46 protein-coding genes and 1 pseudogene are annotated in these 52,621 nt (G+C 67.0%); 27 read left to right on the top strand and 20 right to left on the bottom strand.

All coding sequences use genetic code 11. The features are described 5' to 3' along the window. Positions 1–468 precede the first annotated feature (468 nt). From QO207_RS26865 to QO207_RS26840, 6 genes are all read right to left on the bottom strand, one after another. Positions 469–927 (bottom strand): GNAT family N-acetyltransferase, encoded by a 459-nt coding sequence (locus QO207_RS26865; RefSeq protein WP_301535299.1) that lies wholly within the window; start codon positions 925–927, stop codon positions 469–471. Positions 928–1,046: 119 nt separating this feature from the next. Next, entirely contained in the window at positions 1,047–2,264 is a 1,218-nt protein-coding gene (fabB, locus tag QO207_RS26860; RefSeq protein ID WP_184590660.1) for a beta-ketoacyl-ACP synthase I, read from the bottom strand. 10 nt (positions 2,265–2,274) lie between these two features. Further along, positions 2,275–2,790 carry a 3-hydroxyacyl-[acyl-carrier-protein] dehydratase FabA gene (gene fabA / locus QO207_RS26855; RefSeq protein WP_138216449.1) on the bottom strand — a complete coding sequence of 172 codons (516 nt, stop codon included), beginning with the start codon at positions 2,788–2,790 and terminating at the stop codon, positions 2,275–2,277. 231 nt (positions 2,791–3,021) lie between these two features. Beyond that, positions 3,022–4,938, bottom strand: a complete 1,917-nt coding sequence (locus QO207_RS26850) for an ATP-binding protein (RefSeq protein ID WP_301535298.1) — start codon at positions 4,936–4,938, stop codon at positions 3,022–3,024. Beyond that, entirely contained in the window at positions 4,935–5,855 is a 921-nt protein-coding gene (locus QO207_RS26845) for an ABC transporter substrate-binding protein (RefSeq protein WP_301535297.1), read from the bottom strand. The genes QO207_RS26850 and QO207_RS26845 overlap by 4 nt, the downstream gene beginning before the upstream one ends. 1 nt (position 5,856) lies before the next feature. Then, positions 5,857–7,965, bottom strand: a complete 2,109-nt coding sequence (locus QO207_RS26840) for a TonB-dependent siderophore receptor (protein WP_301535296.1) — start codon at positions 7,963–7,965, stop codon at positions 5,857–5,859. Positions 7,966–8,145: 180 nt separating this feature from the next. Here QO207_RS26840 and QO207_RS26835 point away from each other — a divergent pair, with 180 nt between their 5' ends. From QO207_RS26835 to QO207_RS26785, 11 genes are all read left to right on the top strand, one after another. Continuing rightward, the gene (locus QO207_RS26835) at positions 8,146–9,168 is read left to right on the top strand and encodes an NAD(P)H-dependent glycerol-3-phosphate dehydrogenase (protein WP_301535295.1); all 1,023 of its coding nucleotides are present in this window, start codon (positions 8,146–8,148) and stop codon (positions 9,166–9,168) included. 12 nt (positions 9,169–9,180) lie between these two features. After that, positions 9,181–9,537, top strand: a complete 357-nt coding sequence (locus QO207_RS26830; protein ID WP_301535294.1) for a DUF4389 domain-containing protein — start codon at positions 9,181–9,183, stop codon at positions 9,535–9,537. Then, the gene (gene sixA / locus QO207_RS26825; protein WP_301535293.1) at positions 9,534–9,998 is read left to right on the top strand and encodes a phosphohistidine phosphatase SixA; all 465 of its coding nucleotides are present in this window, start codon (positions 9,534–9,536) and stop codon (positions 9,996–9,998) included. The genes QO207_RS26830 and sixA overlap by 4 nt, the downstream gene beginning before the upstream one ends. Positions 9,999–10,257: 259 nt before the next feature. Further along, complete coding sequence (locus QO207_RS26820; RefSeq protein WP_301535292.1) at positions 10,258–11,925, top strand: AMP-binding protein; 1,668 nt, start codon at positions 10,258–10,260, stop codon at positions 11,923–11,925. 16 nt (positions 11,926–11,941) lie between these two features. Then, positions 11,942–12,367 carry a hotdog fold thioesterase gene (locus QO207_RS26815; protein WP_301535291.1) on the top strand — a complete coding sequence of 142 codons (426 nt, stop codon included), beginning with the start codon at positions 11,942–11,944 and terminating at the stop codon, positions 12,365–12,367. A 357-nt stretch (positions 12,368–12,724) separates the two neighbouring features. Beyond that, positions 12,725–13,528, top strand: coding sequence for an AraC family transcriptional regulator (locus QO207_RS26810; RefSeq protein ID WP_301535290.1), 804 nt, complete (start codon positions 12,725–12,727; stop codon positions 13,526–13,528). A gap of 44 nt (positions 13,529–13,572) precedes the next feature. Then, positions 13,573–14,220, top strand: a complete 648-nt coding sequence (locus tag QO207_RS26805; protein WP_301535289.1) for a LysE family translocator — start codon at positions 13,573–13,575, stop codon at positions 14,218–14,220. Between the two features lie 227 nt (positions 14,221–14,447). After that, positions 14,448–15,248: an alpha/beta fold hydrolase gene (locus tag QO207_RS26800; RefSeq protein ID WP_301535288.1), complete on the top strand. Its 801-nt coding sequence runs from the start codon at positions 14,448–14,450 to the stop codon at positions 15,246–15,248. A 9-nt stretch (positions 15,249–15,257) separates the two neighbouring features. Then, positions 15,258–16,118 (top strand): alpha/beta fold hydrolase, encoded by an 861-nt coding sequence (locus QO207_RS26795; protein ID WP_301535287.1) that lies wholly within the window; start codon positions 15,258–15,260, stop codon positions 16,116–16,118. A 155-nt stretch (positions 16,119–16,273) separates the two neighbouring features. Beyond that, positions 16,274–17,092 (top strand): DUF4892 domain-containing protein, encoded by an 819-nt coding sequence (locus QO207_RS26790; protein WP_301535301.1) that lies wholly within the window; start codon positions 16,274–16,276, stop codon positions 17,090–17,092. An 89-nt stretch (positions 17,093–17,181) separates the two neighbouring features. Next, a complete protein-coding gene (locus QO207_RS26785) occupies positions 17,182–18,237 on the top strand; it encodes an AI-2E family transporter (RefSeq protein ID WP_301535286.1) in 1,056 nt (351 codons plus the stop codon). Between the two features lie 420 nt (positions 18,238–18,657). Here QO207_RS26785 and QO207_RS26780 read toward each other — a convergent pair whose 3' ends face one another. From QO207_RS26780 to QO207_RS26760, 5 genes are all read right to left on the bottom strand, one after another. Beyond that, on the bottom strand, positions 18,658–19,935 hold the full coding sequence (locus QO207_RS26780; protein ID WP_301535285.1) for an MFS transporter: 1,278 nt from the start codon (positions 19,933–19,935) through the stop codon (positions 18,658–18,660). Between the two features lie 43 nt (positions 19,936–19,978). Then, positions 19,979–20,626, bottom strand: coding sequence for a FadR/GntR family transcriptional regulator (locus QO207_RS26775; protein WP_301535284.1), 648 nt, complete (start codon positions 20,624–20,626; stop codon positions 19,979–19,981). Between the two features lie 136 nt (positions 20,627–20,762). Further along, a complete protein-coding gene (gene xopAW / locus QO207_RS26770; protein ID WP_301535283.1) occupies positions 20,763–21,548 on the bottom strand; it encodes a XopAW family type III secretion system calcium-binding effector in 786 nt (261 codons plus the stop codon). 108 nt (positions 21,549–21,656) lie between these two features. Then, on the bottom strand, positions 21,657–22,808 hold the full coding sequence (locus tag QO207_RS26765; protein ID WP_301535282.1) for a HAMP domain-containing sensor histidine kinase: 1,152 nt from the start codon (positions 22,806–22,808) through the stop codon (positions 21,657–21,659). After that, complete coding sequence (locus tag QO207_RS26760; RefSeq protein WP_301535281.1) at positions 22,789–23,547, bottom strand: response regulator; 759 nt, start codon at positions 23,545–23,547, stop codon at positions 22,789–22,791. Before QO207_RS26760 ends, QO207_RS26765 begins: the two co-directional genes overlap by 20 nt. A 321-nt stretch (positions 23,548–23,868) precedes the next feature. On the opposite strand from QO207_RS26760, the gene kdpF reads away from it, so the two are divergent. The 6 genes from kdpF (at position 23,869) to QO207_RS26730 (ending at position 32,041) form a co-directional block, all read left to right on the top strand. Beyond that, complete coding sequence (kdpF, locus tag QO207_RS26755) at positions 23,869–23,958, top strand: K(+)-transporting ATPase subunit F (RefSeq protein WP_009618573.1); 90 nt, start codon at positions 23,869–23,871, stop codon at positions 23,956–23,958. Positions 23,959–23,966: 8 nt separating this feature from the next. Continuing rightward, positions 23,967–25,661 (top strand): potassium-transporting ATPase subunit KdpA, encoded by a 1,695-nt coding sequence (gene kdpA, locus QO207_RS26750; protein ID WP_301535280.1) that lies wholly within the window; start codon positions 23,967–23,969, stop codon positions 25,659–25,661. 10 nt (positions 25,662–25,671) lie between these two features. Next, on the top strand, positions 25,672–27,732 hold the full coding sequence (gene kdpB / locus QO207_RS26745) for a potassium-transporting ATPase subunit KdpB (protein ID WP_301535279.1): 2,061 nt from the start codon (positions 25,672–25,674) through the stop codon (positions 27,730–27,732). A gap of 205 nt (positions 27,733–27,937) precedes the next feature. Beyond that, positions 27,938–28,486 carry a potassium-transporting ATPase subunit KdpC gene (kdpC, locus tag QO207_RS26740; RefSeq protein ID WP_301535278.1) on the top strand — a complete coding sequence of 183 codons (549 nt, stop codon included), beginning with the start codon at positions 27,938–27,940 and terminating at the stop codon, positions 28,484–28,486. Between the two features lie 164 nt (positions 28,487–28,650). Further along, positions 28,651–31,308, top strand: coding sequence for a sensor histidine kinase KdpD (locus QO207_RS26735; RefSeq protein WP_301535277.1), 2,658 nt, complete (start codon positions 28,651–28,653; stop codon positions 31,306–31,308). 40 nt (positions 31,309–31,348) lie between these two features. Beyond that, positions 31,349–32,041, top strand: a complete 693-nt coding sequence (locus tag QO207_RS26730) for a response regulator (RefSeq protein ID WP_301535300.1) — start codon at positions 31,349–31,351, stop codon at positions 32,039–32,041. Positions 32,042–32,955: 914 nt separating this feature from the next. Here the strand turns inward: QO207_RS26730 and QO207_RS26725 are convergent. Next, entirely contained in the window at positions 32,956–33,993 is a 1,038-nt protein-coding gene (locus tag QO207_RS26725; protein WP_301535276.1) for a patatin-like phospholipase family protein, read from the bottom strand. A gap of 107 nt (positions 33,994–34,100) precedes the next feature. Between QO207_RS26725 and selD the strand changes: the two genes are divergently transcribed. Together selD and mnmH are read left to right on the top strand one after the other, a co-directional pair. Beyond that, entirely contained in the window at positions 34,101–35,135 is a 1,035-nt protein-coding gene (gene selD / locus QO207_RS26720; RefSeq protein ID WP_301535275.1) for a selenide, water dikinase SelD, read from the top strand. Continuing rightward, positions 35,135–36,235, top strand: a complete 1,101-nt coding sequence (gene mnmH / locus QO207_RS26715) for a tRNA 2-selenouridine(34) synthase MnmH (protein WP_301535274.1) — start codon at positions 35,135–35,137, stop codon at positions 36,233–36,235. Before selD ends, mnmH begins: the two co-directional genes overlap by 1 nt. A 422-nt stretch (positions 36,236–36,657) precedes the next feature. Here mnmH and QO207_RS26710 read toward each other — a convergent pair whose 3' ends face one another. Next, a complete protein-coding gene (locus tag QO207_RS26710) occupies positions 36,658–37,005 on the bottom strand; it encodes a GFA family protein (protein ID WP_301535273.1) in 348 nt (115 codons plus the stop codon). Positions 37,006–37,157: 152 nt separating this feature from the next. Between QO207_RS26710 and QO207_RS26705 the strand changes: the two genes are divergently transcribed. Both QO207_RS26705 and QO207_RS26700 read left to right on the top strand, forming a co-directional pair. Next, positions 37,158–37,436: a hypothetical protein gene (locus tag QO207_RS26705; RefSeq protein ID WP_301535272.1), complete on the top strand. Its 279-nt coding sequence runs from the start codon at positions 37,158–37,160 to the stop codon at positions 37,434–37,436. 65 nt (positions 37,437–37,501) lie between these two features. After that, positions 37,502–38,110 carry a flavin reductase family protein gene (locus QO207_RS26700; protein WP_301535271.1) on the top strand — a complete coding sequence of 203 codons (609 nt, stop codon included), beginning with the start codon at positions 37,502–37,504 and terminating at the stop codon, positions 38,108–38,110. A gap of 6 nt (positions 38,111–38,116) precedes the next feature. On the opposite strand, the gene QO207_RS26695 is transcribed toward QO207_RS26700, so the two are convergent. After that, positions 38,117–38,491: a hypothetical protein gene (locus QO207_RS26695; RefSeq protein WP_301535270.1), complete on the bottom strand. Its 375-nt coding sequence runs from the start codon at positions 38,489–38,491 to the stop codon at positions 38,117–38,119. Positions 38,492–38,763: 272 nt separating this feature from the next. Between QO207_RS26695 and QO207_RS26690 the strand changes: the two genes are divergently transcribed. Next, positions 38,764–40,752, top strand: coding sequence for a methyl-accepting chemotaxis protein (locus tag QO207_RS26690; protein ID WP_301535269.1), 1,989 nt, complete (start codon positions 38,764–38,766; stop codon positions 40,750–40,752). Here the strand turns inward: QO207_RS26690 and QO207_RS26685 are convergent. Both QO207_RS26685 and QO207_RS26680 read right to left on the bottom strand, forming a co-directional pair. Then, positions 40,720–42,459, bottom strand: a complete 1,740-nt coding sequence (locus QO207_RS26685; protein ID WP_301535268.1) for a SulP family inorganic anion transporter — start codon at positions 42,457–42,459, stop codon at positions 40,720–40,722. The two genes, QO207_RS26690 and QO207_RS26685, sit on opposite strands and share 33 nt — an antisense overlap. Before the next feature lie 320 nt (positions 42,460–42,779). Beyond that, positions 42,780–43,784 carry an NADP-dependent oxidoreductase gene (locus QO207_RS26680; protein WP_301535267.1) on the bottom strand — a complete coding sequence of 335 codons (1,005 nt, stop codon included), beginning with the start codon at positions 43,782–43,784 and terminating at the stop codon, positions 42,780–42,782. Positions 43,785–44,011: 227 nt separating this feature from the next. Between QO207_RS26680 and QO207_RS26675 the strand changes: the two genes are divergently transcribed. From QO207_RS26675 to QO207_RS26665, 3 genes are all read left to right on the top strand, one after another. Continuing rightward, entirely contained in the window at positions 44,012–44,773 is a 762-nt protein-coding gene (locus tag QO207_RS26675; RefSeq protein WP_301535266.1) for an SDR family oxidoreductase, read from the top strand. A 323-nt stretch (positions 44,774–45,096) separates the two neighbouring features. Next, positions 45,097–45,987 (top strand): bile acid:sodium symporter family protein, encoded by an 891-nt coding sequence (locus QO207_RS26670; RefSeq protein ID WP_301535265.1) that lies wholly within the window; start codon positions 45,097–45,099, stop codon positions 45,985–45,987. A gap of 629 nt (positions 45,988–46,616) precedes the next feature. Next, entirely contained in the window at positions 46,617–46,910 is a 294-nt protein-coding gene (locus QO207_RS26665; protein WP_301535264.1) for a LasR-specific antiactivator QslA, read from the top strand. Positions 46,911–47,385: 475 nt separating this feature from the next. On the opposite strand, the gene QO207_RS26660 is transcribed toward QO207_RS26665, so the two are convergent. Genes QO207_RS26660 through QO207_RS26650 form a run of 3 tightly spaced genes read right to left on the bottom strand, consistent with a single transcriptional unit; the run spans position 47,386 to position 50,419 of the window. Beyond that, positions 47,386–48,549 carry an AAA family ATPase gene (locus QO207_RS26660; protein ID WP_301535263.1) on the bottom strand — a complete coding sequence of 388 codons (1,164 nt, stop codon included), beginning with the start codon at positions 48,547–48,549 and terminating at the stop codon, positions 47,386–47,388. A 54-nt stretch (positions 48,550–48,603) separates the two neighbouring features. After that, positions 48,604–49,803, bottom strand: a complete 1,200-nt coding sequence (locus QO207_RS26655; RefSeq protein ID WP_301535262.1) for a benzoate/H(+) symporter BenE family transporter — start codon at positions 49,801–49,803, stop codon at positions 48,604–48,606. A 13-nt stretch (positions 49,804–49,816) separates the two neighbouring features. Then, positions 49,817–50,419, bottom strand: a complete 603-nt coding sequence (locus QO207_RS26650) for a LysE family translocator (RefSeq protein WP_253451914.1) — start codon at positions 50,417–50,419, stop codon at positions 49,817–49,819. 338 nt (positions 50,420–50,757) lie between these two features. On the opposite strand from QO207_RS26650, the gene QO207_RS26645 reads away from it, so the two are divergent. After that, entirely contained in the window at positions 50,758–51,405 is a 648-nt protein-coding gene (locus QO207_RS26645; protein WP_301535261.1) for a hypothetical protein, read from the top strand. On the opposite strand, the gene QO207_RS26640 is transcribed toward QO207_RS26645, so the two are convergent. Further along, positions 51,402–51,845 (bottom strand): MarR family winged helix-turn-helix transcriptional regulator, encoded by a 444-nt coding sequence (locus QO207_RS26640; protein ID WP_301535260.1) that lies wholly within the window; start codon positions 51,843–51,845, stop codon positions 51,402–51,404. The two genes, QO207_RS26645 and QO207_RS26640, sit on opposite strands and share 4 nt — an antisense overlap. A gap of 82 nt (positions 51,846–51,927) precedes the next feature. On the opposite strand from QO207_RS26640, the pseudogene QO207_RS26635 reads away from it, so the two are divergent. After that, a pseudogene (locus tag QO207_RS26635) lies at positions 51,928–52,425 on the top strand (aminotransferase class I/II-fold pyridoxal phosphate-dependent enzyme); the annotation flags it as partial. Positions 52,426–52,621 lie beyond the last annotated feature (196 nt).

Here is a 52,621-nt window from a genome sequence, read left to right as displayed (position 1 = left end):
GCATCGCCGATGGTAGTGTGGAGTTTCTCCATGTGAGAGTAGGTCATCGTCAAGCTTCTAATTCCAAAGCCCCTGATCAGCGAAAGCTGGTCGGGGGTTTTGTTTTATGGGGCGGAAAAAACAATGCGGGGCCTTAGGTAGGGCGAATAAGCCGGAGCGGGTTATCCGCCGTGATGACGGATAACGCCTGAGGCGTTATGCGCCCTACGACTGAGGCCGGTGAGGTTTCAGTTGGGCTTGGTCTTCGCGGACAAGGTCCGCTCCTACGGGATCGGGTAACCAGCCGGTGATGCCTGTGTGAGGCGGTTCGCGAGCAAGCTCGCTCCTACAAGGGGGGCTGCTTGGGAGCTCTATGTAGGGCGGTGAGGTTTCGGTTGGGCTTGGCCTTCGCGGACAAGGTCCGCTCCTACGGGGTCAGGTAACCAGCCGGCGATGCCAGTATGAGGCAGTTCGCGAGCAAGCTCGCTCCTACAGAGGGGAGAGGGGTTTGGTCATGATGAGGGTGCGTTCTTCGCCGTGGAGTTGTTCGCGCAGCAGGCGATAGCCCAGGCGGGCGTAGAAGCTTTCGGCGGTGAGGGATGAGGGGACCAGCAGGGCCTCTACGCCGCGCTCCAGGGCGGCTTTCTCGATTTGACCCATCAGGGCCTGGCCAATGCCCTTGCGCTGCTGCTGTGGCGCTACGAAGAGGCTGCGCACGGCATGGCCATCCAGGGCGCCTGTGCCGACGATTTCGTCATCCAGTAAAGCGACGAACACCAGGCGTTGCTCCAGCAGCTCGATCACCCGCTCGGGTGTGAAGTTCACTACCACTGATTCGATGACGCTCGCCGGGTAGTCCTGGCCGTTGCTTTCCCTGACGGCCGCTACGATGACCCGGCTGATGGCTTTGGCGTCGTCGCTGCGGGCCTGTCTGATCAGAACATCCATCTGCACGCTCCCTGCTATCCAATGTGCTCATCCTGACGGGATTGGCGGCGCGAGGGTAGGGTGGAATCGCAGGCAACAAAAAAGGCGCCCTGGGGCGCCTTTCTTGTTTGGATCACCGATCAGCCGTTGTGGCGTTTCAGGACCAGGGTGGCGTTGGTGCCGCCGAAGCCGAAGCTGTTGCTCATGACGGTGTCGATCTTCGCGTTTTCGCGGGTCTCGCGCAGGATCGGCAGGTCAGCGACTTCCGGGTCCAGTTCGTCGATGTTCGCGGAAGCTGCGATGAAGTTGCCTTCCATCATCAGCAGGCAGTAGATCGCCTCGTGAACGCCAGCGGCGCCCAGGGAGTGGCCGGACAGGCTCTTGGTGGAGCTGATGGCCGGGGCGTTGCTACCGAACACTTCACGTACGCCACGGATTTCGGCGACGTCGCCGACCGGGGTGGAGGTGCCGTGGGTGTTCAGGTAGTCGATCGGGGTGTCGACGGTCGACAGGGCCTGCTGCATGCAGCGGATGGCGCCTTCGCCGCTCGGGGCAACCATGTCGTAGCCATCGGAAGTCGCACCGTAGCCAACGATTTCGGCGTAGATCTTGGCGCCACGCTTGAGGGCGTGTTCCAGCTCTTCGACCACGACCATGCCGCCGCCGCCGGCGATGACGAAACCGTCACGCTTGGCGTCGTAGGCGCGGGAGGCCTTTTCCGGGGTATCGTTGTACTGGGTGGAGAGGGCGCCCATGGCGTCGAACAGGCAGCTCTGGCTCCAGTGTTCTTCCTCACCGCCGCCAGCGAAGACGACGTCCTGCTTGCCCAGCTGGATCTGTTCCATGGCCTGGCCGATGCAATGCGCGCTGGTGGCGCAGGCCGAGGAGATGGAGTAGTTCACGCCCTTGATCTGGAAGGGAGTGGCCAGGCACGCGGAAACGGTGCTGCCCATGGTGCGGGTGACGCGGTATGGGCCGATGCGCTTGACTCCCTTCTCGCGCAGGGTGTCGATGGCTTCCATCTGGTTCAGGGTGGAAGCGCCGCCGGAGCCGGCGATCAGTCCGGTGCGCGGGTTGGAGATCTGCTCGGGGCTGAGGCCGGAGTCCTTGATCGCCTGTTCCATTGCCAGGTAGGCATAAGCGGCGGCGTCGCCCATGAAGCGGAAGACCTTGCGGTCGATCAGCTCTTCCAGGTTCAGGTTGACCGAACCGGAAACGTGGCTGCGCAGGCCCATCTCGGCGTAGCTGGGGTTGTGGCGGATGCCAGCACGGCCTGCACGCAGGTTGGCGGAGACGGTGTCTTTGTCATTGCCCAGGCAGGAAACGATGCCCAGACCGGTGATCACGACGCGACGCATGCGGATACCCTTAGAAGCTGTCAGTGGAAGTGAACAGGCCGACGCGGAGGCCTTCGGCGCTGTAGATTTCGCGGCCATCGACGCTGACGGTGCCGTCGGCGATGGCCAGGATCAGCGAACGATTGATCGTACGCTTGATGTGAATGTTGTAGGTGACTTTCTTGGCGGTCGGCAGGACCTGGCCGAAGAACTTCACTTCGCCCGAACCCAGGGCGCGGCCGCGGCCGGGGTTGCCCTGCCAGCCGAGGTGGAAGCCTACCAGCTGCCACATGGCGTCGAGGCCCAGGCAGCCCGGCATGACGGGGTCGCCTTCGAAGTGGCAGGCGAAGAACCACAGGTCCGGGTTGATATCCAGCTCGGCGACCAGTTCGCCCTTGCCGTACTTGCCGCCGACTTCACTGATGTGAGTGATGCGGTCGATCATCAGCATGTTCGGGGCGGGCAGTTGCGCATTACCCGGGCCGAAGAGTTCGCCGCGGCTGCAGCGCAACAGGTCTTCTCGGGTGAAGGCGTTTTGTTTGGTCATGCGAGCTCCTCAAAAATCCTGGATAGCAGGCGTTGTTTGGCTTGTGCCTGCGGCGCCGCGAACCGTTGTGATTGTCACGGTGTCATGCGGCAGCCTAGTCATAGACTATTGCCTTTAAGTGAAAGTCACAGCAATCGGCGAACGCTTGTTCACTTTTCGCCGATGCCAGGTTTCCCTGTCGGGACGCAGGCCCCGGGCTGGTCCGCAGTTTGCGGGCAAGCGCTCCGTCGATCAACGACCTGGAGCAACCCAGCGCTGCAGAATCCGCTGCAGCTCCGCGCGTTTGAACGGCTTGGCCAGGTAGTCGTTCATCCCGGCCTCCAGGCACGCCTCGCGGTCGCCCTGCAGCGCGTTGGCGGTCAGGGCGATGATCGGTACCTGCTCTCCGCCCGGCCGTGCACGGATCTGCCGGGTGGCTTCGTAGCCGTTGAGCACCGGCAGGCGGCAGTCCATCAGGATCGCCGCGAACTCGCCGCGTTCCGAGCTGCGCACCGCCTGGGCACCATCACCCACCAGCGTGACGCGATAACCCAGGCTGCGCAACATAGCTTCTATGACCGTTTGATTCACCGGGTTGTCCTCCACCAGCAGGACGGACTGACCAGTGGCAAGCGCATCACCGCCGATCAGGCCGTCCTCTGCGGCACTCTGCCGCTGGTGGAAGGGCAGGGGAATCTCCAGGGTGAAGGTCGAGCCACAGCCTTCCTCGCTGACCGCGCCGAGTGTGCCGCCCATCCGTTCGGCCAGGGTGCGCGCGATGGACAGCCCCAGCCCGGTGCCGCCGTAGCGCCGCGAGGTGGACGAGTCGGCTTGCTGGAAGGCCTCGAACATGTGCTCCAGGCGCTCGTGGGAGATGCCGATGCCGCTGTCCTGCACCGAGCAGCTGAGCCACAGCACTTCTTCGTCCAGCGCCTGCCAGGTGGCTTCCAGGCGCACACCGCCTTCTTCCGTGAACTTCAGGGCGTTGCCCAGCAGGTTGACCAGGATCTGCCGGATGCGCGTCGGGTCGCCCTGCACCTCCAGGTTGTCGAGGCCGTCCTGCACGCTCATCTCCAGTTCCAGACCGCGCTGCTGGGCGCTGTGCTGGAACACCTGGATGGAACTCTGGATCAGATCCAGCAGGTTGAACGGGATGCGCTCCAGCTCCAGGGCGCCGCGCTCGACGCGGGAGAAGTCGAGGATGTCGTTGATCACCTTGAGCAGGTGCTCGGTGGATTCGGTGGCCAGGGCGCTGTACTCGGCCTGTTCCTGGTTCAGCTCGGTGGTTTCCAGCAGCTGCAGCATGCCCAGCACGCCGTTCATCGGTGTGCGCAGCTCGTGACTCATCATCGCCAGGAAGTCGGACTTGGCGCGGTTCGCCTCTTCGGCTTCCTCCCGCGCCGCCACCAGTTGGGCGATGCTGCGCTGCTGTTCCAGGCTGGCCTGCTGCAGGCCGCGGGCGAGGTTGTTGATGTGCCGGGCCAGATCGCCGACTTCGCCGTCGTCCGGCACCGGCAGGGTGGTGTGGTAGTCGCCGGTCTGGATCGCCTGCACGGCCCGGCCCATGGTGCGGATCGGTGCCGCGAGGCGGCGGGCGAGGCGGCGCGCCAGCAGGTAGGTGAGGATCAGTGCGAACAATGCAAGCAGGCTGGCCTTGAGGAGGATCTCCTGCTGCCGCTCGCTGAAGGCATCGCTGGCCATGCCCACCACCACGCGGCCGAGGTAGTCGCCCGAAGGCGGCGCGGCGGCCGGCAGCATGTCGTTGGAGGCGCCCAGGTCGGCATCGTTGAGGGTGATGTTTTCGCGCTGGATCGAGGCGTGGAAGATTTCCACCTTGGTGCTGGCCTGCGCCGGGTCGGCGGCGTGCTCGACGTAGACGAGGATGTTGTCGCCGCGGTCGCGGACCTCGATGAAGCGCACGTGGGCGGTGCCCAGGGTGGCGCGCAGCAGGCTCTGCAGCACCGGCAGGTTGCCGGAGATCACCCCGTACTCCGCCGCCGGGGCAAGCTGGTTGGCGATCAGCTGGCCGGTGTGGTTGGACTCCAGGCGCAGGTCCTGCAGCCGCGAGTAGGTGAAGTAGGCGGTGAGCAGCACGGTCAGCAGCAGCGCCGGGCCAAGACTGATGGCCAGCATGCGCGTCTGGATGTTCCAGCTCTTGCGGGAACTCATGGTTTTTCTCCTTCGGCCAGGCGCTGCGCGAGTTCCGCGTCGCCTTGCAGGTCGATGCCGAGCGAGCGCGCCACCTGGCGGTTGCTCTGCACCTTGAAGCGTTCGGGGTAGAGGCTGCGGGGCCAGTGCTCCGCAGGCTGGTCGAGCAGCGCATCGAGGGTCTGCAGCCAGTCATCCTGGTCGCTGTAGGTGCTGGCCAGGCTGCCGGCCTTGACGAAGGCGGCGGTGGGGCCGATCAGCGCCCGGTTCTCGGCGTAGGTACTGAGCAGGATGCCCTTGATGGTCTGCGCGTTATAAAGCTGTTTGTCGTCCAGCCCGAGCAGCAGGTCACTACGACCGAGCAGTTCTCGCAGCGGGCGGCCGTCTTCGGCGCGGGTCTGCAGTTCGCTGACCAGCTCCACGCCGAGCTTGCGCGCGGCATGCTCGAGTTCTTCGAGGAGGAATTCGCTGGTGGGGCCGATCAACACGCCGATGCGCTGCGGGCGCGGGGTGAGCTGCAGGGCCAGGCGCAGTTGGCGCTCCGGCGGCGGATCGCTCCACAACAGGCTCAGGTGCGGCACTTTGCGTTCGCCCAGCACCTGCCGGGCTTCGACGCGGCTGACCAGCAGGGTCAGCGCCGGTGGCGCGTCGTCGCTGGCGATGCGCCAGTTCAGCGCGGCGCTGCCGAGCAGCAGCAGGCGGGTGTCCGCGCCGAGCTGGGCGGCGGGCGGCAGGTGGTCCGGGGACTCCAGGCGGATGTGATCCTGCGGCCGGCGTTGCGCCAGTGCCTCGGCGAAGTCCTGCAGCGCCGGACTTTTCTCGCTGCTGACCAGGAGGATTTCGCGGGCCTGTGCCGGTAGCGCGCACAGGCAGATCAGCCAGAGGAGCAGGGCGCTGAGGAGGTTTCCGGGGCTCATCCTTGAGCGGCGGGCAGTCATGCTAGAAGTCCACCTCGGCGCTGAAGTAGAGCAGGTGGCGGCTGTCGTAGCGGTTTTCCGGCCAGGTCAGCGGTTCGTCGTCCAGGCGCTGCTGCAGCACGCCGGCCAGTTCCAGCGCGGCGCGACCGAGGGAGATGCGCTTGGCCAAGCGCAGGTCGACGCGCTCGAAGCGGTGCTCGTTCAGCGCGTCGTCGCCGTAATAGAAAATGGCGCTGGACCAGCCACGCCCCCAGTCGCGCATCCAGCCGGCGGAGCCGCTGTTGCGTGCGGTGAGGCGCTGGTCGTAGCGGCTGCTAGCGTCGAAGTCGACATAGGCATAGGTCATGCGCAGCCGGTCCTGCCGCGTGAGGCGCCAGTCCAGCTGGGTCTCGGCGCCGCTGAAGCGGATGTCGTTGTCGTTGGTTGGTTCGAAGTCGGAGACCTTCAAGGGATCGCTGATCAGCCCGTGGATTTCGTCGTAGTAGGCTTTGATGTCGACGGCCAGTCCGAGTTCGTCGAACTGGCCGTTGTAGCCGATTTCCCGCGAGCGCATGCGCTCCTGGTCGAGGTCGCCGGGGCCCCTGGCACGGGCGAAGTAGTAGGCGCTGGACTGGCCGTAGACCGGGCTCGACAGGTTGCGCACCCGGTAGCTCCAGTTCACGTCGTTCTCGTACATGTCCGGCGAGCGCACGGCCTCGGAGTACACCGCGCGCAGACTGTGGCGCGGGTTGATCAGGTAGTTGAGGGCGAGGCGCGGGCTGACCGAGCTGCCGGACAGCGCATCGTCCTCCACCATCGCGCCGCCCTGCAGCAGCCAGTGCGGGGTCAGGTGCCATTCCAGCTGGCTGAACAGGCGCCAGATGTCGTTGTTCACCGTGCCGTCGAAGTAGGTTTCCGACGTGGCCTGGTCGTGGCGGTAGCTCAGGCCGCTGACCAGCCGCACGCCGTCGGCGAGGCTCAGGGTATCCTGCAGCTCCAGGTCGTAGCGGGTCTCGCGGATGTTCTGGTTCACCTGGCCGCACACCGGCAGGTAGGCGCCGGCCGCCAGTTGCTGGACCACCTGCCCGGCGAGCGCCTGTTCCTGCGGGGTGCCGCGGGGAATGCGTGGCAGCATCTCGGCCAGGTCGTTCACGTAGCGCGGGTCCAGTGACCAGAGCTGCGCGAGCTGCGGGCTGAAGGCGATCTGTGCCTCGCAGGCGCCGAAGTCCTGCAGGCGCTCCCAGTGCTCGGCGTAGCCCTGCACATAGAAGCTGTGCTGCGGGTTGACGTCGAAGGTCCAGCGCAGCGAGCCGGCGTAGTCGCGGGCAGTCAGGTCGGAATTGTCGTCACCGGCGGCGATGTTGCCGAAGATCGGCTCGTAGTCGTAGGGCCGCTGGTTGCTGCCTTCCTTCGCGGCGAGCTGCCAGTCCAGGCTGTTGCGCAGGTCGAGGTTGTGGCTGGCCACCAGGTTGAAGCGGCTCAGACGCCGGCCGTCGCGGTAGTCGCGGTCGAACTGGTCGTGGTCGAAGCCGTCGTCCTCCTGGCCGGAGAGCGACAGCCGATAGTCGCCGGAACGGTCGTGGATGCCCTGGCTGGCGTACCAGTCGCGGATGCCGTTCTGCCCGGTGGTGTACTTCAGCCGTGTGCCCTGGCTGTCGGCGGGTTTGCGGGTGAGGATGTTGATCACCCCCATCAGCGCGTTGGCGCCGTAGCTCACGGCGTTGGGGCCGCGGAACACCTCGATGCGGTCGATGTCCTCGATGGCTACCGGGATGTCGTTCCAGTCCACCGTCGCCAGGCCCGGGCGGTACACCGAGCGGCCGTCCACCAGCACCTGCAGGCGCCGCGCCTCGGTGACGTTGGTGCCGTGGTAGTTCACCGTCGCCTGGTTGCCGGACAGGTAGCCGACCATCATCCCTGGCACCAGGCGCATCAGCTCGGGGATGTCGCGGGCGCCGGAGGCCTTGATCAGGTCGCGGTCGAGCACGGTCATGCTGCCGGGCACTTCGGCGGGGGACTGCTTGAGTCGTGTCGCGGTCAGAACTTCCGGGACGTCGAGGCTGTCCACGAACAGGTCGCCCGCCACGGCCTCGCCCGCCAGCAATGCGGCAAGCAGGGAGAGCGGCAAAGGGGCGCGGGCGGTACGCTGCACGGAACGGCCTTGTTCTCGGTTCTTATCGGTTGGTTCGCGTCTTGAGATAGACGCGTCTGTCAGACGGATGTTAAACGAGGCTGCGCTGATTACCAGTCCGGCGATACGGACTGGCCGGTCGCCAACGCCGCCTTATAATGCCCCAATCGCCGCCGCGGGGTGGCCAGCAATGGAACAGACATGACACAGCAGCAACCGATCGCCGTCCTCGGTGGTGGCAGCTTCGGCACCGCCTTCGCCAACCTGCTGGCAGAGAATGGGAACCGCGTTCGCCAGTGGATGCGTGACGAGGAGCAGGCCGAGGCGATCCGCACCCGCCGAGAGAACCCCAACTACCTCAAGGGTGTGCCGATTCATGCCGGCGTGGAGCCGACCACGGACCTCGCCGCGACCCTCGCCGAGTGCCAGATGATCTTCGTCGCCGTGCCTTCCAGCGCCCTGCGCAAGGTGCTTGACGGCCGCAGCGAGGAGCTGGCGGGCAAGATGCTGGTCAGCCTGACCAAGGGCATCGAGGCGCAGAGCTTCAAGCTGATGAGCCAGGTGCTCGAAGAGATCGCGCCGAAGTCCCGCATCGCGGTGATCTCCGGCCCCAACCTGGCGCGCGAGATCGCCGAGCACGAGCTGACCGCCACCGTGGTCGCCAGCGAGGACGAAGACCTCTGCGCCCAGGTGCAGCAGGCGCTGCACGGCCGCACCTTCCGCGTCTATGCCAGTGGCGACCGCTTCGGCGTCGAACTGGGCGGTGCGCTTAAGAACGTCTACGCGATCATTGCCGGCATGGCCGCCGCGCTGGGCATGGGCGAGAACACCAAGGGCATGCTGATCACCCGCGCCCTGGCGGAGATGACCCGCTTCGCCGTCCAGCTCGGCGCCAACCCGATGACCTTCCTCGGCCTGGCCGGGGTGGGCGACCTGATCGTCACCTGTTCGTCACCCAAGAGCCGTAACTATCAGGTGGGCTTCGCCCTGGGCGAAGGCCTGACTCTGGAAGACGCCGTGGCGCGCATGGGCGAGACCGCTGAGGGCGTGAATACCCTCAAGGTGCTCAAGGCCAAGGCCGATGAGCTGCAGGTGTACATGCCGCTGGTGGCCGGCCTCAACGCCATCCTGTTCGGCGGGCGCACCCTGGAGCAGGTCATCGGCGCGCTGATGAGCGGCGAGCCGAAGACCGACGTCGATTTCATTCCCACCACCGGTTTCTGAGGAGGTATCACCATGTCCGCTGAACGTCAGCCCTCTGACCGTCTAGAGAAGGAATCCCTGGTCCTGCGCGTCGTCTGGATGCTGGTCTTCGCGCTGGTCTGGTTCGTCGCCGAGATGATCCTCGGCGCCGTGGTGGTCATCCAGTTGATCTACCGCATCATCTACGGCGCGCCCAGCGGCAGCCTGATGGGCTTCGGCGATAGCCTGAGCCAGTACTTCGCGCAGATCGGCCGCTTCGGCACCTTCCAGAGCGAAGAGAAGCCCTGGCCGTTTTCCGACTGGCCGACCGCCCGCGCCCCGGAAGGCGAGGCCCCGCACGACGTGCCGCCGGCGCCGCACCCGGTGCGCGACGAGGAGCCCAAGCTTTGAAGCTCTGGCTGCTCCGCCATGGCGAAGCCGAGCCGCAGGCACGCCGCGACTCCGAGCGCCGGCTGACGCCCCACGGCATCAAGGAGGCGCTGAAGAGCGCCGCGCAGCTGGCCGGGCATCCGCTGGATGGCATCCTCGCCAGCCCCTACGTGCGCGCCCAGGAAACTGCCGGACTGGTTCGCGAGGCGCTGGGCTTCGAAGGCTCGGTCGGCACAGCCCCCTGGCTGACGCCGGACGATGACCCCAAGGACGTGCTGCGCTTCCTCGACGGCCGCAACGAGCAGAACCTGCTGCTGGTCACCCACCAGCCGCTGGTGGGCGCACTGGCCGGCCTGCTGGTGCATGGCAGCCGCAGCGACGCCGTGCCATTCAGCACCGCCACCCTGGCGGAACTGGAAGGCGAAGTGCCGGTGGCCGGGCTGATGGAGCTGGTGTCGCTGTACCATCCGCGGCATTCCTGAGCCGTATCGCTCCACGCCAGAAGGCCCCGAAAGGGGCCTTTTGCATTTGTGGCGCCGACAAATCGTGCCCGGATGTTTCCATGCAAGGCCCGACGCAGAGCGGCCGGGGCCAATCCTTCGGCTAAATCCTACAAAAGTTCACACGACCAGCCTTGTCTGCCGCTTCGCTGCGTGGAATATTCAACCAAGCAAGTGCTTGGTTGATCCATCGCTATATCCCTGAGCTACACCTCTGACAAAAAGAACAAAGGAGGGGCACGTGGTTAAAGCAGTCCGATTACCACTCGACCTGTTCTATCAGCGCGAGAAGAGCCACCCGAACAAACGCTACCTGGTACAGCCGCTGACCGGCGGCGAAGTGCAGACCCTGACCTGGGGCGAAGTGGGCGATCAGGCCCGCCGCGCCGCCGCCTGGCTGCGCAGCCTGGACCTGCCCGAAGGCAGCCGGGTGGCGATCATTTCGAAGAACTGCGCGCACTGGATAGTCGCCGACATCGCCATCTGGATGGCCGGCCACGTCTCGGTGCCGCTGTATCCCAACCTCACCGCCGATTCCGTGCGCCAGGTGATGACCCACTCCGAAGCGCGGGTGGCCTTCATCGGCAAGCTGGACGACTGGCCGGCGATGGAGGGCGGCATTCCCGACGGCGTGCCCACCGTCGCGCTGCCGCTGCACCCCGAGGGCCGTTTCGACCAGCAGTGGAGTGACCTGCAGCAGCTGGCGCCGATCAGCGACGATCCGCGCCCGGACGCCGCCACCCTGGCGACCCTCATCTACACCTCCGGCACCACTGGTACGCCGAAGGGCGTGATGCACACCTTCGGCAACTTCGCCTTTGCCGCCAGCCATGCCATCGACCTGTTCGGCGTCGGTGAGGAGGACCGCCTGCTGTCCTACCTGCCGCTGTGCCACGTGGCCGAGCGCATGTTCGTGCAGATGGCGTCGATCTACGCCGGGCAGACGATCTTCTTCGCCGAGAGTCTGGACACCTTCGTCGCCGACATGCGCCGTGCGCGGCCCACGGTGTTCTTCGGCGTGCCGCGCATCTGGACCAAGTTCCAGATGGGCGTGTATTCGCAGATGCCGGCGCAGAAGCTCGACCGCCTGCTGCGCCTGCCGATCATCGGCCGTATGGTCGGGCGCAAGGTGCTCGCCGGCCTTGGCCTGGACGCCGTGCGATTCGCCCTGTGCGGCGCCGCGCCGGTGCCCGAGGCGCTGCTGGGCTGGTACCAGCGTCTGGGCCTGAACGTGCTGGAGGTCTACGGCATGACCGAGAACTGCGGCTATTCCCACGTCTGCCGGCCGGGTGAGCAGCGGGTCGGCTGGATCGGCCGCAACAGCCCCGGCGTCGAAGTGCGCATCAGCGACGAAGGCGAGGTGCAGGTCCGCAGCGGCGCGACCATGGTCGGCTACTTCAAGGACCCGGAGCGCACCGCCGAAACCATCACCGAGGACGGCTTCCTGCGCACTGGCGACAAGGGCGAGCAGGATGCCGAAGGCCACCTGCGCCTGACCGGGCGCATCAAGGAAATCTTCAAGACCGCCAAGGGCAAGTACGTCGCCCCGGCGCCTATCGAGAACCGCCTGGCCGTGCATTCGCGGATCGAGCAGATCTGCGTGGTCGGCGACGGCCTGATCGCGCCGCTGGGCCTCTGCGTGCTCTCCGAAGTCGGCCGCCAGGAGGCTGCCAACGGCTCGCGCAGCCAGCTGGAGCAGAGTCTGCAGGAGCTGCTGATGGAGGTGAACGACGCGCTGGACAAGCACGAGCGCCTCGCCGGGCTGGTGCTGGTCAAGGACGTCTGGACCGTGGACAACGGCTTCCTCACGCCGACCCTGAAGATCAAGCGCAACGTGGTGGAAGGGACCTACGGCAAGCGCTTCAATGAATGGGCGGAGCGCCGCGAGGCGGTGCAGTGGCATGACTGACGACAAGGAACCCCGAATGACCTGGCGCACCCAGCCCGACCTGGAAAAGCTCAACGCGAACCTGAAGAACACCATCGGTGAGGTGCTCGACATCCGCTTCGAGGCGTTCGACGACGACTCGCTGACCGCCAGCATGGTGGTGGATTCGCGCACCCACCAGCCCTACGGCCTGCTGCATGGCGGCGCCTCGGTGGTGCTGGCGGAAACCGTCGGTTCCACCGCCAGCTACCTGTGCCTGGACAACAGCAAGTACTACTGCGTGGGCCTGGAAGTGAACGCTAACCACCTGCGCGGGCTGCGCAGCGGGCGGGTGACGGCAGTGGCCAAGGCGGTGCACATCGGCCGCTCGACCCACGTCTGGGAAATCCGTCTGCACGGGGATGACGGCAAGCCGAGCTGCATCTCGCGGCTGACCATGGCGGTGGTGCCGCTGGAGCGCTGAGCCGGCGACGGGCGCCGGGCAGCAAGCCTCGTTCGAGATTTGCGCGGGGCTCGGCCAATCGCGGACGGAGTCCGCTCCTACGCTCCCTGGGAGTTGAGCGCGGGGTAGGAGCGGACTCCGTCCGCGATGTCTCCGCCCAACGCCAGACTCCGGAGTTGTCACCGTACAACCTGCCGCTCACAATTACGCGCTGAGTCCGGTATTGCTCTATGTAGGAGCGAGCTTGCTCGCGAACCCGGCCGAGGTCCCTGGCATCAGGTGGTTCGCGAGCAAGCTCGCTCCTACAATTCTCACGCCGCCTGGCACCCTCGCAATTTTGTCCAAGACCCGCCGTTCCCGCGCCGGTAGAGTAGGCCCATGGAACGCATCGAACACCACAGCAGCGGCCTGCCCGGCGTCCGTTTCATCGACGCCGAGTACCGCCGTTTCGCCTTTCCCCGGCACTTTCATCTCGACTACCACGTCGGGCTGATGCTCGACGGCTGCCAGCGCTACACCCATCGCGGTGAGCGCTCGCTGGCCGGGAATGGCGATATCCTGCTGATGAGCCCCGAGAGCATCCACGACGGTTCCAGCGAGGGCGAGGACGGCTACCGCATCCGCGTGCTGTCCATCGACCCGCAATGGCTGGACGACGCCTGCCGCGCTTTCAGCGATGGCCGCCAGGGCGCGCCGCGCCTGGCTTCCGCGCAGCTGCGCGACCCGTTGTTGCAGGTCGAACTGCAACGCGCCCACGCCCTGATGCTCGGTGGCGAGCGGTTGGCCCAGGAAGGCCAGCTCTGGCAGGCATTGGCCGCACTGCTGGAGCGCGCCTCCAGCCTGCGCATCCGCGAGCCGGGGCAGGGCTTCGACGCGCCGACCTGGGCGCGCATCCGCGAGTGGCTGGAGTCGCGCCTGGAAACCCCGCCGACCCTGGAAGAAATCGCCGAGTTCTGCGATCTCAGCCCCTGGCAGGCGCTGCGTCGCTTCCGCCACCAGTGCGGGTTGCCGCCGCACCAGTGGTTCACCCAGCTGCGCCTGGAGCGCGCGCTGCCAAGGGTGATCAAGGGCCAGCCGCTGTCGGAGATCGCCCTGAGCCTGGGCTTCTATGACCAGGCGCACTTCAGCCGCCTGTTCCGCCGTACCTACGGATTACCGCCCGCGCGACTCCGCCAGCGCTGATCCACCCCGAAAATCCCGTCTCATTCCCACTGGAGAATCCCGCCATGCAGGAGGTTCACGTCTTGCTCATGCTCACCGCCGTGTTCGCGGTCGCCCTGGTCAGCCCCGGCCCGGACGTCGCGCTGGTGGTGCGCACCTCGCTGCACCAGGGCCGTCGCGCTGGCGTGCTCAGCGCCCTCGGGTTGGCCAGCGGCATCCTGGTCCACGGCACCCTGGTGCTGACCGGCGTGTCGTTGCTGCTCAGCCGCTCGCCGCTGCTGTTCAGCGCGCTGCAACTGGTGGGCGCGGCTTATCTCGGCTGGCTCGGCATCGGGGCACTGCGCGCGCTGCGCAAGCCGGGCGGGGCAGGGCGCATCGACGGTGAGTTGTCCGCATCGAAGCTCGGCCCCTGGCTGCGCGGGCTGGCCACCAACCTGTTCAACCCCAAGGCGCTGGTGTTCTTCCTCGCGCTGCTCAGCAGTCTGATCCCGGCGGACATGTCGGCGCCCGGCAAGGTATCGGTGGCGGTGATGCTGTTCGTCGTCGGTTTTGCCTGGTTCAGCCTGCTCAGCGTGATCCTCACCCGGCCGCTGTGGCAGCAGCGTCTGCTGCGTGCAGTGCCGGCAATCGACGGCGCCTGCGGGCTGGTGTTCCTGCTGGTGGCGGGTGGCATCCTGTTCAGCGTGGTGAATCACGCGGCGCATTGGGTGTGAGGCTTGCGGCGGATAACGTGTTCCACGTTATGCGCTCTACCCTGGGGTTCTCGTAGGGCGGATAACGCGGCACGCGTTATCCGCCGTAAAAGGGAGAGACCAGGGCAAATCCGCCGGAGCGCCATGGACTTTGGCCGTAGTGCCGTCATTCGCGGGAATACGGGTCATTGCCGCACCGGTGTTGCTGTCGGAAAATTCAGGCTGTCATTCCCCTGAGTTCTTCCAGCATGTCGCAAGCGGTCTTCTTCGCCCACGCCAACGGTTTCCCCTCGGGCACCTACGGCAAGTTGTTCGATGCCCTGGAGCCGGATTACCGGGTCCATCGGCTGGACATGCATGGCCACGACCCACGCTTCCCGGTGAACGCCAACTGGGAAAACCTGGTGGAAGAGCTGCTGCATCATCTGGAGGCGCTGGACGAACCCGTGTGGGGCGTCGGCCATTCCCTCGGTGGCGTGCTGCATTACCACGCGGCGCTGCGCAAACCCGAGCTGTACCGCGGCGTAGTGATGCTCGACTCGCCCTTGCTGACACTAGCCGACCAACTGGTGATCCGCGCCGCCAAGCGCTTCGGTTTCATCGACCGGCTGACCCCCGCCGGCCGCACCCTCGGCCGCCGTGAGGACTTCGATGATTTTGCCGAGGCGCTGGAATACTTCGCCGGCAAGCCGCTGTTCAAGCGCTTCGACCGTGACTGCCTGGAGGCCTACGTGCGCCACGGGCTGGCGCCGGCCGATGCGCGGGGCCTGCGGCTGAAGTTCGACCCGGCCACCGAAATCTCCATCTACCGCAACGTGCCGCATACCGCGCCGGGGCGTGCCAAACAGCTGGCCGTGCCGCTGACCATGGTGCGCGGCCGCCACAGCCGCGTGGTGCTGCCGCACCATGCCCGCCTGATCGGCCGCATCCCCATGGGCGAGAGCCTGTCGCTGCCGGGCGGCCACATGTTCCCGCTGGAGCGCCCGCAGGACACCGCCGCGCTGCTCAAGACCGTCTTCGCCCGCTGGCAACAGCGCGCCAATGCCTAAGGAATCGCCATGACCGCCAAAGTCCAGGAAATCCGCCTGAACCTGCCGCACATCGAGCTGGCCGCGCACCTCTTTGGCCCGGAGGACGGTCGCCCGGTGATCGCCCTGCACGGCTGGCTGGACAACGCCATGAGCTTCGCCCGCCTGGCACCCAAGCTGGAAGGCGTGCGTATCCTCGCCCTGGACTTCGCCGGCCACGGCCATTCCGCGCACCGCGCGCCGGGGGCCAGCTACCTGCTGTGGGACTACGCACTGGACGTGCTGATGGTGGCCGACCAGATGGGCTGGGAGCGTTTCTCCCTGCTCGGGCATTCCATGGGCGCCATCGTCTCGGTGCTGCTGGCCGGCGCCATGCCCGAGCGCATCGAGCGCCTGGCGCTGATCGACGGCCTGGTGCCCTACACCGGCGAGCCGGAAACTTCGCCGCAGAAGCTCGGCGAAGCCCTGCGCGCCCAGTTGGCCCTGCCGAACAAGCGCAAGCCGGTCTATGAAGTCATCGACCGTGCGGTGGAAGCGCGCATGAAAGGCGTTGGCGCGGTGAGTCGCGAAGCGGCCGAGCTGCTGGCCTCCCGTGGGCTGGTGCCGGTGCCCGGCGGCTACACCTGGCGCACCGATGCGCGCCTGACCCTGCCGTCGCCGCTGCGCCTGACCCGCGCCCATGCGCGACAATTCGTCCAGTCCGTGCAGTGCTCGGCCAGTCTGGTGCTGGCACAGCAGGGCCTGCTGATGGTCGAGCCGGCCACCCGCGAACTGCTGAAGGACCGGCCCTTCGAGGTCCATGAGCTGCCCGGTCAGCACCACCTGCATCTGGATGACGAGGCGGGCGCGGAAGCGGTCGCGGCGATCTTCCGACCCTTCCTGCAAGCCTGAGGGAAACACCCCGTAGCGCCCTTTGGCTTGACTAAAGCGGGGCCTGCCGCGAGGCTGCACGGATCGCTTCAGGGAGATTGTGCATGCTCGACATCCAGACCGCCGCGCGCCAGGGGCCGGAACACCCTCACTGTGTCAGGACTGACGCGCCACGGATGTCACGGTTGCTGCGCACATTGATTGCTGGCGGACTGCTCGGCTTCGCCAGCCTCGCCGGCGCCGCCGACCTGCCCGACAGCCACGACCTGGAAATCCTCCCGCGCTTCCCGCGTTCGGAGATCGTCGACTTCAACCAGGCTGCCAGCCAGGAACGCATCTACCCGCAGGGTTCGATCAGCCGCATCAGCGGGCGCCTGCGCATGGAAGGCGAGGTGCGCGCCCTCGGCGATCTCACCGCCGTGACCTACCGTCTGCCTGACGAGGATTCCAGCCAGAGCGCCTTCGCCGCCGCGCGCAAGGACCTGCTCAAGGCCGACGCCACGCCGCTGTTCTGGTGCGAGAGCCGTGACTGCGGCTCCAGCAACCTGCTGGCCAACTCGGTGTTCGGCAACTCCAAGCTGTTCGGCCCGGACGAGCAGCAGGCCTACCTGCTGGTGCGCCTCGCCGCGCCCCACGAGAACAGCCTGCTGGCGGTCTACACCATCACCCGTGGCAACCGCCGCGCCTACCTGCATGCCGAACAACTGGACAGCGCCGCTGCCCTCGGTGAACTGCTGCCCAGCCCGGCAACCCTGATGCGCCTGCTCAAGGCCAACGGCGAGCTGACCTTGAGCCACGTGCCGCAGGAGCCGGGCGGCGCCTGGCTCGACCTGCTGGTGCGCACGCTGCGCCTGGACACCGGCGTACGCGTCGAACTGGCCGGCCAACACGCTGGCGATTGGCGCGCCGCGCTTACCGCCCAGGGCGTCCGCGATGCGCGTCTGGAGCAGGGCAAGGATGACGGCGACGGCTTGCACCTGACCTGGCTGCGCTGATTTCCCAGGGCTGATTCTCCAAGCCAAATATCCGACGCCAAGAGCGGAAACGCCCTACACTGGGGCTTTCGAGCCAATCGGGGTTTTCCATGTTCGACAACGATCGCCTGTTGCTGCGCCTGCTGCTGCTCGGCCTGCTGGGCGCGAGTATCTGGGTGCTGCTGCCGTTCTGGTCGGCGCTGTTCTGGGCCGCCGTGCTGGCCTTCGCCAGCTGGCCGCTGATGCGCCTGCTGACCCAGTTGCTGGGCGGTCGCCAGGCTGCGGCAGCGGGCGTGCTGACCATCGGCTGGATCGTGCTGGTGGCGCTGCCGCTGGTGTGGCTGGGCTTCGGCCTGGTGGACCGGGTGCGCGAAGGCGTCGAACTGGTGAAGAACCTGCAGGTCTCCGGCCTGCCGCCGCCGCCGGAGTGGATGGCGCGGGTGCCGCTGATCGGCGACCGGCTGATCGGCTGGTGGTACCAGGCTGACCAGCAGGGCGTGGCGATGTTCTCCGCGCTCAAGCCGTACATGGGCGAGGTCGGCAACTGGGCCCTGGCGCGCAGCGCCAAGCTGGGTGCGGGCATCTTCGAACTGGTGCTGAGCCTGGTGCTGATCTTCTTCTTCTACCGCGACGGCCTGCGCCTGCAGGCGTTTGCCCACGGTGTGCTGGAACGGCTGATCGGCAACGCCGCGCAGCAGTACATGGACATCATCGCCGGCACCGTGCAACGCGTGGTCAACGGGGTGATCGGCACCGCCGCCGCCCAGGGCGTGCTGGCGACCATCGGCTTCTTCATCGCCGGCGTTCCCGGTGCCTTCCTGCTCGGCCTGCTGACCTTCGTCTGCAGCCTGCTGATGGTGCCGCCGCTGGTCTGGGGCCCGGCCGTGCTCTGGCTGTTCTACCAGGAGAGCTACGGCTACGCGGTATTCATGGCGATCTGGGGCTTCTTCGTGATCAGCGGCGTGGACAACATCCTCAAGCCCTACCTGATCAGCCGCGGCGGCAACCTGCCGCTGGTGGTGGTGCTACTCGGCGTGCTCGGCGGATTGCTCAGCTTCGGCTTCATCGGCCTGTTCCTCGGCCCGGTGTTGCTGGCGGTGGTCTACAACCTGGTCAGCGCCTGGGTCGCCAGCTCGCACCGGCCTCCGCCGCCGCCGGTGGTTTGATACTTCGGAGTGGGTGCCAGCAGGCGCTCCGGACTTGAGCGCTGTTCGCGAGCAAGCTCGCTCCTACAGAAGGCGCCCGCCGATGCCGCGACGGCGGATAACGCTGGCGCGTTATGTGCTCTACGAAAGCCAGACAGGGAGCAGTGCGCTGTGGCTTTTCGTAGGAGCGAGCTTGCTCGCGAACCGCATCGCTGCGAACTCCCCTGTAGGAGCGGAGCTTCTCCGCGAATCGCCGACAGGCGACGGGAAAACCCCCGGTGACTGACGTTTCCGCCGAGAGGGATTTCGCGGACAAGGTCCGCTCCTACGGGAGCGGGCGGCGGGCTCATCGCATTGCGTAGGGCGCATAACCCGGAACGGGTTATCCGCCGCCATGGCGGATAACGCCTCAGGCGTTATGCGCCCTACGATTCGGCGAAGTCAGACGTGCTCGCTCTTCACCTGCACCAGCTTGTCCCGCCCGGCGCCCAGGCCGAAGGCTATCCCCGCCACGGTCACCACCACGAAGATCACCCCGGTCGCTGCCCAGCCGCCGGTGGCATCGTGCACCACACCGACCAGGAACGGGCCGCAGGCCGCCAGGGTGTAGCCCACGCCCTGGGCCATGCCGGAGAGGTTGGAGGCGACGTGGGAGTCCGGCGAGCGCAGCACGATCAGCGCCAGGGCGATGCTGAAGGTGCCGCCCTGGCCGAGGCCGAGCACCACTGCCCAGCCCCAGATGCCCGAGAGCGGGGCGAACAGCAGGCCGAGCAGGCCGGCCAGGGTCAGGCCCATGACGATCACCACGGCGATGCGCTGGTCCTTGCCACGGGTGGCCAGCCACGGTGCGGCGAGGGCGCTGAACAGCTGCACCATCACCGAGCCGGAGAGCACCAGCCCGGCTTCCACCGCGCTCAGGCCACGGTCGATGAGGATCGACGGCACCCAGCCGAAGACGATGTACGCCAGTGACGACTGCAGGCCCATGTACAGCGTGACCTGCCAGGCCAACGGGTCGCGCCACAGCCCCTTCACCTTGTACACCGCGCGGTGGGCGTGATGGTTCTGGCGGGTCTGCGGCAGCCAGATCGCTGCGGCGACCACGGCCGGGATCGCCCAGAACGCCAGCGCCACCTGCCAGTTGTTGTCCATCAGCTTCGCCAGCGGCACAGTGGCGCCCGCGGCGGTGGCGGCGCCCAGGCACAGGGCCATGGTGTAGACCCCGGTCATGGTCCCGGCGATGTGCGGGAAGTCGCGCTTGACGATGCCCGGCAGCAGCACGCCGATGATGCCGATGCTGGCGCCGGCCACCAGACTGCCGAGGAACAGCCCGGCCACCGGGAACAGGCTACGCAGGACGATGCCGCCGGCCAGGGTGAAGAGGATCAGCAGCACGGTGCGCTCGGCGCCCAGGCGCCGCGCGAGCATCGGCGCCAGCGGCGCGAACAGGCCCAGGCAGAGCACCGGCAGGGTGGTCAGCAGGCCGGCGGCGGCGGCGGAAAGGCCGGTGCCGTCGCGCACGGTGTTGAGCAGAGGCGACAGGCTGGATAGAGCCGGACGCAGGTTGATCGCCACCAGCACCAGGCCCAGCAGTAACAGCCAGGTGCGTTGCGGGCGCGGCGCGGTTTTCGCGCCGTCGTCCTCGGCGTCGATCAGCAGTTCTTCGGGCGGGCAGGACACCTTGTGTTCGGCGTCTTTCGGGTCATTGGGCACGGACATGGTGGGTATTCCAGGGCAGCAAGGCAGAAGAAGGAATTCAGAGTCAGATCAGCAGCGCGCGGTTCGCTTTTGCGGCCGCCTCGGCGTCGCCACGGGCGATGGCCTCCACCAGTTCGCGGTGCAACTCGAAGCTCGGCTGTGGCCGGCTGGGGTCGCCGATGGTGCGCTCCAGGCCGGCGCGGATCACCTGGGAAAAGTAGCGGTACAGCTCGCTGAGCACCGGGTTGTGGGCGCTGTCCACCACGCGCTGGTGGAAGGCCAGGTCGTGGGCGATGTAGTCGTCCAGCGCGCCGCCGTGGTGGACGGCGGAAACCGCCAGCGCTTCGCGCAGGGCGGTGAGGTCGGCTTCGCTGCGGCGCTCGGCGGCCAGCCGGCTGGCTTCCACCTCGATGATGCCGCGCGCTTCCAGCGCCTGTTCCACCGAGCTGCGGGCCAGCACCAGCATGGTGTCCAGCGGATCGGCGCAGGCGCGCACGTAGGTGCCGTCGCCCTGGCGTACTTCCAGCACGCCGGAGAAGGTCAGCACGCGCACCGCTTCGCGCACGGTATTGCGGCTGATACCCAGGGACTCGGCCAGTTCGGGTTCCGGCGGTAGGCGCTGGCCCAGCGGCCAGGTGCCGTCGTCGATGCGCAGGCGGATCTGCTCCAGGGCGATATCCACCAGCGAGCGTTTCTGAATGGGGCTTGGCATGGAAACATCCAATCATCGGATGAATTTGGGGAAGCCAAGAGTAGGGCAGGCGAAGGCGACGGGCAATGGGCAATGCGACGAGCAGGGATATACCGCCGGAACGCAGGACGTTCCGGCGGTGGGCGCAGCGCGTGGATCAGGCGGCGATATTCACCAGGCTGCCGCTGGTGGCCTGCAGCGCGGTGACCTCGCTGCTCTGGTACTGCTTGAGCAGGTTCGCCACCAGCTTCTGGTAGGCCGCGCCGGTGTTGGCGCTGGTCGACGAGGTGCTGGAGGCGGTGGTCGTGTAGCTGTCCGAAGGACTGCTGGAGGAATCGTCGGACGAACCGCTGGAAGCCGAGGGCGGCGGGGGCGGCGGCGGGCCGTCGGGGCGCTGGGCCTGCAGCGCGCTGGACAGCTCGTCGCTGCTGATGGCGCCGCTGCCGTCGCTGTCGAGCTGGCTGAACAGGGTGCTCAGGCGCTCGCTGTCGTCATCGCCGTTGCCCAGCGCGGACAGTTCGTCGGCGCTGATGCTGCCGTCGCCGTCGCTGTCCAGTGCGCTGATCAGGTCCTCGGCGGAGTCGCCCAGGCTGCCCAGCCCGCCCATGTCGCCGGGCGGTGGCGGGGGCGGAGGCATGGCCGCGGACAGCTCGTCCTGGGAGATACCGCCGCTGTCGTCGCTGTCCAGCTGGCTGAGCAGCGCGTCGATGTCGATATCGCTGCTGTCCGAGTCGTCGCCCGAAGACAGCGCGCTGGTCAGCTCGTCCTTGCTGATGCTGCCGTCGCCGTTGCTGTCGATGGACTTGAACAGGTCTTCCTGGAATTTCGCCGCGCCCTGGTTGCCGCTGCTGCCGCTGGTGGTGGCGGTGCTGCTGGCGGTCTGGGTCCTGGCGAGCGAGCTGGTGTAGTAGCTCGCATAGCTGCTGCTCACGCCGCTGATCATGGGAGGGTCTCCGTGGTTGCCGACGCGGAGGGTTCTCCGCTGATGACAGCCTCGGGCCCGCCTGTGTCGCCGGTTTGTGCGCTTTGTCAGCGGGTGGCTACAACGGCGTTACGCCGTTGTGCTTCTGGGCAGGCGCAGCACGGCGGTGGCGCCGCCGCCGGGGGTTTCCTCGAAGGTCAGGTCGCCGCCCTGGCGCCGCGCCGCGTCGCGGGCGATGGAAAGTCCCAGGCCGACGCCGCCGGAGTTGCGGTTGCGCGAGCCTTCCAGGCGGAAGAACGGCTCGAAGACCTGCTCGCGCAGCTCTGAGGGGATGCCCGGGCCGTGATCGCGCACGCGGATTTCTACTTCGCGGGTGCCGTCGCGCAGCTCGATGCTGACATCGCCGGCGTAGCGCAGGGCGTTGTCCAGCAGGTTGTTCAGGCACGAACGCAGGGCCATGGGCTGCACCTTGAGCGGCGCGCAATAGCCTTCCACGCCGACGTCGGCTCCACGCTCGCAGGCGTCTTCGGCGAGGGAGTCGGCCAGGGCCTTCACGTCGAACCATTGCAGCGGCTCGCTGGCGCGCTCCTGCTGCAGGTAGTGCAGGGTGGAATCGAGCATGCCGATCATCTCGGCCAGGTCCTGGCCGATGCGCGTGCGCAGCTGCGGATTGTCGATTTCCTCGACGCGCAGGCGCAGGCGCGACAGCGGGGTGCGCAAGTCATGGGAGACCGCCACCAGCATGCGGCTGCGCTGCTGCACCTGCTCGCGGATGCGTTCGCGCATGCGGTTGAAGGCGTGGGCGGCCTGGCGCGCTTCACGCGGGCCGGTTTCCGGCAGCGGTGGACTGTCCAGGTCTTCGGAGAGGCGCAGTGCGGCGTCACCCATGCGTTGCACCGGGCGGGCGAGCAGGCGGGCGCCGATGCCGGCGGCGAGGATCAGTGCCAGCAGCTGGAAGGCGAACGGCGCGCTCCAGAATGGCAGGCGCGGTGGCGGGGGAGGCGGTGGGCGGAAGCCTTCCGGTGGTGGTTGGAAGCCCTCGGGCGGGGCGCCGAAGCCTCCCGGCGGCGGGCCGCGCTCGAAGCCCTGCTCTGGCGGCGGGGGCGGCGGCATGTCCGGGCGGTGCGGGCCGTAGTAGTGGAACCAGGCGAAGGCCAGCAAGTGGGCGACCACGATGGCCAGCAGGAACACCCCGAACAGCCGGGCGAACAGGCTGTCGGCGCGTTCCAGCGGTTTTTCCTTCGCGCGCTCGGGCGCGGACTCAGGCGATGTCGCGGACATCGAACAGATAGCCTTCGCCGCGCACGGTCTTGATCAGCCGGGGCGAGCGCGGGTCGTCGCCGAGCTTCTGCCGCAGGCGCGAGACCAGCAGGTCGATGCTGCGGTCGAAGGCCTCGATGGCGCGGCCACGGGCGGCGTCCAGCAGCAGTTCGCGGTTGAGCACCCGCCGCGGGCGTTCGAGGAACACCCAGAGCAGGCGGAATTCGGCGTTGGACAGCGGTACCACCAGGCCATCCGGCGCGTGCAGCTGGCGCAGCACGCTGTCCAGGCGCCACTGGTCGAAGCGCACCTGGGCGCGTGGTTCGCCGCGCGCACTGTCGTCGCTGCCGACCAGGTTGCCGCCGCGCACACGGCGCAGGATGGTCTGGATGCGCGCTACCAGCTCGCGTGGCTCGAAGGGCTTGGCCATGTAGTCGTCGGCGCCCAGCTCCAGGCCGATGATGCGGTCCGCCGGCTCGCAGCGCGCGGTGAGCATGAGGATCGGGATGTCCGACTCGGCGCGCAGGAAGCGGCACAACGACAGGCCGTCTTCGCCGGGCAGCATCAGGTCCAGCACCACCACGTCGAAGCTTTCGTTTTCCAGGGCACGGCGCATCTCGACGCCGTCGGCGACGCCGTGGGCCTCGATGTTGAAGCGCGCGAGATAACCGCAGAGCAGCTCGCGGATCGGCTCGTCGTCATCCACCAGCAGGGCTCGGGTGGTCCAGCGGCGCGAGTCGTCGGAAGGGGTCGGGTGCATGAAGAAACCTGTCGCGGGAAAACGTGGGGCAGGGTGGCCAGGGGCCTCTAGGGGCATGCGACGGGCGCATGCTAACCCGTCATCACGTGCGCGGGCCATGGTCGGCGAGGCTGCGGTGCGCGGGTGTCGCCAGCGTGTCCGCTGTGTATCGGCCTCGATACAAAGCCGTCGGAAGCCGCGCCAGAGCGGTTTTTTACGCTTTCTTTATGCCGCCTGCCCAGGCTGGGAATCGCTCCTTTACGCGTTGCTTGCGGAAAATTTCCGTCAAGCGGCAACAGCCGCATCAAGCGATGGAATCGCCCGCGTGAGGAGAAAGCAATCATGAGCGTGCTCGACGGTGTATCCCTGGTCCTGGCCACGGGACTGTTCATCTACCTGCTGGTGGCGCTGCTGCGCGCCGACCGTTCCTAGGGGATGCCATGAACAGTCATGACGTGTTGCTGATCGTCGCCTTCCTGGCGCTGGTGCTGGTGCCAGCGCCGTTCCTCGGGCGCTTCTACTACAAGGTGATGGAGGGCCAGCGCACCTTCCTCAGCCCGCTGTTCCTGCCGGTGGAGCGGGCGATTTACCGTGCGTGCGGCGTTCACCCCGAGGACGAGCAGGACTGGAAGAGCTACACCGTGGCGCTGCTGGCCTTCAACCTGGTCGGGCTGGCGCTGCTGTTCGCCATCCTCATGCTGCAGGGCGCGCTGCCGTTGAACCCGGAGCACCTGCCGGGCCTGGAGTGGACCCTGGCGTTCAACACCGCGGTGAGCTTCGTCACCAACACCAACTGGCAGGCCTATAGCGGCGAAGCCTCGCTCAGCTACCTGAGCCAGATGATCGGCCTGACCGTGCAGAACTTCGTCAGCGCCGCTGTCGGCCTGGCCGTGCTGGTGGCGCTGGCCCGTGGCATTTCGCGCAAGTCAACGAACAACCTGGGCAACTTCTGGGTCGACCTGACCCGCGCCACCCTCTACGGCCTGCTCCCGCTGTGCCTGCTGCTGGCGCTGCTGCTGGTCTGGCAGGGCGTGCCGCAGACCTTCCTCGACTATGCCCACGCGCTGACCGTGCAGGGCGCCGACCAGTCCATCCCGCTGGGCCCGGCGGCCAGCCAGATCGCCATCAAGCAGTTGGGCACCAACGGCGGCGGCTTCTTCGGCGTGAACTCGGCGCACCCGTTCGAGAACCCGACCATCTGGAGCAACCTGTTCGAGGTCGTCTCGATCATCCTGATCCCGGCCGCGCTGGTGTTCACCTTCGGCCACTACGTCAAGGACCTGCGCCAGAGCCGCGCCATCCTCGGCTGCATGCTGGTGCTGTTCGCCCTCGGCCTGGGCGTGTCGCTGTGGGCCGAGTACCAGCCCAACCCGGCGCTCAGCGCGCTGCCGGTGGAGCAGGTCGCGCCGCTGGAAGGCAAGGAGAGCCGCTTCGGCACCACCGCCAGCGTGCTCTGGTCGGTGACCACGACCGCGGCCTCCAACGGCTCGGTGAACGCCATGCATGACAGCCTCAACCCGCTGTCGGGCATGGTCGCGATGCTCAACATGATGGTTGGCGAAGTGATCTTCGGCGGCGTCGGTGCGGGCCTCTACGGCATGCTGCTGTTCGTTCTGGTGGCGGTGTTCCTCGCCGGCCTGATGGTCGGGCGCACCCCGGAATACCTCGGCAAGAAGCTCGAGGCCCGCGAAGTGCGCCTGCTGGTGGCGACCCTGCTGGTGATGCCGGTCGGCGTGCTGGTGCTCGGCGCCATCGCCGCCAGCCTGCCGGGCCCGGCCGCGGCGGTGAGCAACCCCGGCGCCCATGGCTTCAGCCAGCTGCTCTATGCCTACACCTCGGGCACCGCGAACAACGGTTCGGCCTTCGGCGGCTTCGGCGCCAACACGCCGTTCCACAACCTGATGATCGCCCTGGCCATGCTGATCGGCCGCTTCGGCTACATCCTCCCGGTGCTGGCGATTGCCGGCAGCCTGGCGGCGAAGAAGGCCACCCCGGTCGGCCCCAACAGCTTCCCGACCCACGGCCTGCTGTTCGTCAGCCTGCTGACCGCCACCATCCTGCTGGTGGGCGGCCTGAACTTCCTGCCGACGCTGGTGCTGGGCCCGGTGGCCGATCACCTGACGCTCGGTTTCTGAGGAATACCCCATGAATGCACATACCCAGGAACTGGCCGTGAACAAGGCCGTCGAGAAACGCCCGACCACCGCGTTGTCCGCCCTGTGGAAGCCGGCGCTGGTGCAGGCTTTCCTCAAGCTCGACCCGCGCCAGCTGCAACGCTCGCCGGTGATGCTGGTGGTGGCCTTGACCGCCGTGCTGACCACAGTGCTCTGTGTGGTGGGCGGTGAGTCGGTGCCCACCTTCGTTGCCGTGCAGATCGCCGTGTGGCTGTGGTTCACCGTGCTCTTCGCCAACTTCGCCGAAGCCCTCGCCGAGGGTCGCGGCAAGGCCCGCGCCGACAGCCTCAAGGCCGGCACCCAGGGCCTGCAGGCGATGCGCATGGCGGTCACTGGCAAGTTCGAGAAGGTCGCCGCCAGCAGCCTGCGCAAGGGCGACGTGGTACGCGTCGAAGCCGGCGAGCTGATCCCCGGCGACGGCGAGGTGATCGAGGGCGTGGCGGCGGTCAACGAGGCCGCCATCACCGGCGAATCCGCCCCGGTGATCCGCGAATCCGGCGGCGACCGCTCGGCCGTCACCGGCAACACCCGGCTGGTCTCCGACTGGCTGCTGGTGAAGATCACCGCCAACCCCGGCGAGTCCACCCTCGACCGCATGATCGCCCTGGTGGAAGGCGCCAAGCGCCAGAAGACCCCCAACGAAGTGGCGCTGGACATCCTGCTGATCGGCCTGACGTTGATCTTCCTGCTGGTGGTGGTGACCCTGAAACCCTTCGCCCTGTTCGTCGGCGGCAACCTGCCGCTGGTGTTCCTGGTGGCGCTGCTGGTCACTCTGATCCCCACCACCATCGGCGGCCTGCTCTCGGCCATCGGCATCGCCGGCATGGACCGCCTGGTGCGCCTGAACGTCATCGCCAAGTCCGGCCGCGCCGTGGAAGCGGCGGGGGACGTGCACGTGCTGATGCTCGACAAGACCGGCACCATCACCTTCGGCAACCGCCGCTGCAGCGCCCTGCACACCGCCCCCGGCGTGCAGCAGCTGGAACTGGCCGAAGGTGCGTTCCTCGCTTCGCTGGCCGACGACACGCCGGAGGGCAAGTCCATCGTCGAGTTCCTTCGCTCGCAGATCATCCTGCCGGAGCCGGAGCGCAACCGCGTGACGCCGATTGCCTTCAGCGCCGAGACGCGCCTGTCGGGCGTCGACTTCGACGGCCACGTCTATCGCAAGGGCGCGGTGGACGCCGCGCTGGCCTTCGTCGGCCTGGACCGCGCGCAGATGCCCGAAAGCCTGGCCAAGGAGATCGAGCGCATCGCCCAGAGCGGCGGCACACCGCTGCTGGTGGTGGCCGACGGCAAGCTGCTGGGCGCCATTCACCTGAAAGACGTGGTCAAGCCGGGCATCCGCGAGCGTTTCGCCGAGTTGCGCCGCATGGGCATTCGCACCGTGATGGTGACCGGCGACAACCCGCTGACCGCCGCCGCCATCGCCGCCGAAGCCGGCGTGGACGACGTGATCGCCGAAGCCACGCCGGAGAAGAAGCTCGCGCGCATCCGCCAGGAGCAGGGCGAGGGGCGCATGGTCGCCATGTGCGGCGACGGCGCCAACGACGCCCCGGCCCTGGCCCAGGCAGATGTCGGCATGGCCATGAACGACGGCACCCAGGCCGCCCGCGAGGCCGCCAACCTGGTGGACCTGGACAGCGACCCGACCAAGCTGCTGGACGTGGTGCAGGTGGGCAAGGAACTGCTGGTGACCCGTGGCGCGCTGACCACCTTCTCGGTGGCCAACGACGTGGCCAAGTACTTCGCCATCCTCCCCGCGCTGTTCGCCGGCATCTACCCGCAGCTGGGCGTGCTCAACGTGATGAAGCTGGCCAGCCCACAGAGCGCCATCCTCTCGGCCATCGTGTTCAACGCGCTGATCATCGTCGCGCTGATTCCCCTGGCCCTGCGTGGTGTGCGCGTGCAGGCCAGCGACGCTTCGCAGCTGCTGCGGCGCAACCTGCTGATCTACGGCGTGGGCGGCCTGGTGGCGCCGTTCGTGGGGATCAAGGTGATCGACATGGTTCTGGTGGCAATCGGGCTCGCCTGAGGTTGTTTTTCGTAGGAGCGAGCTTGCTCGCGAACCGCACGAGCGCCAGAGCTGCTGGATGATTGTTCGCGAGCAAGCTCGCTCCTACAGGATCCGGCCAATCTCCAATCTCGCCGGACACGCCGAACTAATCCCTCTCCCTTCAGGGATAGGGCGGGGGAGAGGGTAAACAGCCCCGCTCCGAACCCAACAGAGGAACACGAACATGCTCAACCAACTCCGCCCCGCCATCGCCTCGCTGATCCTGCTCAGCGCCGTCACTGGCGTCGTCTATCCACTGGCCGTCACCGGCATCGCCCAGGTCGCCTTCCACGACCAGGCCAACGGCAGCCTGGTGCGTGACGACCAGGGCAACGTGCGTGGCTCGGCGCTCATCGCGCAGAAGTTCGACGGCGCCCAGTGGTTCCATTCACGGCCCTCGGCCGGCGACTTCGCCACCGTCTCCAGCAGCGCCAGCAACCTTGCTGCGGGCAACCCGGCGCTGGCCGAACGCATTGCCAAGGACGCCGCCGCCCAGCAGGTCGGTACGCAGCCGGTGCCGCTGGCGCTGGTCACCACCTCCGGCAGCGGCCTAGACCCGCAACTGCCGCCCGCCGCCGCGCTGTACCAAGTGCCGCGCATTGCCGTGGAACGCGGCGTACCGGCGGCGAGCCTGGAAAAGCTGGTGGAAGCCAACACCGAACGCCCACTGATCGGCCCCGCCGTGGTCAACGTGCTGGCGCTGAACATGGCCCTGGCCAGCCTGCCTCGCTAGACTCCAGCGCCAGTACCGAGCCTGCCGCGGTACGAGGAAAAACGCAGGGCTGTCCGTTGGCAGAGGACGGCTCCCTCTCCCTTCAGGGAGAGGGCTGGGGAGAGGGTTCTCAGAACTCGCTCCCCCATAGAACCGAGCGCCTTGAGCGCTCCGAGGATAGTCTGATGACCGACCCCAACCGCGCCGACGCCCTGCTGGCCGACCTGCCTGCCATGGGTCGTGGTCGTCTCAAGGTCTTCCTCGGCGCCGCGCCAGGAGTCGGCAAGACCTACGCCATGCTGCTGGCCGCCCAGAGCCAGTTGCGCCAGGGCGTGAAGCTGCGCGTCGGCATCGTCGAAACTCACGGCCGCGCCGAGACCGAAGCGCTGCTCGCCGGCCTGCCGCAGCAGGCGCTCAAGCGCTCCGAATACCGCGGCATCACCCTGGAGGAAATGGACCTCGACGGCCTGCTCGGCGACCCGCCAGCGCTGGCGCTGGTGGACGAACTGGCCCACAGCAACGCCCCCGGCAGCCGCCACGCCAAGCGTTGGCAGGACATCCAGGAACTGCTTTCCGCCGGCATCGACGTCTACACCACGGTCAACGTCCAGCATCTGGAAAGCCTCAACGACCAGGTGCGCGATATTACCGGCGTGCAGGTGCGCGAAACCGTGCCCGACTGGGTATTGCAGGAAGCCTACGAACTGCTGCTGGTGGACCTGCCGCCGCGTGAATTGCTGGAGCGTCTGCGCGAGGGCAAGGTCTACGTGCCCGAGCAGGCTCGCGCCGCCATCGACGCCTTCTTCAGCCAGACCAACCTCACCGCACTGCGCGAACTGGCCATGCAGACCGCCGCCGCGCGGGTGGACGACGATCTCGCCCATCGCTACCGCCAGCAGGGCGGCGACGCCCCCGCGGTGCGCGGCAGGCTGCTGGTGGGGGTGGATGGCGAGCACAACGCCGAGCGCCTGGTGCGCCATGCCTGCCGCGTCGCCGAGCGCCGGCATCTGCCCTGGTCGCTGGTCCATGTCGATACCGGCGAGGCGCGCAGCGAAACGTCGCGCATGCAATTGCAGAACGCCCAGCAACTGGCCGAGCGTCTGGGTGGCGACGTGGTGGAACTGCGCGGCGGCGAAGTCGCGCGCACCCTGGTCGAGCACGCCAAGGAGCGCCGCGCCACCTTGCTGCTGGTCGGCCGTTCACGGCAGCGTTGGTATCGCCGGCTGTTCGGCGGCGGCCTGGCGGCGCGCCTGCTGCGTCTGGGCGACGGGCTGGAGATCAGCGTGCTCGACAGCGAGGCCGACCTCGCGCCGCCCAAGGTCCGCCCGCAGACGAGCTGGCCCTGGGGCAACTACCTGCTCGCCGCCGTGGCCGCCGGTTGCGCCAGCGCCCTGGCCTGGGCGGTGGCCAGCGTGCTGGAGCTGCCGAACATTTCCCTGGTGTTCCTCGCCGCCGTGCTGCTGGTGGCGGTGCGCAGCAGCCTCGGCCCGGCGCTGGCCTGCGCGGTGCTGTCGTTCCTGGCCTACGACTTCCTGTTCATCCCGCCGCATTTCTCCTTCTCCATCCAGCGCGAAGAAGACGTGCTGACCCTGCTGTTCTTCCTGCTCATGGCCGGCCTCACCGGCAACCTCGCCGCTCGCCAGCGCCGGCAACTGCAGGCGCTGCGCGAGACCCAGGAAGAGACCAGCCAGATGCTCGAACTGTCGCGCAAGCTCACCGCCGCCACCGACCGCCAGGCGGTGATGGCCGCCGCCGCGCAGCAGCTTGGCGGCTGGGACGGGCTGGATATCTGCCTGCTCGGCCGGGTCAATGGCGAGTGGAAACTGGAGGGTGGCCTCAACCGCGCGCTGGAAGACCAGGAGCGCGCCGCCGCCGATTGGGCCTGGCAGCACGACCAGCCCGCCGGCCTGGGTACCGGCACGCTGCCGGGCGGGCGCTGGTGGTGGTGGCCGCTGTCCGGCGAGGACGGTCCGCTGGCGCTGCTCGGGGTCGGCCCGCGCGATTCGCAGCCTTTGTCCGGGTCGCGCCGTCGTCTGCTGGCTGCTCTCGGCCAACCGCTGGCGCAGGCATTGGCCCGTGCGCGCCTCGCCGAAGACCTTGAAGCCGCGCGCCTGCATGGCGAAACCGAACAGCTGCGCAGCGCACTGCTGGCCTCGGTCAGCCATGACCTGCGCACGCCGCTGACTTCCATGCGTGGCGCCATCGACAGCCTTCTGGCCCTGGGCGACGCCATCCCGCCGCCGGATCGCCGCGAGTTGCTGGAAAGCACCCGTGATGAGGCCGAGCGCCTGGACCGCTACATCCAGAACCTGCTGGACATGACCCGCCTCGGCCACGGCGGCCTGAAGCTGTCGCGCGACTGGGTGTCGCCCGGCGACATAGTCGGCAGCGCACTCAATCGCCTGCGCGCGGTGGTCGCGCCGTATCGGGTTGAAACCCGCGTAGCGCCGGAACTGCCGCTGCTTTATGTGCATGCCGCGCTGATCGAGCAGGCACTGGTCAACGTGCTGGAAAACGCCGCGCGCTTCTCGCCGCCGCAAGGCCGCCTGCGGGTGGCGGTGGAGCAGGGCGACGATGAGCTGCGCTTCCTGGTCAGCGACGAAGGGCCGGGCATTCCGCCGGCGGAGCGCGAGAAGATTTTCGACATGTTCTACACCGCCGCGCGCGGTGATCGTGGCGGTCAGGGCACCGGGCTGGGCCTGGCGATCTGCCAGGGCATGGTCGGCGCCCACGGCGGGCGGATCACCGTCGAGGACGGCATCGACGGGCGCGGCACCACCCTCGTGCTGCACCTGCCGCTGCAGCAACAGCCGGACCTGGAGCAGCTTGATGCTGCTGTCTGAAAGGCTCAAGCTGGACGCCCCCAGCCAGCCCGGACTGCCGATGAACGCCAGCGCCGCCACCATCCTGGTCGTCGACGACGAACCGCAGATCCGCAAGTTTCTCCGTATCAGCCTCAGCGCCGGCGGTTACAAGGTGCTCGAAGCTGGTACCGGCGAGGAAGGCCTGGCCCAGGCCGCACTGGGCCGTCCGGACCTGGTGGTTCTCGACCTCGGCCTGCCGGACAAGGACGGCCAGGACGTGCTGCGCGAACTGCGCGAGTGGTCGCAGGTGCCGGTGCTGGTGCTCTCGGTGCGCGCCAGCGAAAGCGAGAAGGTGCTGGCGCTGGACAGCGGCGCCAACGACTACGTGACCAAGCCGTTCGGCATCCAGGAGTTCCTCGCGCGCATCCGTGTGCTACTGCGCCAGGGCGCCAGCGGCGAGACGCAGGAGGCGGTGGTCGCGGTGGGGCCGCTGAGTGTGGATTTCTCCTATCGGCGAGTGTTGCTCGATGGCGAGGAGGTCTCACTGACGCGCAAGGAGTACGCGGTACTGTCGACCTTGGCGCGCCATGTGGGGCGCGTGGTGACGCAGCAGCAATTGCTGAAGGATATCTGGGGGCCGACGCATGCCGAGGACACCCACTACCTGCGGGTGGTGGTGGGGCATCTGCGGCAGAAGCTCGCGGATGATCCGGCGACGCCGCGGTTTATCGTGACCGAGGCGGGGGTTGGTTATCGGTTGCGCGAAGGTTGACGCTTTCAGAGTCCCGGTTCGATTGCTGGTCAATGCCGATGCTTCCCGCCACGTAGCGAGTAGGGTGCATAACCCGGAACGGGTTATCCGCCGATGCCACCGCGGCGGATAACGCTGGCGCGTTATGCGCCCTACGAAACTGCTTCTGGGAAAGTTGGCCAGGACGCCTTATCTCCTCGAACCTGGCGGCGGGCCTCGTTTTGGGGGACGGTCGTGCCGGCTGACTGCATGGTTTCGCACTGCGCCGAACGGTCCCCTCTCCCGCTTGCGGGAGAGGGTTAGGGTGAGGGGCTTTTGATCTCGTAGGAGCGGAGTTTCTACGCGGTGCTCTTGCTTGTGCTTTGGGTGTTTCTGCGCCGCACCGGCGTGCGCGCGGGCTCCGTGTTTCGCCCCCTCGGGCGAGTTACTTTGGCAAACGACGGATGGCCGCCCCACCCAAAGTAACCAAAGGTCTTGCCCCGGACATCCGGTTTTTCGCTTAGGCGAAAAATTCCCTCGTTGAATCGAAGTTTCAGGGGCACGCCGCGAAGGGCCATCCCTGGCCCATCGCCGCTCTCGCKACATCCATGTCGCTCAACCCCTGAAACTCCGCTTCAACGAGGCCTCCTGAACGGGGCATTCGGCGCGTGCGGATGTTTCTCTGGAAGTCCTCAAGAGCCAAATCTCAAGCCGGATCGATGCGCACGCTCTTGTAGGAGCGGAGCTTCTCCGCGAGTCGCCGACAGGCGATGTTCGACGAAATATCAAGGTGACTACTATGTCCGCCGCGATGGATTTCGCGGACAAGGTCCGCTCCTACGGGTGGGACTCCGCACGCTCTTCGTAGGAGCGAGCTTGCTCGCGAACCGCCCAGCGCCACAGCCTGCGCGCGATTCACACCCAAGGTCGCTCCTGCCGGAAGAGCACCACTCCGATCAATAAGGATTCTCCGCCTCATACCGATCCAACGTATCGCTGGCAATCTGCCGGCCTAGGGCGATGAGTTCAGGGGCCTTGTAGAACTCGAAGAAGCGGCAAACGCGCTTGGGCACGTTGATCAGGATGTCCGGGGGGTAGCCGGCGATCTTGTATTGCGCCAGCGAGGTCTGCATGACCTCGAAGCTCTGGTTCACCAGCTCCAGCAGCGAGGCCGGGCTGCTGCTGTCGATCACGTGGCTGCCGGTGGCCGAGCGTGGCGAGCCCTTGGCTTGCGGGGCGGCGGCGGGTTGCTGCATTTCCGGTTCGGCGGGCTCTTCGGAGGCGGCCGGTACCGGGTGCAGCAGGGCGTCGGCGATCAGTTCCGGCGGGGCCTCGGCTTCGCCGCGGCGGAAGAAGCTCAGCTTGTGCGACAGACCGGAAATCACCGAGTCGAAACGACCTTTGAGGGCGGCGGGGCGTTCGATCACCGGCAGCGAATACTGGCGCTGGTTGGTGGCGTTGAGATTGACCGCGACGATCAGGTCGGCGTGGGTCGAAACCACCGGGACGATCGGCAGCGGGTTGAGCAGGCCGCCGTCCACCAGCATGCGGCTGCCCTGCATGACCGGGGTGAACAGGCTGGGAATCGCCGCCGAAGCGCGCATGGCCTGGTGCAGGCAACCTTCCTGGAACCAGATTTCCTGCTGGTTGGTGAGGTCGGTGGCCACCGCGGTGTAGGGGATCGGCAGCTGTTCGATGTCGATCTCGCCAAGAATTTCGTGGATCTTGCCGAATACCCGCTCACCGCGGATGGCGCCGAGGCGGAAGCTGACATCCAGCAGGCGCAGCACGTCGAGGTAGTCCAGGCTCTCCACCCAGTCGCGGTATTCGCCCAGCTTGCCGGCGGCGTAGATGCCGCCGATCACCGCGCCCATCGAGCAGCCGGCGATGCAAACCACTTCATAGCCGCGCCGTTCGATCTCCTCGATGACTCCGATATGCGGATAACCGCGCGCGCCGCCGGAACCGAGTACCAGCGCGATCTGTTTTGACATGGGGCAACTCCGCGTTACGAACCTTGCGACGATACGCCGTGGGCAGCGGCCCCGCCAAGCCGGGCTTTGCTAGAATCGCCGTTTGATTTCCCTGCCGGAGCCTCCCGATGAGCGAACCGATCCGCCTGACCCAGTACAGCCATGGTGCCGGCTGTGGCTGCAAGATTTCCCCCAAGGTCCTGGAGGTCATCCTCGCCGGCAGTGGTGCGCAGAATCTCGACCCCAAGCTGTGGGTCGGCAACGCCTCGCGCGATGATGCCGCCGTCTACGAGATCGACGCCGAGCGTGGCGTGGTGTCCACCACTGATTTCTTCATGCCGATCGTCGACGATCCGTTCGACTTCGGCCGCATCGCCGCCACCAATGCCATCAGCGACATCTACGCCATGGGCGGCGACCCGCTGATGGCCATCGCCATCCTCGGCTGGCCGGTGAATGTGCTGGCGCCGGAAATCGCCCGCGAAGTGATTGCCGGCGGTCGCAAGGTCTGCGATGAAGCCGGTATCCCGCTGGCCGGCGGCCACTCCATTGATGCGCCCGAGCCGATCTTCGGCCTGGCCGTCACCGGGCTGGTGGAGAAGCGCTTCATGAAGCGCAACGACACCGCCACCGCCGGCTGCAAGCTGTACCTGACCAAGCCGCTGGGCATCGGCATCCTCACCACCGCCGAGAAGAAGGCCAAGCTGCGCGCCGAGGACGTCGGCGTCGCCCGCGACTGGATGTGCACCCTGAATAAGCCCGGCGCCCGCTTCGGCAAGCTCGACGGGGTCAAGGCGATGACCGACGTCACCGGTTTCGGCCTGCTCGGTCACCTGGTGGAAATGGCCGACGGCAGCGGCCTGACTGCACGCGTGAGCTATGACGCCGTGCCGCGCCTGGCCAGCGTCGAGTACTACCTGGAAGCCGGCTGCGTACCCGGCGGCACCCTGCGCAACTTCGACAGCTACGGCGAGCGCATCGCGCCGCTGCCCGAGCTGCACAAGCTGCTGCTGTGCGACCCGCAGACCAGCGGCGGCCTGCTGGTGGCGGTGGAGCCGGAAGGCGAGGCGCAGTTCCTCGCCATGGCCAAGGAACTGGGCATGGACCTGGCGCCCATCGGCGAACTGGTCGGCCGACAGCGTCACGCGGTCGAGGTGATGTGATGCGCGACAACACCCGCCACTACCGCGAACTGTTCCTCGGCGATGTGAAGATGATGGACGTGCGCGCCCCGGTCGAATTCGACAAGGGCGCGTTCCCCCATGTGATCAACCTGCCGCTGATGAATGACATCGAGCGGCAGAAAGTCGGCACCTGCTACAAGCAGAACGGCCAGCAGGCGGCCATCGCGCTGGGCCACGAGCTGGTCATGGGCCAGCTGAAGGCCGAGCGCATCGAGGCCTGGGCGAACTTCGCCAAGGCCAACCCGGAGGGTTACCTGTACTGCTTCCGTGGCGGGCTGCGCTCGCAGATCACCCAGCAGTGGCTGAAGACCGAGGCCGGCATCGAGTACCCGCGGGTGGTCGGTGGCTACAAGGCGATGCGCGGCTTCCTCTTCGACACCACCCGTGCTGCCGTCGAGGAATGCCAGTTCGTGCTGGTGGGTGGCCTGACCGGCACCGGCAAGACCGAGGTCATCGCCCAGCTGGCCAACAGCCTGGATCTGGAAGGCCATGCCAATCACCGCGGCTCCGCCTTCGGCCGCCGCGCCACGCCGCAACCGGCGCAGATCGATTTCGAGAACCGCCTGGCCATCGACATCCTGAAGAAGCGCCACGCCGGCCTGGAGCAGTTCGTGCTCGAAGACGAGGGGCGCATCGTTGGCAGCTGCTCGGTGCCGCTGGAGCTGTACCAGGGCATGCAGCACTACCCGCTGGTGTGGCTGGAGGACAGCTTCGAGCAGCGCGTGGAGCGCATCCTCAAGGACTACGTGATCGACCTGTGCGCCGACCATGTGCGGGTGGTGGGCGAGGAGGGCGGTTTCGACTCCTTCGCCGCCTACCTGCGCAAGAGCCTGTCGGGCATCGTCAAACGCCTGGGCGGCGAGCGCTACCAGCGGCTGGCGGCGATCATGGATGAAGCCCTGGAAGAGCAGAAACGCAGCGGCGCGGTGGACCTGCACCGCGGCTGGATCGAAGGGCTGCTGGGCGAGTATTACGACCCGATGTATGCCTTCCAGCGCGAGAGCAAGGGCGAGCGCGTGGAGTTCCGTGGCACCCAGGACGAGGTGGTGGAGTACCTGCGCTTCCGCGCGGAGCGCTGATCGAATCTGCCGTGGTGGCGGGCCAATCGCGGACAGAGTCCGCTCCTACCCAAAGTCATGCCAGTGCGTAGGAGCGGACTTTGTCCGCGATGTCCCCACGCCGGCAGCGGACTGACAGTCGGTGTATGAGAACGATGGGTATCGCTGCGCTCCACGCCATCCTACGCAGGCGTTTGCCGGGGAGGGTAGTAGGGGGCGGTTCGCGAGCAAGCTCGCTCCTACAGCCCAGCCTGTTTCGTAGGGCGGATAACGTGCCAGCGTTATCCGCCGTGGCGCCAGCGGCTCCGGGCGGAGCGGTGATCGAGTCCGCCGTGGTGGCGGGCCAATCGCGGACGGAGTCCGCTCCTACCCAAGGTCATGCCTGTGCGTAGGAGCGGACTCCGTCCGCGATGTTTCCAGGCCTGCTGCGGGCTGGCAGGTGCTCACACGCTCTTGCCGTCATACTCCTTCACCGTCAGCCCCGCCAGGTCCACCCCTGGCAGGCAGCGCACATTGATCGCCGCCATCGGCGTGCCGTCCGGCATCGCGCCGTAGGCCAGCGGCGCGCAGCCGCAGGTGGGGCAGAAACGGTGCTCGATGCGGTGGGTATTGAACGTATAGGTGCTCATCGCACTCTCAGGAGTCGTCAGCTTCAGCTTGCTGCGCGGCACGAACCAAAGCAGCGAGCCCTTGCGCCGGCAGATCGAGCAGTTGCATGACACGACTTCACCGACATCCCCTTCCACTTCGAACGCGATCTGCCCGCAATGGCAGCTGCCCTGGTGCACCATGGTCCTTCTCCTTGTCGGGATACCCCGTGGGCAAACAGTGTAGTAGTCGCTTGAATGCCATCCGTCCGGTGGCATACTGCGGCGCCGTCCGGCAGGCCCCTGCGCCGCGTTCTAAGCTGGATTCACCCCCGAATACTTCCAGGAGTTTCGTCATGCCGCGCATTCCCCTGATCATCGCCGCGCTGCTGGCCGTCGCCGGCTGCTCGGGCAAGACCGTCAACCGCGACAGCTGCGCCAACGAGCTGAACGCCGCCTGGCACGAGCTGGACCTGGCCAAGGCCGAGGGCTTCGCCGGCACCGTCAGCTACTCCAAGGCCGTCGGCCTGCTGACCGCCGCCAAGACCCAGCAGCAGGTCGAGGCCTACGACGGTTGCTCCGACAAGGCCAGCCGCGCGCGCTTCTACATCAAGGAATCCCGCGCCGGCCGTTGAGCCGCGCGTTGCCGGGCCGCCACAAGCGGCCCGTGTCTTCCCACCGCATTGCCCCGGATGTCCCCATGCAACTCGACTTCACCCAGCTGCCCAAGGCCGATGCCTACCGCTGGCTGGCCTCCACCGTCACGCCGCGCCCCATCGCCTGGGTCTCCACCCTGTCTGCGGATGGCCAGAGCAACCTGGCGCCGTTCAGCTTCTTCCAGGTCATCAGCGACTCGCCGCCGACCCTGCTGGTGAACACCAGTGTGCGCGACGACGGCAGCGTCAAGGACACCCTGCGCAACGTGCGCGAGACTGGCGAGCTGGTGATCCACCTGGTCAGCGCCGCCCAGGCTGACGCCATGAACGCCACCGCCGCCTGGCTGCCCCACGGCGTCAGCGAGATCGAGCACGCCGGCATCGCCACCGTGCCCAGCGAGCTCGTGAAGCCGCCGCGTGTGGCTGGTGCGCCAGTGGCCTTCGAGTGCCAGCTGGAGCAGATCATGCCGTACCCGGCGGACAACCCCTCCAGCATGCTGATCTTCGCCCGCGTGCTGCTGGTGCACATCGACGACGGGGTGATGCTGGACGAGCGCCACGTCGACCCGGCGAAGCTGGACCTGGTCGGCCGCCTGGGCGGCACCCAGTACAGCCATACCCGTGACACCTTCAGCATGATCCGCCCGAAGTAAGTCGCCTCAGGCGAACGCCAGCTCCAGGCCCAGGTGCCAGCGGTTGTCGCTGAAGCGGGCGCGGTCCAGGCGTTCGCTGACGTCGTAAAGCTCCAGCAGCAGCGCCTGGCGATTACTGAACTCCAGCGCGTCGCTATGGATCAGGCCGAGGATGGCGTGCACCAGCTGGCAGCCGATGTCCGCCTCGTGCCAGCAATCGAGCAGGTCGCCCTTGGGCTCGTCACAGTCCAGCGCGCAGACGAAATGGCGGATCGGTGGCAGCTCGCGCCAGCTCAGCAGCGGGTCGATGCGCCGCTGTTCGCGGTACAGCTCGGGTAGCGCCAGGCTTGGCGCCAGGCCTTGCAGCGGGCGCTGCAGGATCAGTCGGTAACGCGCACTCATCCGTGCACCTCCAGCGATAAACGAGGTGCAGGAATCTGCCTGCTGAATACGGGTGTTTCTGTCGGCAATATCCTGAGTTGCTTGTGGAAACTTCCCGTTATTGTTCTGGATACGACCTCGACGTATCTCTGTGCAGCATCACCGTGCCATCACCGCCGCGTCCTCTATCCAGCCGGGGACGGCGCTCCTAATGTTCCGGGCAAAAGCAACGATAACCTGCAGGAGACCTTCGGGATTTCCTGCGGCGCCTTTTGCGGATGGGGGGAGAAGCCATGGTTGCCTTCGTGCAGCGTCGTCTGGCCGACATGGGTACGGCGAAGAAACTGGCCATCGGTTTCGGCCTGGTGTTGCTGCTCACCGCGCTGGTGGCGGTGATCGGCGTGACTTCGCTACGGGCAATTGCCCAGCGCTTCGACCTGCTCGGCGACATGTCGACCATCAACCGCGAAATGCTGGAGATGCGCCAGAGCGAGAAGGACTTCGTCATCGACGCCAGCGACGCCTCCGCCCAGCGCCTGCGCGAGCACGCCGGTAACCTCAATGCCGCGGTGGCGCGGCTCAAGGCCCAGCCGCAGCAGGCCGCGGCCATGGCCCAGGTCGAGCAGGGCATTGCCGAGTACCTGGCGGCCTTCGACCGCTTCGAGAAATCCAGCAAGAGCCGGCGCCTGTCCCTGGACGCTGCTACCTGGTCGGTGAACGGCGCGTCCAATAGCCTGGACATCCTGCAATCCAGCCTGGCCGATGACGGCGCCTACGAACTCAAGGATTCCCAGGGCCAGAAGGGCGAGGAACTGCTGCAGCAGGCCGCCCAGGTCAGCCAGCTCTACCGCCTGGTGCTGCAGGGGCTGAATGAAGCGCGCTCGCGGATGGATGCCGGCAGCACAGACAAGGCAGGCGGTGCGGACAAGACCGGCGACGAGAAGGTCGAGGGTGGGCGCATCAAGTCCGCCGCCGAGGCGCTGGAGCTGTCCGCCAAGTTGCAGCAGGCGATCACCGACCCGACCTATGTCTCGGTGCTCAAGGATGTGATCACCAACATCAACAGCTTCGTCGAGAAGCTCGACGAGTACACCGCCAGCCTGGAGCAGGAGAAGCAGGTCCACGCGCAGATGAACGACCGCGCCGCCCAGGTCATGCAGCAGGTCGACGCGGCCTACGCGGTGCAGCGCGAGGCAATGCAGGGACAGCTGCGGACCAACGCGCTGATGATCATCGGCTCGGCCGCCCTGGCGCTGCTGGTCGGCGCGCTGGCTTCGCTGCTGATCACCTGGATGATCGTGCGGCCGCTGCGTCAGGTGATCGGCATGGCCAGCCGCATCGCCGAGGGCGACCTGAGCGTGAGCATCGAAGTGCGCCGCAAGGACGAAGTCGGTCAACTGATGGGCGCGGTCGGCAGCATGGCTGAGAGCCTGCGCAGCATCGTCAGCCGGCTGAGCGATGGCGTGGGGCAGATCACCGCCTCGGCCCAGGCGCTGTCCAGCGTCACCGAGCGCACCCAGCACGGGGTGAACAGCCAGAAGGCCGAGACCGATCAGGTCGCCACGGCGATGAACCAGATGGCCGCCACCGTCCACGACGTGGCGCGCAATGCCGAGGAAGCTGCCAGCTCCGCCGAGCAGGCCGACGGCAAGGTCGCCAGCGGGCAGGACGTGGTGCGCCAGACCCTCGGCCGCATCGAGCAACTGGCTGAGGCCGTGCGCGCGGCTACCCAGAGCATCGAGCAGCTCGGCCGCGAGAGCCAGAGCATCGGCAGCGTGCTGGACGTGATCAAGAACGTCGCCGAGCAGACCAACCTGCTGGCGCTCAACGCCGCCATCGAGGCGGCGCGGGCCGGTGAGCAGGGCAGGGGCTTTGCCGTGGTGGCCGACGAGGTACGGGCGCTGGCGCGGCGCACCCAGCAATCCACCGCCGAGATCGAAACGCTGATCGCCGCCCTGCAGAACGGCGCGACTACGTCGGTGCAGCGCATGCAGCGCAGTCATGCGCTGGTGGAGATGACCGTGGGCGACGCGGTGCAGACCGAGGCCGCGCTGGGCACCATTGCCTCGGCGGTGGCGGTGATCCACCAGATGAACCAGCAGATCGCCGCCGCTTCCGAGCAGCAGAGTGCGGTGGCCGAGGAGATCAGCCGCAGCGTCAGCAGCATCCGTGGCATCGCCGACGAATCGGCGCAGGCCATGGAGTCCACTGCATCCTCCAGCGTCGAGCTGGCGCAGCTCAGCCGTGAGCTACAAGGGCTGGTCGGGCAGTTCCGCCTGTAATTCGGCTGCCCTGGCTTCCTGCTCGCGCTTGCGCTGCTGGTGCCWGCGCCGGTAGGCGTTGACGCCCGCGCGCACCGAGCTGAACACCAGGGGCGGCTTCACCTCGCCCAGGGCGCCGGAGCGCTTGAGCATCGCCAGGGTTTCGCCGGTCACCCGCGCCAGGGACAGGTGCACGCCCTGGGCGTCCAGCGTCTGCTGCACTTCGCGCAAGGTCGTCAGGCCGCTGATATCCAGGTTGAGAATGCCCTCGGCATTGAGCAGCACCGCGCGCGCGTTCGGCGCTGCAGCCACCACTTCCAGCAGGCGCTGTTTGAAGTAGTCGGCGTTGAAGAACAGGATCGGCGCATCGAAGCGGTAGATCACCAGTCCTGGCAGGGTGTGGGCGTTGGGGTATTGCTCCAGCTCCACCTGCCCGTCGATGCCGTGCACCCAGCCCATCACCGCGTCATGCGGGCGATAGGTGAGATAGAGCAGGCGCAGCAGGGCGAGCATGATGGCGACGAAGATGCCCGGCAGCACGCCGACGCTGAGCACGCCGACCGTGGTCAGCACGCACAGGCCGAACTCGAACCGGCTCAGCGCCCAGAAACCGCGCAGCGCGCGGAAGTCGATCAGGCCCCAGCCGGCCATCAGCAGCACTGCGCCCAGCGCTGGCATCGGCACCCAGCCCAGCGGCTTGCTGAAGAGCAGCAGGACCAGGCCGATCACCAGTGCGGCGACCACCCCGACCAGCTGGCTCTTGCCGCCGACCATGTCGTTCACCGCGGTGCGCGAGTCGGCGCCGCTGATGACGAAGCCCTGGGATATCCCCGCGCCGATGTTGGCCATGCCCAGCGCCATGAACTCGTGGTTGGCGTCGACGGCGTAACCGTGGCGGGCGGCGAAGCTGCGCGCGGTGAGCATGGCGCTGCAGAAGCTGACGATGGTGATGCCCATGGCATCGCGGAACAGGCTGCCCAACTCCTCGTAGCTGGTCTTCGGCCAGCTCAGTTGCGGCAGGCCCTGTGGGACTTCGCCGAGCAGCTTGATGCCGTACTGGTCGAGGCCGAACAGGGCGGCGATCAGCGAGGCGAACAGCACGCCGACCAGGGCGCCGGGAATCTTCGGGTAGCGCCGCGGCAGCAGGATCATCAGTGCCAGCGTACCGACGCCCAGTGCCAGGGTCGGGAAATGCGTATCGGCGAGGTTGCGCACCAGGGCGATCAGGCCGCGGACGAAGCCGCTGGTTTCGCTGTGGTAGCCGAGGATCTTGCCGAGTTGCCCGGCGATCAGGCTCAGGCCGATACCGTTCAGGTAGCCCACCAGCGTCGGCCGCGAGAGGAAGCTGGCGACGAAGCCGGCACGGGCGAAACCGGCGGCGATGGACAGCGCGCCCACCAGCACCGCGACGATCATCGACAGCTGCAGCAGGCGCTCCGGGTTGCCCGCCGCCAGCGGCGTGATGGCTGCGGCGACCATGGCGGCGGTGGCGGCATCCGGGCCGACCATCAGCTGCCGCGAGCTGCCGACGATGGCGTAGATCAGCATCGGCAGGATGCAGGCGTAAAGCCCGACCTGGGGCGGGAAACCGATGATCTGCGAATAGGCGAYGGCGGTGGGAATTTGCACCGCGGCCACCGACAGGCCGGCCTGGATATCCCGTGGTAGCCAGTCGATACGGTAGTGCAGCAGGCTGTCCAGACCGGGCAGCCAACGGGCGAGGGACATTCGGGGGGATCTTCCTTGGAATCGACCAAGGGAAATCCTAGCTGGAAAGGCGGGTTAGAGCTTGTCGGAAATCATCGAGATAGAGCGCGGAAAGTGTGCAGGCGGCGAAGGCTTGTCTGTAGGAGCGAGCTTGCTCGCGAACATTCCCTCCGGCAATGCCGGTGCTGGGCGGGTTCGCGAGCAAGCTCGCTCCTACAAGGTCACTCCGGCGTGGGGACAAACGTAGGAGCGGACTCCGTCCGCGATAGGTCCGCATCGCGCCGGTAGCCATCGCGGACGGAGTCCGCTCCTACGAATAACGTCAGCAATGACAGCGGTGGTCAGACCTTCAACACCAACTTGCCGAAGTTCTCGCCGCTGAACAGCTTGGCCAGGGTCTCGGGGAAGGTCTCCAGGCCTTCGACGATGTCTTCCTTCGACTTCAGCTTGCCCTCGGCGATCCAGGTCGCCATGTCCTTGAAACCTTCCTGGAAGCGGTGGGCGTAGTCCATCACCACCATGCCTTCCATGCGCGCACGGTTGACCAGCAGCGAGAGGTAGTTGGCCGGGCCGCGCACGGCTTCCTTGTTGTTGTACTGGCTGATGGCGCCGCAGATCACCACCCGCGCCTTGGGCGCCAGGCGGGCCAGCACGGCGTCGAGGATGTCGCCGCCGACGTTGTCGAAGAATACGTTCACGCCCTTGGGGCATTCGCGCTTGAGGCCGGCGTTGACGTCTTCGGCCTTGTAGTCGATGGCGCCGTCGAAGCCCAGTTCGTCGATCAGGTAGCGGCACTTGTCGGCGCCGCCGGCGATGCCGACCACGCGGCAGCCTTTGATTTTTGCGATCTGCCCGACCACGCTGCCCACCGCACCGGCGGCGCCGGAGACCACCACGGTGTCACCGGCCTGGGGCAGGCCGACGTCGAGGAAGCCGAAGTAGGCGGTCATGCCGGTCATGCCCAGCGCGGAGAGGTACAGCGGCAGCGGCGCGCGCTGGCTGTCGACTTTGTAGAAACCCTTGGGCTCGCCGAGGAAGAAATCCTGCACGCCGAGGGCGCCGTTCACTTCGTCGCCGACCTTGAAGTCCGGGTGCTGCGAGGCGATCACCTTGCCCACGCCGAGGGCGCGCATCACGTCGCCAATGGCCACCGGGGCGATGTAGGACTTGGCGTCGTTCATCCAGCCGCGCATGGCCGGGTCCAGCGACAGGTACTGGTTCTGCACCAGGATCTGCCCGGGGCCGGGCTCGCCGACCGGGGTTTCCACGTAGGCGAAGGTGTCGCGGGTGGCGGCGCCGACCGGGCGCTGGGCGAGTTGGAACTGGCGGTTGATCTGGGCAGACATGGCAGTGGACTCAGTCAGGGGAAAGCCTAGGTGATAGTCCGCGCGCGCCGATGGGGCAAGTTTCGTCCGCCGGCGGAATGTCCGCCCATCGGTTCCAGTGATCCGGATTTGGCGGAATCATCATTGGCATGGATGCAGCGAAGTCGTCCCGCCTGATAGTGCTTCGCGCCCGCGAAGCGCTGGCTAGACTGCGACGGTTATTCTCATTCCGCTTTCGAGGAACGCTCATGAGTCAGCTGCTTTCCGGCCAGGTTGCCCTGGTCACCGGCGCCGCCAACGGCATCGGCCGCGCCACCGCCCAGGCCTTCGCCCAGCAGGGTGTGAAGGTCGTGGTTTCCGACGTCGACGCCACGGGCGGCGAAGGCACCGTCGAGCTGATCCGCGCGGCGGGCGGCGAGGCGACCTTCATCCGTTGCGACGTGACCCGCGACGCTGAGGTCAAGGCGCTGGTAGAGGGCACCGTGGCCGCCTATGGCCGCCTGGACTACGCCTTCAACAACGCCGGCATCGAGATCGAGAAGGGCAAGCTGGCCGACGGCGAGGAGAGCGAGTTCGACGCCATCATGGGCGTCAACGTCAAGGGCGTCTGGCTGTGCATGAAGCACCAGATCCCGGTGATGCTGGAGCAGGGCGGCGGCGCCATCGTCAACACCGCCTCGGTCGCAGGCCTTGGCGCCGCGCCGAAGATGAGCATCTACGCCGCCTCCAAGCACGCGGTGATCGGCCTGACCAAGTCCGCCGCCATCGAGTATGCGAAGAAGAAAATCCGCGTCAACGCCGTGTGCCCGGCGGTGATCGACACCGACATGTTCCGCCGCGCCTACGAGGCCGACCCGAAGAAAGCCGAGTTCGCCGCCGCCATGCACCCGGTGGGCCGCGTCGGCCGCGTAGAGGAAATCGCCTCCGCCGTGCTCTACCTGTGCAGCGATAACGCTGGCTTCACCACCGGCATCGCGCTGCCGGTGGATGGTGGGGCGACGGCGATCTGATCGTCTCGAGGTAGTCCCGTGTGCGGCTGCCCTCACCATTTCTTCCGTGAGGCTCCTGTAGCCCCGTAGGGCGCATAACGCGCCAGCGTTATCCGCCACGAACCATACGGCGGATAACCTGTTCCAGGTTATGCGCCCTACGCGCTGGGCGGTTCGCGAGCAAGCTCGCTCCTACGAAAAGCTCCCTAGCCTCACGATCCCACCTAGTTCGCTACAAACTTTCGCATTCTGTTACAGGAAGAAGTGGTATTGGCCTGCAAGGCCAGTTACAAGCGCCCAGGAGGCCGAAACAATCGGCCCACCCCAGTTGGAGAATAATGACAATGACCAACGATCCCTTGCTGACGCTCTTCATGCCCATCGCCCTGGGCATCATCATGCTGGGCCTCGGCCTGTCCCTGACCGTCGCCGACTTCGCCCGCGTGGTGCGCTATCCCAAGCCCGTGCTCATCGGCCTGGTCTGCCAGATCATCCTGTTGCCCCTGGCGTGCTTCCTGATCACCCTCGGGTTTGCCCTGGAAGCCGCGCTGGCCGTGGGCATGATGCTGCTCGCCGCATCCCCCGGCGGCACCACCGCCAACCTCTACAGCCACCTGGCCCACGGCGACGTGGCGCTGAACATCACGCTGACCGCAGTGAACTCGGTGATCGCCATCCTCACCATGCCGCTGATCGTGAACATGTCGCTGCTGTACTTCATGAACGACGGCCAGACCATCCCGCTGCAGTTCGGCAAGGTGGTGCAGGTGTTCATCATCGTCCTGGGGCCCGTGGCCATCGGCATGATCGTGCGGCGTCTGCTGCCGGGTGTGGCGGCGGTGCTGCAGAAGCCAGTGAAGATTCTCTCCGCACTGCTGCTGGCGGTAATCATCGGCGTGGCCGTGACCAAGGACTGGCAGACCTTCCTCGCCTACGCGCCCATCGTCGGCGCCGCTGCACTGTGCTTCAACCTGCTGAGCCTGGCCCTGGGCTACTGGATTCCGCGCCTGCTCAAGCTGTCCAAGCCGCAGTCCATCGCCATCGGCATGGAGATCGGCATCCACAACGGCACCCTCGCCATCGCCCTGGCGCTCAGCCCGATGCTGCTGAACAACAAGACCATGGCGATCCCGGCGGCCATCTATGGCGTGCTGATGTTCTTCACCGCCGGCCTGTTCGGTTGGTGGGTCAGCCGCGGCGTGGGCAAGACTGCACCGGAGCAGGCGACGGCCTGAGTCATCAGGGCTTGCCGCGCCGGCCTGAACTGCCGATGCGGCCGAGCCATCCTACGCAATTGCGACAAGGTACTCGGGAAGTGTCCTGCACATGCCTCGGAAGAGGCTGTAGCATCCCGCATTGCTGCGCCTGCAAGGCCGCCGGTAAGGTTCCTGGGTCGCGACGGTCGTCGTGATCTGGGCGTGGAAACCCGGTGTTTTTCTACGTAGGCGCAGCAGCGCCAAGGCAGTTTGACTGGCGCTTTTTTGTGCCCGTCGCAAGTTGTCTATGGCGGGCCGTGTGAGGCGGACTTCGGTCCGGCCGGGGCCTACGTAGCCGGTATTTCCACCCTTGCACGGTCCCGCCACCCTTCTGTGGAAAGAATGGTGAGTGGGGTTCCTTTATTACTACGTAGGAATTCAGCTATGCGCTATCCCGCTTTTACCCTCGGGCACCGCCCGACACACCGTCCCCGACTCCTTCGATCGACTTGTCCGCTTCGCCGACCCTTGGTCGCGCTTGCGCCCTTGCTGGCGCTGGTGCCCGGCTGAGGTTTTCGGCAGATCGCCGGGCACGCTTGCCCGGCGATTTTCAGGTCATTTCAATCCATCATGTCGCATCCTCGGATGTGGCAGACAAGGAGTTCGTCATGGGACGTCGACTATCTGATTTCACCCCCGAGCCGCTGCTCCACATTCCCCCTGCCGACGGCCAGCCAGGCTTGGCGCTGGAGTGGCCAGCCGATTGTCAGTACGCCGTGGATGCCGCCGTGGCACGGGTCGAGCGCTGGTTTGCCGAGCGGCACAAATCCAGCCTGTGGATCGCCCTGCACATCGGTCGCAACGAGCAGCAGAGCAGCGCCCAGAGCCTGGCCTACGAAACCGCCTTCCTCTGGCGCCTGCAGCAACGCCTGATGGCCAGTGATGGAACGCTCCTCGCCTGACCAGGCCTAGCCGGATTAACTCTACGTAGGATGGCGTGGAGCGCAGCGATACCCATCGTGTTCGTTCCGCGCCGGAAGGCGAGAGCTTGCTGGAATACCCTCTGTAGGAGCGGACCTTGTCCGCGATCGCGCGCAGGGCGTGCTCCTACGGGGATTTGGTAAGCCGGCGGGAGTGGTGTCAGCCTGAGGGATTCGCGGACAAGGTCCGCTCCTACCCGATAGCCCCGTGCTCGGATCGGCCCTCACCCTAACCCTGGCTGCGCGCCCCGCTCAGAGGGAGAGGGGACCGTGCGGTGCAGAATGAAATTACAGCGTCAGCCGGCACAATCTGCCCCCTCTCCCTGAGGGAGAGGGCTGGGGTGAGGGGGGAGCGCCAACACGAAGTTATCCAGGGAAAGGCAGTTGCTCCTACGGGGCGGCAGAGGCATCGGCGGATAACCCGTTCCGGGTTATCCGCCCGACGTCATGGCGGCGATCAATCCGCCCAGTGCCACGCCGGGGCATCGAACGTGCCCTGGTCGCGGATGCGCGTCTGGCCCAGTTCCTTGTCCAGGTGCAGGCAGTTGCACTCGGGGTGTTCCTCCAGCGTGGCGATCAGCCGGCTGGCGTGGGACACGACCCAGACCTGGGTGTGCTTCGACGCGGCGATTATCAGCCGACCCAGCGCCGGCAGCAGGTCCGGGTGCAGGCTGGTTTCCGGTTCGTTGAGCACCATCAGCGACGGCGGACGCGGGGTGAGCAGGGCGGCGACCAGCAGCAGGTAGCGCAGGGTACCGTCGGAGAGTTCTGCAGCGCTCAGCGGGCGCAGCAGGCCGTGCTGCTTCAGCGCCACGGCGAAGCGGCCGCCGGGCTGGCAGTCGATCTGCAGTTCGGCGCCAGGGAAGGCGTCGCTGATCGCAGCTTCCAGCGCAGTCGCGTCGCCGATTTCACGGATGGTCTGCAGCGCGGCGGCAAGGTCGCGGCCGTCGTGGTGCAGCACTGGGGTGCGAGTGCCGAGCTGCGGCTGCCGCGCCGGGGCGTCGGCGTCGGTGCGGAAATGATCGTAGAAGCGCCAGCCGCGAATCTGCTCGCGCAGTAGCAGGGCTTCGGGGCAATCCGAGCCGCTGCCGATCTGGGTGAACAGGCTGTCGAATGTCGGAATGTGCTGCTCCAGCACCTGCCAGCTGCGGCCTTCGCGGGCGCGCAGCATTGGCCCGTTGCGTTCCACCAGTTGTGAGGCCGGACGGTACCAGGGGCCGGCCCAGATGCTTTCGTGCTTGATCTCCGGGTCCAGGCCGAAGGCGCTGACCACCGGCGGTGGCGGCAGGCCGAGGGCAATGGCGTAGCCGAAGTCCTCACCGGCAAAGCCCAGACGCAGGCGCTTGACCTCGTTGCGCGGGCCGCCCTGGACTTCCACCTCGCCCGAGCGCATGCGCCGTGAGTGGGTTTCCGGCCCGGCCCAGAAGGTGGACTCCAGCCCGCCCTCGCGCGCCAGCGCATTCACCACGCCGCCCTGGGCGGTTTCGGCGAGCAGGCGCAGGGCGCGGTAGAGGTTGGACTTGCCACTGCCGTTGGCGCCGGTGATCAGGTTCAGCCGGCCCAGCGGCAGCACCAGCGAGTTGATCGAGCGGTAGTTGGCAACGGCGAGGGTGTGCAGCATGCGGGGCGATCCGGTTCGGGCAATCGCCCGCATGCTAGCAGAAGGGTTGCGCCTTTACGGCGCGCGGCGCCAGTTCAGCACCAGTTGGGTCAGCAGGCCGGCCACCAGGCCCCAGAAGGCCGAGCCGACGGAAAATAGGGTGAAGCCCGAGGCGGTGACCAGGAAGGTGACCATCGCTGCTTCGCGCTGGCGCGCATCGGCCATGGCGTTGGTCAGGCCGTTGGTGATCGAGCCGAGCAGGGCAAGGGCGGCGATGGACAGCACCAGCGCCTTGGGCAGCGCGGCGAACAGCGCGGCCAGGGTGGCGCCGAAGATGCCGGCGATGCCGTAGAACAGCCCGCACCAGAGCGCGGCGGTGTAGCGCTTGTGCGGGTTCTCGTGGGCTTCCGGGCCGGTGCAGATGGCCGCGCTGATGGCCGCCAGGTTGATGCCGTGGGAGCCGAACGGCGCCAGCAGCAGCGAGGCGATGCCGGTGGTGGAAATCAGCGGCGAGGCGGGTACCTGGTAGCCGTCGGCGCGCAGCACGGCGAGGCCGGGCATGTTCTGCGAGGCCATGGCGACGATGAACAGCGGGATGCCGATGCTGATGGTGGCGGCCAGGGAGAAGCTCGGCGTGGTCCACACCGGGCGGGCGACTTCCAGCTGGAAGTGGCTGAAGTTGAGCAGGCCGAGGAAGCCGGCCAGGGCGACGCCCACCAGCAGCGCGGCGAACACCGCATAGCGCGGCGACAGGCGCTTGGCGACCAGGTAGCTGACGAACATCGCCACCACCAGTGCCGTCTGCTGCTGGGCGGCGTTGCAGATTTCGATGCAGATGCGGAACAGCACGCCGGCCAGCAGCGCTGAGGCCAACGAGCCGGGCACCTGGCGCATCAGCCGCTCGAAGCTGCCGGTGACGCCGCAGATGGTGATCAGCACGGCGCAGACGATGAATGCGCCGATGGCCTCGCCGTAGGGCACGCCGGGCAGGCTGCTGATCAGCAGCGCGGCGCCGGGGGTGGACCAGGCGATGACGATGGGCGTGCGGTAGCGCAGGGTCAGGCCGATGGTGGTCAGGGCCATGCCGATGGACAGCGCCCAGATCCACGAGGAAATCTGCGCGGTGCTCAGCCCCGCTGCCTGGCCGGCCTGGAACATCAGCACTAGCGAGCTGGTGTAGCCGGTGAGCATGGCGACGAACCCGGCGACGATGGCGGCGGGGGAGGAGTCTGCCAGCGGGCGCAGCGGCGCGGAGGCGGGTGTGGTGTCAGTCATGCACGAACTTCCATCAGGTGCGGGTGAACAGAGGGTAGAGCGACGCGACCAGCAGCGCCGCCATGCCGACGTTGAACAGGCGCAGCCGCAGCGGATCTTCCAGCCAGCGCCGCAGCAGGCTGCCGAGCACCGTCCAGACGCCGACGCTGGGCAGGTTGACCACCGCGAACAGGGTGGCGATCAGTACCACGTTGCCGATCCAGCTGTTGGCCGGCAGGTAGGTGGCGATGGCGCCTACGGCCATCACCCAGGCCTTGGGGTTGACCCACTGGAAGGCGGCGGCCTGGAGGAAGGTCATCGGTTTGGCGCTGTGCTCGCCCTTCGCCTCGGGGGCGCCGGAGCGGGCGATCTTCCACGCCAGGTACAGCAGGTAGGCGCCGCCAGCGTAGCGCAGCGCGGTATAGCTGGCCGGGAAGCGCTCGAACAGCTGGTGCAGGCCCAGGCCCACGGCGACCACCAGCAGCAGGAAGCCGATGCTGATGCCGAGCATGTGCGGGATGGTGCGACGCACGCCGAAGTTCACGCCCGAGGCCAGCAGCATCATGTTGTTGGGGCCGGGGGTGATGGAGGTGACGAAGGCGAACAGCACGAAGGCGCCGAGGAGTTCGAGGGGCATGGCTAGGTACCGGTCTTGTTTTGGGAACTGCTGTTTTTTCTGGAGCTTTGTGCCGGGGGCTTCCCTCTCCCCCCGCCCTCTCCCTGAAGGGAGAGGGAGCCATCCGTGCCGGCTGATGCTGTGGTTTCATCCGGCACCTTACGGTCCCCTCTCCCTTCAGGGAGAGGGTTAGGGAGAGGGCAGCTCCACGTGGAATCTCAAGTAAGGCCAGACTAATCCCGCAGGCGCCGGGCTGTCCCATAACAGCCAGTGGCCGTGTGGGCCGTACAGTGACGCTGGAAATGGCCCGTCCGGCTGAGTATGTTGCAGGTTTTCCGCCGGACCGGAGCCCGCCGTTCATGGAGCAGAACCCTTACGCCGCCCCGCAGGTCGAGCTGCTGGATACCCGCGCGCCAGAGCGCTTTCTCGCTGGTGGCTGGAGTGCCGGTGGGTTGCGCTTGCTGGCCTGGCTGAGCCTGGCGCTGCTGCTGTGCGACGTGACCACCATCGGCGTCGGCGTACTCGGCAAACTGTCGCCGCAGCTGGGACTGGGCTCGCTGGAAAACTGGCTGGGCGTGCTGGACCTGATCCTCGGGTGCTTCGTCGCCTGGCGTTGCACACGCCTGCTGGAGGACCGCTTCCTGGCCCGTGGGGTGCGTTGGCCGATGCTGATACTGATCCTGATGTCAGTGGTCATGCAGGCCTGCTCCCTGTGGTTCGAAGTCGATTTCGCCGGCCCGAACCGTTACGAGGACGTCGCCCTGTACCTGATGCTGATGTACCTGCCGGTCGGCATCGTGCAGGTCTGGTACGCCATCCGCGTGCTGAAGATCCAGTTGCCCTACACCTCGGTTAAGGTGATGGGCTGGATCGATCTGGTCGCGGGAGTTGCGCTGGGCAGCGTGATCCTGTTCGTCGCCGGCGTGCTGTTGGGGATGTTCAGCGCGATCCCCATGGCGCTGATGTTCTTCCGCGCCGCCCGCGAGCTGGACGCCGCCGCGGGTTAGTCCTCGTCCTGGGAATGGGTGATCGCCTGGTTCACCGCCAGCCAGCCGCGCACCGCGTCTTCCCCGGCCTCGTCGAAGGCGCGCTGCAACAGCCGGCCCTGCTCCTGGCGCAGGGCCTTTTCCAGCTTGCCACCCTCGGCGGTCAGCGCCAGCAGGCGCCGGCGCTTGTCGTTGTCGCAGGCTTCGCTGCTGATCAGGTCGCGCTCCTGCAACTGGCGCAGCGGCACGTTCAGCGCCTGTTTGGTCACGCCCAGGGCGGCCAGCAGCTGGCTGACGGAGAGCCCCGGATTGCGCGCGATGAAGAACAGGATGCGGTGGTGCACCCGGCTCAGGCCGCGGCGCGCGAGCATTTCGTCGGGTTTCGCGGTGAAGGCGCGGTAGCCGTAGAAGAAGGCTTCCATGGCCTGGAGTTGCAGGGCATTTTTTATTAGGTCAGGCATATTGACGTATCCATCGCGGGCGTCGTAGCTTCGGTCAATCAGTTTGACTCATTCCTCCGTGCTCCCGCTACCGGTGACCCCCATGGCCTTCTCCGAACGCATCGCTCGACTGAAAAGCTCCCTGATCCGTGAAATCCTCGCCGCGGCGCAGCGCCCGGAGGTGATGTCCTTCGCCGGCGGCCTGCCCGCCGAGCCGATGCTGCCGAAGGTGAATTGGGATGCCATGCCGGTGAGCATGGGCCAGTACGGCATGAGCGAAGGCGAGCCGGCGCTGCGCGAGGCGATTGCCGCYGAGGCGCGCGCCCTGGGTGTGCCCTGCGAGGCGAGCCAGGTGCTGATCGTCAGCGGTTCGCAGCAGACCCTGGACCTGGCCAGCAAGCTGTTCATCGATCCGGGCACCGAGGTGTTGCTCGAAGCGCCGACCTACCTCGCCGCGCTGCAGGCCTTCCAGCTGTTCGGCGCCAACTGCCTGACCGTGCCGCTGGGCGCCGAAGGCCCGGACGTCGCCGCGCTGCGCCAGCGCCTGGAAACCAGCAAGCCGGCCTTCGCCTACCTCATCCCGACTTTCCAGAACCCGTCCGTGGACGCAGGTCCTGCGGCAACCCGAGGAGATGCGCACTGAGCCGGCCTTGGTGTTGCAAGCGGATGTCGATGCGCGACGGGGGACTGTCCAGGGGCTGCGCCGCGCGACTGAAAACACCGTGGTAGGAGCATTGCAGGCCGGTGGCAGCGTCGCTCTGGAACTGGCTGATAAAAGCTTGCCGGCGCTGGCTTTC

This window comes from Pseudomonas sp. CAN1 (genome assembly GCF_030462585.1).
Lineage (GTDB): Bacteria > Pseudomonadota > Gammaproteobacteria > Pseudomonadales > Pseudomonadaceae > Pseudomonas.
The sequence above is the reverse complement of the archived record's forward strand: the minus strand, read 5'-3'. Positions and strand labels throughout refer to the sequence as shown.

What these genes read in the sequence shown, in the direction of transcription:
- QO207_RS26815 (WP_301535291.1), top strand. Translation starts at nt 11,942, where the DNA reads ATGACCTGGCGCACCCAGCCCGACCTGGAAAAGCTCAACGCGAACCTG.
- QO207_RS26790 (WP_301535301.1), top strand. Translation starts at nt 16,274, where the DNA reads ATGTCACGGTTGCTGCGCACATTGATTGCTGGCGGACTGCTCGGCTTC.
- selD (WP_301535275.1), top strand. Translation starts at nt 34,101, where the DNA reads ATGAGCGAACCGATCCGCCTGACCCAGTACAGCCATGGTGCCGGCTGT.
- kdpB (WP_301535279.1), top strand. Translation starts at nt 25,672, where the DNA reads ATGAATGCACATACCCAGGAACTGGCCGTGAACAAGGCCGTCGAGAAA.
- QO207_RS26865 (WP_301535299.1), bottom strand. Translation starts at nt 927, where the DNA reads ATGGATGTTCTGATCAGACAGGCCCGCAGCGACGACGCCAAAGCCATC.
- QO207_RS26725 (WP_301535276.1), bottom strand. Translation starts at nt 33,993, where the DNA reads ATGTCAAAACAGATCGCGCTGGTACTCGGTTCCGGCGGCGCGCGCGGT.
- QO207_RS26785 (WP_301535286.1), top strand. Translation starts at nt 17,182, where the DNA reads ATGTTCGACAACGATCGCCTGTTGCTGCGCCTGCTGCTGCTCGGCCTG.
- QO207_RS26830 (WP_301535294.1), top strand. Translation starts at nt 9,181, where the DNA reads ATGTCCGCTGAACGTCAGCCCTCTGACCGTCTAGAGAAGGAATCCCTG.
- QO207_RS26735 (WP_301535277.1), top strand. Translation starts at nt 28,651, where the DNA reads ATGACCGACCCCAACCGCGCCGACGCCCTGCTGGCCGACCTGCCTGCC.
- QO207_RS26670 (WP_301535265.1), top strand. Translation starts at nt 45,097, where the DNA reads ATGACCAACGATCCCTTGCTGACGCTCTTCATGCCCATCGCCCTGGGC.
- QO207_RS26730 (WP_301535300.1), top strand. Translation starts at nt 31,349, where the DNA reads ATGAACGCCAGCGCCGCCACCATCCTGGTCGTCGACGACGAACCGCAG.
- QO207_RS26640 (WP_301535260.1), bottom strand. Translation starts at nt 51,845, where the DNA reads ATGCCTGACCTAATAAAAAATGCCCTGCAACTCCAGGCCATGGAAGCC.
- QO207_RS26850 (WP_301535298.1), bottom strand. Translation starts at nt 4,938, where the DNA reads ATGAGTTCCCGCAAGAGCTGGAACATCCAGACGCGCATGCTGGCCATC.
- QO207_RS26705 (WP_301535272.1), top strand. Translation starts at nt 37,158, where the DNA reads ATGCCGCGCATTCCCCTGATCATCGCCGCGCTGCTGGCCGTCGCCGGC.
- QO207_RS26760 (WP_301535281.1), bottom strand. Translation starts at nt 23,547, where the DNA reads ATGCACCCGACCCCTTCCGACGACTCGCGCCGCTGGACCACCCGAGCC.
- fabB (WP_184590660.1), bottom strand. Translation starts at nt 2,264, where the DNA reads ATGCGTCGCGTCGTGATCACCGGTCTGGGCATCGTTTCCTGCCTGGGC.
- QO207_RS26695 (WP_301535270.1), bottom strand. Translation starts at nt 38,491, where the DNA reads ATGAGTGCGCGTTACCGACTGATCCTGCAGCGCCCGCTGCAAGGCCTG.
- kdpF (WP_009618573.1), top strand. Translation starts at nt 23,869, where the DNA reads ATGAGCGTGCTCGACGGTGTATCCCTGGTCCTGGCCACGGGACTGTTC.
- QO207_RS26765 (WP_301535282.1), bottom strand. Translation starts at nt 22,808, where the DNA reads ATGTCCGCGACATCGCCTGAGTCCGCGCCCGAGCGCGCGAAGGAAAAA.
- QO207_RS26835 (WP_301535295.1), top strand. Translation starts at nt 8,146, where the DNA reads ATGACACAGCAGCAACCGATCGCCGTCCTCGGTGGTGGCAGCTTCGGC.
- QO207_RS26775 (WP_301535284.1), bottom strand. Translation starts at nt 20,626, where the DNA reads ATGCCAAGCCCCATTCAGAAACGCTCGCTGGTGGATATCGCCCTGGAG.
- fabA (WP_138216449.1), bottom strand. Translation starts at nt 2,790, where the DNA reads ATGACCAAACAAAACGCCTTCACCCGAGAAGACCTGTTGCGCTGCAGC.
- QO207_RS26650 (WP_253451914.1), bottom strand. Translation starts at nt 50,419, where the DNA reads ATGCCCCTCGAACTCCTCGGCGCCTTCGTGCTGTTCGCCTTCGTCACC.
- kdpC (WP_301535278.1), top strand. Translation starts at nt 27,938, where the DNA reads ATGCTCAACCAACTCCGCCCCGCCATCGCCTCGCTGATCCTGCTCAGC.
- QO207_RS26660 (WP_301535263.1), bottom strand. Translation starts at nt 48,549, where the DNA reads ATGCTGCACACCCTCGCCGTTGCCAACTACCGCTCGATCAACTCGCTG.
- QO207_RS26800 (WP_301535288.1), top strand. Translation starts at nt 14,448, where the DNA reads ATGTCGCAAGCGGTCTTCTTCGCCCACGCCAACGGTTTCCCCTCGGGC.
- QO207_RS26810 (WP_301535290.1), top strand. Translation starts at nt 12,725, where the DNA reads ATGGAACGCATCGAACACCACAGCAGCGGCCTGCCCGGCGTCCGTTTC.
- QO207_RS26845 (WP_301535297.1), bottom strand. Translation starts at nt 5,855, where the DNA reads ATGACTGCCCGCCGCTCAAGGATGAGCCCCGGAAACCTCCTCAGCGCC.
- QO207_RS26780 (WP_301535285.1), bottom strand. Translation starts at nt 19,935, where the DNA reads ATGTCCGTGCCCAATGACCCGAAAGACGCCGAACACAAGGTGTCCTGC.
- QO207_RS26680 (WP_301535267.1), bottom strand. Translation starts at nt 43,784, where the DNA reads ATGTCTGCCCAGATCAACCGCCAGTTCCAACTCGCCCAGCGCCCGGTC.
- QO207_RS26795 (WP_301535287.1), top strand. Translation starts at nt 15,258, where the DNA reads ATGACCGCCAAAGTCCAGGAAATCCGCCTGAACCTGCCGCACATCGAG.
- QO207_RS26690 (WP_301535269.1), top strand. Translation starts at nt 38,764, where the DNA reads ATGGTTGCCTTCGTGCAGCGTCGTCTGGCCGACATGGGTACGGCGAAG.
- QO207_RS26675 (WP_301535266.1), top strand. Translation starts at nt 44,012, where the DNA reads ATGAGTCAGCTGCTTTCCGGCCAGGTTGCCCTGGTCACCGGCGCCGCC.
- mnmH (WP_301535274.1), top strand. Translation starts at nt 35,135, where the DNA reads ATGCGCGACAACACCCGCCACTACCGCGAACTGTTCCTCGGCGATGTG.
- xopAW (WP_301535283.1), bottom strand. Translation starts at nt 21,548, where the DNA reads ATGATCAGCGGCGTGAGCAGCAGCTATGCGAGCTACTACACCAGCTCG.
- QO207_RS26655 (WP_301535262.1), bottom strand. Translation starts at nt 49,803, where the DNA reads ATGACTGACACCACACCCGCCTCCGCGCCGCTGCGCCCGCTGGCAGAC.
- QO207_RS26700 (WP_301535271.1), top strand. Translation starts at nt 37,502, where the DNA reads ATGCAACTCGACTTCACCCAGCTGCCCAAGGCCGATGCCTACCGCTGG.
- QO207_RS26805 (WP_301535289.1), top strand. Translation starts at nt 13,573, where the DNA reads ATGCAGGAGGTTCACGTCTTGCTCATGCTCACCGCCGTGTTCGCGGTC.
- QO207_RS26710 (WP_301535273.1), bottom strand. Translation starts at nt 37,005, where the DNA reads ATGGTGCACCAGGGCAGCTGCCATTGCGGGCAGATCGCGTTCGAAGTG.
- QO207_RS26665 (WP_301535264.1), top strand. Translation starts at nt 46,617, where the DNA reads ATGGGACGTCGACTATCTGATTTCACCCCCGAGCCGCTGCTCCACATT.
- kdpA (WP_301535280.1), top strand. Translation starts at nt 23,967, where the DNA reads ATGAACAGTCATGACGTGTTGCTGATCGTCGCCTTCCTGGCGCTGGTG.
- QO207_RS26645 (WP_301535261.1), top strand. Translation starts at nt 50,758, where the DNA reads ATGGAGCAGAACCCTTACGCCGCCCCGCAGGTCGAGCTGCTGGATACC.